The 46,373-nt window shown below is 46.7% G+C and carries 33 protein-coding genes and 1 tRNA gene; 16 read left to right on the top strand and 18 right to left on the bottom strand.

Features of this window, described 5'->3' with window-relative positions:
- The first annotated feature begins 24 nt into the window (after window positions 1–24).
- The 4 genes from CWB98_RS19925 to CWB98_RS19910 all read left to right on the top strand — a co-directional run bounded on the left by CWB98_RS19925 (window position 25) and on the right by CWB98_RS19910 (window position 4,336).
- A tRNA-Glu gene (locus tag CWB98_RS19925) sits at window positions 25–110 on the top strand.
- Window positions 111–253: 143 nt separating this feature from the next.
- The gene (locus CWB98_RS19920; RefSeq protein ID WP_138546427.1) at window positions 254–1,450 is read left to right on the top strand and encodes a sugar ABC transporter substrate-binding protein; all 1,197 of its coding nucleotides are present in this window, start codon (window positions 254–256) and stop codon (window positions 1,448–1,450) included.
- Window positions 1,422–3,638, top strand: a complete 2,217-nt coding sequence (locus CWB98_RS19915) for an ATP-binding protein (protein WP_138546426.1) — start codon at window positions 1,422–1,424, stop codon at window positions 3,636–3,638. The genes CWB98_RS19920 and CWB98_RS19915 overlap by 29 nt, the downstream gene beginning before the upstream one ends.
- 122 nt (window positions 3,639–3,760) lie before the next feature.
- Window positions 3,761–4,336, top strand: a complete 576-nt coding sequence (locus CWB98_RS19910; RefSeq protein WP_138546425.1) for a GNAT family N-acetyltransferase — start codon at window positions 3,761–3,763, stop codon at window positions 4,334–4,336.
- Here CWB98_RS19910 and CWB98_RS19905 read toward each other — a convergent pair.
- Window positions 4,299–5,045: a type 1 glutamine amidotransferase domain-containing protein gene (locus CWB98_RS19905; RefSeq protein WP_138546424.1), complete on the bottom strand. Its 747-nt coding sequence runs from the start codon at window positions 5,043–5,045 to the stop codon at window positions 4,299–4,301. The two genes, CWB98_RS19910 and CWB98_RS19905, sit on opposite strands and share 38 nt — an antisense overlap.
- A gap of 290 nt (window positions 5,046–5,335) precedes the next feature.
- On the opposite strand from CWB98_RS19905, the gene CWB98_RS19900 reads away from it, so the two are divergent.
- The 4 genes from CWB98_RS19900 (at window position 5,336) to CWB98_RS19885 (ending at window position 12,022) form a co-directional block, all read left to right on the top strand.
- Window positions 5,336–7,417: a winged helix-turn-helix domain-containing protein gene (locus CWB98_RS19900; RefSeq protein ID WP_171045706.1), complete on the top strand. Its 2,082-nt coding sequence runs from the start codon at window positions 5,336–5,338 to the stop codon at window positions 7,415–7,417.
- A gap of 197 nt (window positions 7,418–7,614) precedes the next feature.
- Window positions 7,615–8,886: an efflux RND transporter periplasmic adaptor subunit gene (locus CWB98_RS19895; RefSeq protein ID WP_138546422.1), complete on the top strand. Its 1,272-nt coding sequence runs from the start codon at window positions 7,615–7,617 to the stop codon at window positions 8,884–8,886.
- Window positions 8,887–8,898: 12 nt separating this feature from the next.
- Complete coding sequence (locus tag CWB98_RS19890; protein WP_138546421.1) at window positions 8,899–9,615, top strand: ABC transporter ATP-binding protein; 717 nt, start codon at window positions 8,899–8,901, stop codon at window positions 9,613–9,615.
- Entirely contained in the window at window positions 9,608–12,022 is a 2,415-nt protein-coding gene (locus CWB98_RS19885; RefSeq protein WP_138546420.1) for an ABC transporter permease, read from the top strand. The genes CWB98_RS19890 and CWB98_RS19885 overlap by 8 nt, the downstream gene beginning before the upstream one ends.
- A gap of 50 nt (window positions 12,023–12,072) precedes the next feature.
- On the opposite strand, the gene CWB98_RS19880 is transcribed toward CWB98_RS19885, so the two are convergent.
- The 4 genes from CWB98_RS19880 to CWB98_RS19865 form a co-directional block, all read right to left on the bottom strand.
- Complete coding sequence (locus CWB98_RS19880; RefSeq protein WP_138546419.1) at window positions 12,073–13,629, bottom strand: SulP family inorganic anion transporter; 1,557 nt, start codon at window positions 13,627–13,629, stop codon at window positions 12,073–12,075.
- A 112-nt stretch (window positions 13,630–13,741) separates the two neighbouring features.
- A complete protein-coding gene (locus CWB98_RS19875) occupies window positions 13,742–14,200 on the bottom strand; it encodes an Lrp/AsnC family transcriptional regulator (RefSeq protein WP_046004338.1) in 459 nt (152 codons plus the stop codon).
- A 54-nt stretch (window positions 14,201–14,254) separates the two neighbouring features.
- Window positions 14,255–14,896 carry an MBL fold metallo-hydrolase gene (locus CWB98_RS19870; protein ID WP_138546418.1) on the bottom strand — a complete coding sequence of 214 codons (642 nt, stop codon included), beginning with the start codon at window positions 14,894–14,896 and terminating at the stop codon, window positions 14,255–14,257.
- Window positions 14,897–16,687: a M14 family metallopeptidase gene (locus tag CWB98_RS19865; protein WP_138546417.1), complete on the bottom strand. Its 1,791-nt coding sequence runs from the start codon at window positions 16,685–16,687 to the stop codon at window positions 14,897–14,899. It abuts the gene before it with no gap.
- A gap of 141 nt (window positions 16,688–16,828) precedes the next feature.
- On the opposite strand from CWB98_RS19865, the gene CWB98_RS19860 reads away from it, so the two are divergent.
- The gene (locus CWB98_RS19860; protein WP_138546416.1) at window positions 16,829–17,659 is read left to right on the top strand and encodes an SDR family oxidoreductase; all 831 of its coding nucleotides are present in this window, start codon (window positions 16,829–16,831) and stop codon (window positions 17,657–17,659) included.
- Between the two features lie 366 nt (window positions 17,660–18,025).
- Here CWB98_RS19860 and rplT read toward each other — a convergent pair whose 3' ends face one another.
- The 4 genes from rplT to thrS form a co-directional block, all read right to left on the bottom strand.
- Complete coding sequence (gene rplT / locus CWB98_RS19855) at window positions 18,026–18,385, bottom strand: 50S ribosomal protein L20 (protein WP_010387194.1); 360 nt, start codon at window positions 18,383–18,385, stop codon at window positions 18,026–18,028.
- 15 nt (window positions 18,386–18,400) lie between these two features.
- Window positions 18,401–18,601, bottom strand: coding sequence for a 50S ribosomal protein L35 (gene rpmI, locus CWB98_RS19850; RefSeq protein ID WP_010387195.1), 201 nt, complete (start codon window positions 18,599–18,601; stop codon window positions 18,401–18,403).
- 205 nt (window positions 18,602–18,806) lie between these two features.
- Window positions 18,807–19,370, bottom strand: a complete 564-nt coding sequence (infC, locus tag CWB98_RS19845) for a translation initiation factor IF-3 (protein WP_138546415.1) — start codon at window positions 19,368–19,370, stop codon at window positions 18,807–18,809.
- A gap of 70 nt (window positions 19,371–19,440) precedes the next feature.
- Window positions 19,441–21,351, bottom strand: a complete 1,911-nt coding sequence (gene thrS, locus CWB98_RS19840) for a threonine--tRNA ligase (RefSeq protein WP_138546414.1) — start codon at window positions 21,349–21,351, stop codon at window positions 19,441–19,443.
- A gap of 235 nt (window positions 21,352–21,586) precedes the next feature.
- Between thrS and CWB98_RS19835 the strand changes: the two genes are divergently transcribed.
- The 3 genes from CWB98_RS19835 to CWB98_RS19825 all read left to right on the top strand — a co-directional run bounded on the left by CWB98_RS19835 (window position 21,587) and on the right by CWB98_RS19825 (window position 25,188).
- The gene (locus CWB98_RS19835) at window positions 21,587–22,591 is read left to right on the top strand and encodes an endonuclease/exonuclease/phosphatase family protein (protein ID WP_138546413.1); all 1,005 of its coding nucleotides are present in this window, start codon (window positions 21,587–21,589) and stop codon (window positions 22,589–22,591) included.
- Between the two features lie 75 nt (window positions 22,592–22,666).
- Window positions 22,667–23,128 carry a DUF3010 family protein gene (locus CWB98_RS19830; protein ID WP_138546412.1) on the top strand — a complete coding sequence of 154 codons (462 nt, stop codon included), beginning with the start codon at window positions 22,667–22,669 and terminating at the stop codon, window positions 23,126–23,128.
- A 215-nt stretch (window positions 23,129–23,343) separates the two neighbouring features.
- Complete coding sequence (locus tag CWB98_RS19825; protein ID WP_138546411.1) at window positions 23,344–25,188, top strand: ABC transporter ATP-binding protein; 1,845 nt, start codon at window positions 23,344–23,346, stop codon at window positions 25,186–25,188.
- A gap of 6 nt (window positions 25,189–25,194) precedes the next feature.
- Here the strand turns inward: CWB98_RS19825 and CWB98_RS19820 are convergent, their stop codons facing one another.
- Entirely contained in the window at window positions 25,195–25,809 is a 615-nt protein-coding gene (locus tag CWB98_RS19820; RefSeq protein ID WP_138546410.1) for a TetR/AcrR family transcriptional regulator, read from the bottom strand.
- 462 nt (window positions 25,810–26,271) lie between these two features.
- Between CWB98_RS19820 and CWB98_RS19815 the strand changes: the two genes are divergently transcribed.
- Window positions 26,272–27,447 carry an efflux RND transporter periplasmic adaptor subunit gene (locus CWB98_RS19815; protein WP_138546409.1) on the top strand — a complete coding sequence of 392 codons (1,176 nt, stop codon included), beginning with the start codon at window positions 26,272–26,274 and terminating at the stop codon, window positions 27,445–27,447.
- A gap of 4 nt (window positions 27,448–27,451) precedes the next feature.
- Window positions 27,452–30,625, top strand: a complete 3,174-nt coding sequence (locus tag CWB98_RS19810; RefSeq protein ID WP_138546408.1) for an efflux RND transporter permease subunit — start codon at window positions 27,452–27,454, stop codon at window positions 30,623–30,625.
- 70 nt (window positions 30,626–30,695) lie between these two features.
- Here the strand turns inward: CWB98_RS19810 and CWB98_RS19805 are convergent, their stop codons facing one another.
- Genes CWB98_RS19805 through CWB98_RS19795 form a run of 3 tightly spaced genes read right to left on the bottom strand, consistent with a single transcriptional unit; the run spans window position 30,696 to window position 35,421 of the window.
- On the bottom strand, window positions 30,696–31,610 hold the full coding sequence (locus CWB98_RS19805) for a DUF4340 domain-containing protein (protein ID WP_138546407.1): 915 nt from the start codon (window positions 31,608–31,610) through the stop codon (window positions 30,696–30,698).
- Window positions 31,611–34,490, bottom strand: coding sequence for a Gldg family protein (locus CWB98_RS19800; RefSeq protein WP_138546406.1), 2,880 nt, complete (start codon window positions 34,488–34,490; stop codon window positions 31,611–31,613). It abuts the gene before it with no gap.
- Complete coding sequence (locus CWB98_RS19795; protein WP_138546405.1) at window positions 34,480–35,421, bottom strand: ABC transporter ATP-binding protein; 942 nt, start codon at window positions 35,419–35,421, stop codon at window positions 34,480–34,482. The genes CWB98_RS19800 and CWB98_RS19795 overlap by 11 nt, the downstream gene beginning before the upstream one ends.
- Before the next feature lie 327 nt (window positions 35,422–35,748).
- Here CWB98_RS19795 and CWB98_RS19790 point away from each other — a divergent pair, with 327 nt between their 5' ends.
- Together CWB98_RS19790 and CWB98_RS19785 are read left to right on the top strand one after the other, a co-directional pair.
- A complete protein-coding gene (locus tag CWB98_RS19790) occupies window positions 35,749–37,452 on the top strand; it encodes an AMP-binding protein (protein ID WP_138546404.1) in 1,704 nt (567 codons plus the stop codon).
- A 280-nt stretch (window positions 37,453–37,732) separates the two neighbouring features.
- Window positions 37,733–41,827 carry a hybrid sensor histidine kinase/response regulator gene (locus CWB98_RS19785; protein ID WP_249364726.1) on the top strand — a complete coding sequence of 1,365 codons (4,095 nt, stop codon included), beginning with the start codon at window positions 37,733–37,735 and terminating at the stop codon, window positions 41,825–41,827.
- A gap of 161 nt (window positions 41,828–41,988) precedes the next feature.
- On the opposite strand, the gene CWB98_RS19780 is transcribed toward CWB98_RS19785, so the two are convergent.
- The 5 genes from CWB98_RS19780 to CWB98_RS19760 all read right to left on the bottom strand — a co-directional run bounded on the left by CWB98_RS19780 (window position 41,989) and on the right by CWB98_RS19760 (window position 46,080).
- Complete coding sequence (locus tag CWB98_RS19780; protein ID WP_138546402.1) at window positions 41,989–42,552, bottom strand: hypothetical protein; 564 nt, start codon at window positions 42,550–42,552, stop codon at window positions 41,989–41,991.
- A 365-nt stretch (window positions 42,553–42,917) separates the two neighbouring features.
- The gene (locus tag CWB98_RS19775; protein ID WP_138546401.1) at window positions 42,918–43,517 is read right to left on the bottom strand and encodes a hypothetical protein; all 600 of its coding nucleotides are present in this window, start codon (window positions 43,515–43,517) and stop codon (window positions 42,918–42,920) included.
- 234 nt (window positions 43,518–43,751) lie between these two features.
- On the bottom strand, window positions 43,752–44,258 hold the full coding sequence (locus tag CWB98_RS19770; protein ID WP_138546400.1) for a DUF3810 domain-containing protein: 507 nt from the start codon (window positions 44,256–44,258) through the stop codon (window positions 43,752–43,754).
- Between the two features lie 384 nt (window positions 44,259–44,642).
- Complete coding sequence (locus CWB98_RS19765) at window positions 44,643–45,509, bottom strand: hypothetical protein (RefSeq protein ID WP_138546399.1); 867 nt, start codon at window positions 45,507–45,509, stop codon at window positions 44,643–44,645.
- A gap of 247 nt (window positions 45,510–45,756) precedes the next feature.
- Window positions 45,757–46,080 (bottom strand): hypothetical protein, encoded by a 324-nt coding sequence (locus CWB98_RS19760; protein WP_138546398.1) that lies wholly within the window; start codon window positions 46,078–46,080, stop codon window positions 45,757–45,759.
- Window positions 46,081–46,373: the final 293 nt, after the last annotated feature.

The raw sequence follows: 46,373 nt of genomic DNA, 5'->3' as shown, positions 1-46,373 counted from the left end.
TATCTTCAAATCCCATTTCTAAGTACAACCATAGCTCAGTTGGTTAGAGCACCACCACTCTCTATGACCCGGTCCAACAGTCAGTGATTCGGATCCACTCGGTTGTACCAATTCATTCGAAATCAACAGCCTGCACAGTTATTCGTTTCGCCTTGCGTAAAAGTCACGCTAAAGCATGACTTTATGCCACAAGTTTGCTCTGCCCTGATATTTTGCTATACATTAGTTAGCAAATCCCATTCTAAGGAAGGTCATGCTTGGCAGGTTATCCATCACGTTCTTGTTCTTGTTGATAACAGGCCTGTGCAGCTTTATGGCACATGCCAAGAAGCCACCTCCTCAACCATTGACCATTGCCATTGGTCTGGAAAACTATGACTTCAATCCTTTGTTTACAGAGTTCACCAGAGCAACCGGTATTAAGGTAAAGGTCGTTGAATTCGAGAACAACTCGTTAAAATCTGAGCTACTGTTGAGGGCTAGCAACAACGCCCTACCCGACGGAATCATAGTCCCAGCAGACTATATGGGCCTGACAGCACTTAACTTGTCCGAAGTACCTGATGACTGGCTATCAACGTATTTAATAGACCAAGTTCGCACGAACATCAAAGCCAATGGCACTACGCTAGGCGTACCTATTGTGTTTGGCAACCATCTGATGCTGTATTATAACCGCGCACTCGTCAGTGAGCCTGCCCAAAGTTGGCAGCAACTACGCGAGCAACAACAGAAACTGGCGCTTAAAATCAATTGGAACTATTACGAAATGTACTGGTATCGTGCGTTTTTAGGCACTTTCGGAACATCACTGATTTTAAAAGGAAACGTCCATTTAGATACACCCGCTATGGTAAACGCCCTGCGCTGGTATAAGTCTCTAAAAGAAGAAGCCTGGCTGGATGTAGAGTGCGACTACGAGTGCACCGTAAATCAATTTTTAGCCGGTGAAGTTGCCTACACCATCAATGGTTCCTGGATGTTTCAACGTTTCTCTAAACATTTCAGTGATAAATTGGGTGTCGCGCAATTACCCCGTCTACGCGGAGAACCGATGCGTTCGTACTTTTCATCCCACGTTATGGCATTTCCCGACAACGCTCTATCTGGCAGCAAAAGAGCCGAACTCAAAACTCTGTCTGAATTTTTGCAATCTCTGCCTGTACAAACTAATTTATGGTCTTCCATTAATGCGCTACCTGTCGACAGGCGCGCGCTTGAAATGCTGAAAATACAAGGAATAGTACAAGTAGAAGCGCTTATATCTACCCTGGAGCATGCTCAGCCTATGCCTAACGAAGCTCAGATGGCCTTTATCTGGGAGGCGATGTTAAAGGGCCTGACACGCCATCTGGCTGGCGTACTTGACGAGCATCAGGCTGCCCATTTTATGCAACATATTGTCGAGAAGTCGATTAGCTATGAGCAAGAAAAAAAGCCTGGTCAGTGAATTACAGCTTAAAGTGGGCGCAATGGTTTTGGCCCTGCTGACCATTGCCCTTGCTCACTTTGCTTACAGCGCCTGGACCCAAGCCAATAAAATTGCCGCAGACACGGTCGTACAACGCGTGACGAGTCTGTCTTTAGATATTAAAAACAGGCTCGCCGAGTTTACTTTTCAGGTTGCTCATTACAGTGATCACCGGATCCTGGCAGAACTGCCTCTCAATCTTTTATATACGCAATATGCGCTCAAAGAAATGCGCGATCTGGTCTACACATCCCCTCTGGTAAAAAGTGTGATGATCAGTGACGGTTCGCCCTATATAGTCGAAGGTTACCCGCTTTACACCCTGCACTGGGCTACGCCCTCCGTCCTGGAGCACGCCAACTCAGTGATCAATGAAAATTCACGAGAATTGATGGTACGTAAACTACTCATCAGCAATAAAGAGCTTGGAATTACCGATACAAACGGAGGAACCTTATTCATTGCCGTGCCACTACGCCAAACCTTGCCTTCTCTCATCGACCCCTTTCGCTATACCAGCGTACTGTTTTTCGAACTTGATGTAAGCCAGCTTGCCATTGAGCTGGCAGATTATGAATCTTTGACTGTCTTTTCAGATCAACAAATGTGGTTTCGTGAAGGCCAAGAGTTTGAAGGAGGCTTTAACGCAACACATCCGATTTATGAGCGCAGTAATGACGGGTTAAGCTTATCTCTCTCACTGTCTCACCAGCACAGCGCATATACTCGTGAGATCCTCTACGCCATTATCAGAAGCGCACTACTTGCATTGGGTGTATTAATCATACTCTTTTGGTATCTGGCCTATGTGAGCCGTAAGGTAACAAGCCCGATGAAGCAGCTTGAAAAATACTGCACATCACTGACTTCAGGCAATTATCAACAAAATAATGCTAACCTGGAATACGAAGAGCTCAAAACACTACAAAAGACGCTTAACGAACTGGTGAGTACCGTCAATACTCAAGTGACACAGCTAAAACAGGAGAAGGTACGCGCCGAGCAATCAGAGCTGGCTAAAGCGCAGTTTCTGGCTACTATGAGCCATGAGATCCGCACGCCCATGAACGCGATTCTGGGGGTGTTCCAGCTACTAAGACAACACAATCATGAGCAAGAAGAACACTCGCTCGTAGAGCAAGGCTACACCTCCTCACAGACCCTGCTTGCCCTGGTTAATGACATACTCGACTTTTCAAAAATGGAGGCTGGTAAGCTTAACCTTGAAGTGCTTGCGGTGGACATAGTAAAGCTGTGTCGGGAAGTGATTCAGGAATACCAACATCTAGCACGTGATAAACAAGTCCAGCTAGAACTAACCACGGAGCTAAAACCACAACTATCAGTCAGGCTTGCAGACCCCCTGCGGCTTAAACAAATATTGCGTAATTTGTTGTCAAATGCGATTAAATTTACCGAACAAGGTCAGGTAACGTTGAACGTGCAGGGAAACAAAGAGCGGCTTATGATTGAGGTTTGTGATTCGGGCATTGGCATGACGCCAACTCAGGTCGCCAGCCTGTTTAAACACTTTCACCAGGCTGACAGCTCAACCACACGCAAATACGGGGGATCAGGGCTCGGACTGGCAATAGTCAAACAACTGGTCGAACTTATGCAGGGTGAAGTTGCTGTCAGTAGTATGGCGGGTGAAGGTAGCCAGTTTAGCGTTAATCTGCCTCTGCTAAGTGCCAAGCCGACATCACAACACTTATCCACTGAAGCTAAACCGGAAACCCCTGATTTGCGCGGCGTTAATGTTTTACTGGCAGAGGACAACCTGATTAATCAACAAATATTTGCTGCAATGATGAAAAAGACCCACGCCAACATTACCCTGGCCAACAACGGTCAGTTGGCCATGGATTGTTTCAATGAATCACAGCCCGACTTGTTTTTTGTTGATATTCAAATGCCAGTAATGGATGGTATAGAGGTTTGCCAACAAGTTAAAAATACCGAATTTAACAAACCTCTGATAGCCATCACAGCGAATGTGCTCCCTGAGGATGTCAGCCGGTATCTGTCACTCGGGTTTGACGATTTTGTCGCGAAACCGATTGATATGCAGGCGCTGTTCGATACCATTACTCGGGTTATGGATAAGCAAGCACAAACACAAACAAATTCCGATAGGTCAGATACATTAACATCAGACAACAAATGACTCTATAAAGCAATATCGCCCTTCGGAGCTGATCCTTCACCGTGTTTTCAGAGCCATCACATTATTAGTGATGCCAAAATATGTGGTATAAATTTCAAAACAGAAGCAACCTGGGGACGTATATGGATATACTATGCGCTGATGACAAACTACTACTTCGGCCTTTTGAAGAGCCAGATCTCAAAGAGTTTGTCCGATACAGAGCTGACCCAGAAGTGGCCCGATTTCAGAGCTGGGACGAGAACTATACGCTGAAAGATGCCAGTGCGCTTTTCCAGGCGATGGACTACTACCGATTCACAGAGCCCGGGCTGTGGTTTCAAATTGCAATCGTCCGGCGCATGTCACAAGAGCTACTTGGCGACCTGGCACTCCACTTCTTGCCACAACAGCAGGTTGAGATTGGTTTTACGCTGGCGCCTGAATCACAGCGTAAAGGAGTAGCCAGACATGCACTTCGGTTATTACTGCCCCATTTGTTTTCGAAATACGACATTCACCGCGTGAGCGCACTCATTGATACCCGAAACCTACCTGCTCAAAAGTTATTGGAGGCACTATATTTTCGACGTGAAGCCCATTATGTAAAAAGCCTCCATTTCAAGGGGAGCTGGGTAGATGAATACAGCTATGCGCTGTTACGCGAGGAGTTTCATCTGCTTAGTGCTGCAAGGCAAGCAATAGTGCCTCAGCCATAGGTATTGCTGACACCGGATTCTGTCCTGTGACAAACTGACCATCGACAACAACATTCACCTGACCTTTTTTAGCAGCAACAAATATAGCGCCAAGCCTTGTTGCCTCATCTTCAATCAAAAATGGATAATGTGTGCGAGCAAACCACCCTTCTTCGCTGTTCGCTTTGCCGGTAATCCGCTTGTTTAAGATCAACCGGTGACCACTTTCATCCTGTAAGTTCAATAAGGCGACAGTGCCGTGACAATCCGCAGCAATTATACCACCCGCTTTATATATGGCTTCTGTAAGCTTCTTTGCTGAGGGATGTGCCGTCAGATCAAACATTGGTCCAGCCCCGCCTGCGTAGTAAACAGCAAGATAGTCACGACTATCGCGTGTTTCGATGTCATTTGGTTCACTAAGCTGTTGCTTAAGAGGCGAATTATCCAGCCAACGTCTTTGTGCCTCTGCCAGTCGCCCTCTGGGGTATCCTGGCTTACCGGTACTGCTGACAAGGTCGACCTCGAACCCTGCGTCGTACAACACCCGGTATGGACCCACAACTTCAGGTAGCCAAAAGCCATGCTTATCCCCGGAGATAACAAAAAGAATTTTACCTTTGCGCGCGTCAGCAGATAAAGCGGGCATAGAAGAAGTCATAATCAAGGCAAACAAAACAAGCATTTTAACTAATACCTGAAAATGAGCACGATGGAATCTATACATCATAAAAGTCCTTATTTGGGTTTAGTGTCTGCTGACCTTATCGGCTCGTACTCAATGACACATGAATTAACGCTGATTTATTCAGGAATTCTCAGGACGAGTCTGTGACTCCACTGTGACCAGGATTTTATTTCTTTATATTTTAAAGGGTTAAAACTACACAATTGAGGAGAATGAAAGTACCCGGATTTACGTCAGCCTATAAACTAGCGTACTATCTAAATATTCCAACTCATAGGTTGGCGTGTACAAAGATAACAATAATACCATTGTGTGCCAGGCAGGAGCCTATTTTGAGATACCTGAGATTTGAAAACCTAATCATAGATACCCATAACCAGATACTGATCCGTGATGGTGTCTCAGTGACGCTGGCACCAAAGGTATTCGATTTGCTCTGCTACCTGGCGTGCAATCAACAGCGCGTGATCAGCAAAGATGAACTAATGGATTCAGTGTGGCAAGGCACACTAGTAACAGACAATGCCATTAGCCGAACCCTGGTCAAGGTGCGCAAAGCACTGGGCGACGATCCCAAATCCCCCAATTTTATTTTGACCGTGCCGCGCAAGGGATATCGCATGATCACCGCATTTCACGAAACAGATCAGGTGCCCATACAAACACAAAGTTACCACAGTGCAAATGCAATTAAACGCCAATCTCCTTTGAGCGAAGTCCGAATTCGGCGGCCCATTTTATCTGTTGTTGCCTTGTCTGCTGCAGCCTCTTTAACGGCAGGGGTGTATTTGTACAATCCTTATCCTTCGCCAGAACTGAGTATAAACAAGCAAGTCAAACCCTATACGCGCGCACAGGGTGAAGAGCTATACCCCAGCATGTCGCCGGATCTCAAATCTCTTGCTTATGTCAAAAAAACGAAGCAATTGAATGCGCTCATCGTCGAAAATGTCAGTACACATTCCCGGCAGCAGCTATCAATCCCGCTTGCGCGGTTTAGCCGACCAAGTTGGTCACCTGATAGTGAGCAACTTGCATTTGTTATGCATACCCCGCAAACATGTGCCATTTATCTGGCTCGTGTGGAGACTTTGCTCACGCAGTCACAGTGGCAGAAACTCAGCAATTGTGGACGCGAAAGCAGGCCCGCTCTGGCTTTTTCAAAAGACGGGAAAAATCTCTATTTCAATGACCGCACATCTGAAGAATTCGGCTATCAAATATTCCAGATTGATTTGGCACAAAAACAAAAGTCGATAGTGAACCAACCTATAACAAATGGCCGTGGCAATTATGCCTTTGACCTGTCACCGGACGGTCGTTCGTTGGTAATGTTAAACAGTGAGTTTGGCCCAAAGACACGTATTTACACGCTCGAGCTATCCTCGTCAAAGCTCATCCAAACCGCACAACTTGACTATCAGATGCGCTCAGCCATCTGGCATCATGACAGCCAAAGTTTGATCCACCCTGCCCCACACCCGGCTTATGAGTTGTGGCAAAGTACTGTGCAAGGTGATAAATTGGCAACCGTTGTTAGCAATACAGCGCGCGTAAAACATCCCGCCAGAATAAACAATGGCACAGACTTTACCTTTGTGTCTTACCTCCTGGACCGAGATATCTATTTGCAACGCAGTACAGACAATCAAACACTCCCCCTGGCAAACTCGTCGGTCATGGACTACCTGCCGACAATAGCAAATACGTCATCACATTATGCCTTTGTCTCAAAGCGCTCAACACACGCACAGGTGTATCTGGGTGATACCACGCAGCCGCTGGCGGAGCCTGTCCCATTGACCTCAGGCAAAACTTCTTATCGATTTTACCAGCTCGCATTTTCTCCCGATGGAAGTCAGTTGCTCAGTCTGGCTGACAATCAGCTTCTCCTCACAAATATCACAACACAGGAAACGACCGCTCTGTTAGTCACCGATATGGCGGTCAGAGGCGTCAGCTGGCATTCTGACAATCAATTGCTATTTTCCACCACCAGAAACAATCGCTGGCAGCTAATACGTTTCGATCTGACAACGCATGAATCCGAGCTTATTTTCCCCGAGTTTATGGGTGGGATCTACAGCAAACACGATGACGCTTTTTACCTGATACACCGTCAAACAGGTCAGGTATTCAAGCACGTAGTATCAAGTGAAGAGACCTCTGCGTTACCACTGTATTGTACAACTCACCTGCCTGACCGGCGGCTTACTCTGCAACGTGGAATAAATGGCTTACATTGTCTGAAGGACGACCAAAGTCATGCACACCTCTCAATAACACCCACGGATAAAATCACCTGGCCAAAACAGATTGATAATGCAGATTATCAACTCTCAGTACACGGAATAATCTATACACGCCTGCAACGCACTACCGCAGATGTCATGAGAACACTCGATATACAGTAAAGCATTTTCTCAAGCTGATACAGTCTCTGTATCTCACCTCAATCTAAGTTGTTAATTTTACTGCTTTTAGTCGTGACCACTTGTTGTGGTCATCACTTTTCCGTCTGCCGTCACACCTTTTCCTGGTTTGTTCCTGACTCCCTTTTGCAGTTTAACAATACTGGTCTGCGTTTTCATTCACAGGATCAGGAGCCAGTATGGATAAACCCATCCAACCCAAATTGTTAAGCAGACGACGCGCCGTGATTACGTCGCTTGTCATTGCATTCATCGGGGCCTTAGCCACAAGCATTCAGGTGTTCAGTAGCCACTTTCAGACGTCGGGGAAGACCTATGACATCAGTCAGAACACACTTGAATTCAGTACCGCACATCGCGCCAGCTTTACCCACTACCTGCCGTTACGCGGTGTTGTTGAGCCACAAGATACCATCTTTATAGATGCAATTGATGGCGGACGCGTAGAGGCCTTGTACGTCCGGGAGGGTGAGCAGGTTCGTAAGGGTCAGGCACTGCTCAAGCTCAGCAACACAGATCTGCAGCTCAGGGTGTTGGCTCGCGAAGCAGAAGTATCAGAGCAGATTAACGACATGCGCAACACGCGTCTGGCCGTTGAGCAAAACCAGCTCGCGTTAGCACGTGACATCATCGAGCTCGATTTTGCCATTCTCAAACTGGAAAAAGAGTTAGCACGTCAACAACAGCTATATGAACAAGCCTTAGTGCCACAACGAACAGTCGAGATACTCAGAGATGAGCTTAACTTTCAAATGACATACCGTGAAACGGTAAAACAAAGCCAGCAAAAAGAAGCATTATTACAGCAACAACAGCTCACCCAGCTTTCTCAAAGTATTGCTACCTTGCAATCTAACCTCAAGATATCGCAATCCAGTCTGGACATGCTTACTATCCGTGCCCCTCTCAATGGGCAACTGACATTTATGAACGCCCGGATTGGTGAATCTAAAGCGCCTGGTGAGCGACTTGGTCAAGTCGATTTGATAGACAAATTCAAAATCAGTGCCCACATTGATGAATTCTATATAGACCAGATCTCAATGGCGCACACCGCCGCGATGAAGCTCGGACAAACAACGATTACGCTCACCATGGCCAGAATTTACCCGGGTATAGAAAATGGCCGATTTAGAGTCGACTTTCATGTCCAAAGCCCCAATGAACTGCCCACATTGAGGCTAGGACAGAGTTTACCACTGGAGTTAAACCTGAGTTCCGAGACGACTCAGCTGGTCGTTGATAGTGGCGCATTTATACAGTCCACAGCTGGCGCCTGGGCGTTTGTAGTAAGTGAAGATGGGCGTAGTGCACACAAGCGCAAAATCACCCTGGGACGCCGGAACCCCACTCAAGTGGAGGTCGTATCAGGCATCAGCGTCAATGAGCGACTGATCACGTCTTCATACAACCGCTTTGCCGACGCAGAGCACCTTTCTCTTATCCCGTAAGGTAGAACAAACATGATCAAACTAAATAATGTCAGCCGCTCGTTTATTGCGGAACATATTGAAACCGTCGCCCTGGACAAGCTCTCGCTGTCGGTCAGCCATGGCGAATTTATCTCAATTTTGGGGCCGTCAGGCTGTGGTAAGTCATCTTTGCTCAATATTCTGGGCATGCTGGATGACATCGATGAAGGCAGCTTTGTGTTTAATGGCACTGAGCTTGCCACCGCATCTTCATCAATAAAGGCACAATTGAGGAAAAAACACATTGGGTTTATTTTTCAGAATTTCAACCTAATAGACGAGCTTACTGTAGAGCAGAATATTGCACTGCCATTACATTATCAGCAGTTCAACAAAGCACAACGAACCGCTCGTGTCGAAGAGGTCCTTCACCGCCTGGACATCGCCCACCGTCGCACTCACTTGCCGGCAAAGCTCTCAGGAGGGCAGCAACAACGGGTTGCGATAGCACGTGCGATAGTCACTCAACCTGATTTGATCCTGGCCGATGAACCGACAGGTAACCTGGATTCCCAAAACTCAACACAAGTGATGGAAATACTTCGCCAGCTCAACATGATGGGCACAACCATCGTTATGGTGACGCACGCTCAGGAGCAAGTTCAATATGGCACTCGGGTTATTCGACTTATGGACGGCAAAATACAGCAAGACAGCCCGGTTTCTGCTCAGCGTACAGTGAACAAGCTGGAGGTATTAAGTGATTAGCCTTTTGTTCACCATGACATGGCGCAATATGTTGCGCAGCAAACGCACCACGGTCATTCAGTTACTCAGTTTAATCATCGGCCTGACCTGTTTTATGTTGATCCAACTGTACGTCTCCCATCAACACAACTTTAATGCGCACTTCAAAAATGCAGAGAATATCTACCGAATTAACCTGATTAGAGATGACAATCGTCCCCAAACGCTCACTCCTCTTCGGCTCGCCGAAGAGCTTACCAGTAACTTCCCGGAAGTCACTGAGGCAACTCGCATTTCAGTCAGTACCATATCTATCAGGAATGGGTCTGGTGTATTTGCTGAGCGTGCGCTATTCGTTGACGAGAACTTTTTCTCATTCTTTGACTACACCCTGATTGAAGGAGATGTTCACACGGCACTGCTGGCTCCTGATAAAGTGGTCATACACGAAGCACAAGCGCTGAAGTACTTTTCGCGCAGCACTCAGGTGATTGGTGAACAGCTCAACATTAACGGTAAACCCTATCAGGTATCCGCAGTAATAAAATACTCAGCGGCCCCATCCACCATCCCGAATGAGGTAGTTCTGCCGATCCAGAACTATTTTCAGCAGTTGCCAAATGAACGCTGGCAAACATTGTGGAATTTCAACGCGACCATCACATTTGCAAAAATCACGCAAGCAACTGTAATACCGTCACTGACTGCAAATGTCAGTGACTATTATCAGCAACGCGTTGAAGGGTTATCGTCTTATAAGCGCTACCGAATCATGTTCGAACCCCTACTGGATGTCTATCTAAACGCTACAGCGACTCGCAGCCTTATCCCACCGGGCAGTCGTGAAATGGTCGACACCTTTGTGCTGATATCTTTTATGTTGTTAGTTCTGGCCTGTATAAACTTCACCAATTTGGCCACCGCTGCTTCGTTGCGACGTGCCAGAGAAGTAGGAGTAAAAAAAGCACTAGGCGCAAGCCCAAATCAGTTAGCTTTGCACTATCTGATTGAATCTTTATTTATCACGCTATTTGCCCTTGGCGCGGCACTCGCTTTGACCGCGATGCTGTTAGACGCTTTTAATCAATTGATGGGGTCACAAATCTCGCTTTCCCTTACCTTCGAATTGGTTCTTACACTGATTCTTACCTTGCTTTGCGTTACACTTCTTGCGGGAGGCTATCCAGCTCTATTCCTTAGCCGCATGAACGCAGCTTTGGTACTTAAGGGAGTGATAGATGCAGGTAAAGGAGGGATACTCTTTCGGCGTATACTCATGATCATACAATTTACCATAGCCACGCTGCTGCTGATCGCCAGCATAGTGGTCAGTCTTCAGATGCATCACCTTAGTACAATGACGCAAGGCTATGACAGAGAAAATGTCCTCATCATCAACCGTGGTTCGGCGGTTTATCCGGATTTCAAGCGCCAGGTATCAAGGTTTGGCGATGTTGTCTCCCTGAGCATGTCACACACGATCCCAACGAAAGCAACGCGTACATCAGCAATTGTGCGAACTCATGAAGCACCAGATAATGAGATATGGGTCGGTAATAATCCGGTTAGTTATGACTACTTCAGGACAATGGGTATTAAGCTTCTGAGTGGCAGAGTTTTTCAACGCCAGTCTCCAGGGGATCCTTACTTTGAAAATGAACAGAATACAGCGAATACTCGCGGGAATCTGATAATCAATGCAACATTGGCGGCCAGATTGAATGCTGACCCCAATGACGTCATAGGTCGCTATTTGACACTTGGCAGTGTTAACGAAGGGTTGCATCGTCATCAGGTTATCGGTGTAGTGGAAGATACACATCACGTTGATGCGAGTCAGCATGTTCCGCCTATGGTTTATGTTTTGTCTGAGAAACCCGAAGATCTGGCACTTAGATGGATCGCAATCAGATTGAAAGCAGGGTTTAATCCAGATGTGCTGCAACAGCTGGAGCAGACCTGGCTTGCATTAGACAGCAGCAAAGCATTTAAGTATGAGTGGCTGGCAAGTTTATTCGACGCACAATATCACAATCAGGCACAGCACCTGCAATTACTGGGGCTATTTACACTCATCGCAATGGTTATGTCAGTTACTGGCTTGTACGCGGTGGCTTCGTTTACCTTGTTACAAAGCTTGAAAGAAATAGCAATACGCCAGATTATGGGCGCGCAAAACTGGCAAATTTATGGGTTATTCCAATTGCGCTTTTGCGTGCTGGTACTATTTGCAATCCTGCTCGCGTTACCTATAGCGTTTATCCTGCTCATCGACTGGCTCAATCAATATGTCTACCGAATTGTATTACCTGTTGATGTATTTGCCATTTGCTCGTTTGTCTGCTTGGCACTGGCGGGAATCACAGTCCAGATGGTGGCCTTTAATGCTGTGCGAAGTCGCCCCGTCGAGACACTGAAGCGTGATTAGGCCGACCAAAGAAATGAGAAGCCCCTCGTGAGGGGCTTCTTTAAATCGGGTTACGCTAATTTGTCTGACGCAACTTTATATTTTGGATCTTCAATCACATTCACTTCCACCAGATCTGCCGCTTTTGCCAGCAACTGCTGACAATCCTGGCTTAAGTGACGTAAGTGTAACTTTTTACCTGCCTTAGTATATTTCTCTGCAAGTGCATCTATCGCTTCAATTGCACTGTGGTCAGCAACGCGGCTGTGCTTGAACTCGATGATCACATCCACTGGGTCGTTCGCGACATCAAACAATTCAGCAAAGTTTTTAACGGAGCCAAAGAACAGTGGACCATGCAGCTCGTAGACTTTTGAGCCCTGCTCATCAATGTAGTTGCTGGTGTAAATATGCTTTGCATGCTCCCAGGCGAACACGAGTGCCGAAACAATCACACCAACGCATACTGCAATAGCAAGGTCAGTCACCACGGTGACACCGGAAACAAGGACAATTACAAACGCATCACTTTTCGGGATGCGCTTCATCAGGCGGAAGCTTGACCATTCAAACGTGCCCAGTACAACCATAAACATTACACCGACCAATGCCGCCAGTGGGATCATTTCAATTAAACTTGCCGCAAACAGAATAAAGGCAAGTAACAAGACAGCAGCAGTAATACCAGAAAGGCGGCTTCGACCACCTGAATTAATGTTGATCATAGACTGACCAATCATCGCACATCCGCCCATAGCACCAAATACACCGCAGGTCATATTTGCTGCGCCCTGACCTATACACTCCTTATTTGAGTGGCCACGCGTTTCCGTGATTTCATCAATCAGGGTCAGTGTTAACAATGACTCAATCAGGCCAATTGCCGCAAGGATAAGCGCATAAGGGAAAATAATCGTAAAGGTTTCCCAGGTCCAGGGAACCTGAGGAATATGAAACTCAGGGAAGCCACCGGCAATCGTTGCATTCACATTACCACTCATATCTTTGAGATAATCCAGTACGTTACGTGTATCCAGATCAAGCCCAATCACCAAGCCTGTAACCACTAAAATAGCGGCGAGACTTGAAGGCACTGCGGTTGTTAGTTTTGGCAGAAAATGGATGATAGCCATCGTCAGCGCAACCAGACCTGCCATGATGTAAAGTTGCTGCCCTTGCATCCATTGTAATGTGCCAGACTCATCCATAATCTTAAATTGGCCGAGTTGAGCCAAGAAGATCACTATGGCCAGGCCATTTACGAAACCCAGCATCACAGGGTGCGGTACCATGCGAATAAATTTACCAAGCTTAAACACACCAGCAAGTATCTGTAAAACCCCCATAAGCAGTACGGTTGCAAACAGGTATTCGACACCATGCTCAATCACCAGGCTGACCATGACCACAGCAAGCGCACCGGTTGCACCAGAAATCATGCCCGGACGACCACCAAAAATAGAGGTGATTAAACCCACGATAAATGCAGCGTATAAGCCAACTAATGGGTCGACATGTGCGACAAACGCAAATGCGACAGCTTCAGGTACCAACGCCAGAGCGACGGTCAATCCTGACAGTATGTCGTTCTTAGCAGAGCTGGGCGCTTTGCCTATTAGATTAAACATTTAAATCCCCAAGATTATTACTACGACAGAAAAGCGCTGGATCCTAGCAAAATCCAGCGCTTTTAACAAATGAGATACATTATAGTTGAGTTTCAGGTCTGATGTATGACAATCAGATTGGCAGGGCTGTGGTCCGCTTAACACACGTCATGGTGACGTTTGAGTGTACTTCCTGAACGTACTCCAGGTTCAGCAAATTATCTCTGACAAATTGCTCATATCCTTCTATGCCACGAGAAATAATGCGTAGCATAAAATCCATAGTACCAGCCATGGTATAGCATTCTGTTACTTCATCGTAACTCATGATCAGCTTTTCAAACTCAGAAAGGTTATTGCGGCCATGATTAGACAACTTTACATGAGCATAAACGAGCATATCAAAACCAAGCTGTTTCTCATCGAGTAAAGCAACTTTACCTTTGATGTATCCATCCTGCTCCAGTTTGGCGATTCGGCGCCAGCAAGGTGACTGCGACAATCCGACCTTGTCGGCAATCTCTGCCGTAGATAAACTTGCATCTTGCTGTAGCAGCGCTAATATTTGACGATCAACCTGATTTAATGACATATTTTTCTTAATTTTTAATTAGTTAAATGAATACAGTGCTGATAGATTCAATTATCAGCCAAACCGTCCGCTCATAAAAGGATTATGGCGCTGTTCATGACCAATCGAAGTGTCTTCCCCGTGGCCACTCATTACCCGCGTCGCCTCTGGCAATGTGAATAACTGAGTTTCTATTGACTGCTTTAATATCGCGGCATCCCCTTTCGGGAAGTCCGTTCTACCTACAGAGCCTTTAAATAAAACATCTCCGACCAGCACAGATGCACTTTGCGGCTCATAAAACACGACATGTCCCGGTGTGTGTCCGGGACAATGGCGAACTTCTAGTTTTAGCTGGCCAAGTTCAACGCATTCACCATGCTCAAGCCAACGTACTGGAAAAAACGCCGCTTGTGGTGCAAAACCAAACATCTGCGCCTGCATAGGTAGTGCGTCAAACCAAAACTTATCATCGCGCTGTGGTCCGACAATTTCAACCCCCAATACGTTTGAGAGCGTTTCGCTGGCACCAACATGATCTAAATGTCCATGGGTAAGCAAAATCATTTCAACATTGAGAGTACGTTCCTCTATAACAGACAATATTTTATCAACATCGCCTCCCGGGTCAACCACTGCACACTTACCTGTGGTTGGACAACATATGATACGGCAATTTTGCATAAATGGTGTTACGGGTATAGTCATTACCTGCATCTACTTTTCCTTAAAGGACATGAGGATCGGATACTTGAGGTAGGCTTGGTCATAATAAGGCGTACGCTTGTAGAGCCACTCCATTCTCGCTTTGGGATCGCTCGCAAAGGACTTATCCTCACTGATTTTTTTATCAAACGCCAGTGCCATAGCAGGGTTGTCTTTTAACATTTTCCGAGCAAAAGGTTCAAGTGCATAATTTTCAACGTACTCAGTACGCTGGAATAAACCAGGGAAGTCGCCCCAGGCAAACAATGAATCTGGCGCATCAGGGTGCAATAAATGCGTTGCAAGTTCCCCACCCGCCTGCTGTGTAGACACTTTATACCACCCAGAAAGGTTCAAAGTGGACGATACGGCCTGTTGTTCGAACTGGGCGCTAACACGAAAGCGACCTTCAAATGGCAATTTAGCAAATTCGTATGACTTTATAGAAAGTTGCACCAACTCGTCTGCCAGAACATCTGTAGTCAACTGCTCTACAGCAATACCATGCAATTTGAGTTTTTCGACCGTGCCTGCATAAGCTGGTGGGATATAAAATGCACTCGGCACTTTGACCTTACGTTTCTCTACTTTCTGCCAGTATACAGGTAGTTGCTCATAAAGCTTAGGCTCCCCAAGATACTTTGCCTCCATTTGACCGGACAAGGCACTTTCAAAACGTTTGTAAGTGACCCCCTTAAAAGAGATTAAGTCTGGCTTTTCACTGTAACCACGCTCTACTACCAGTTCATCAGGGACAAAGTGTTTCTCGGTCTCGACAGCCTTAGCAAGTGCCTGTTGATGCTCTGTCAACGCATCTATCACACCGTCGATAAATACGTAAGTCCCCAGTACACGCTGTTTGTAGGGTTTCAGAGAGTGATTTTCCAACAAAATACTCGGTAAAGCCTTGATGTCTGCCCAGCCATTAGAAAAACGCGGACTGGCAACCCAACCAGCAAGACCTTTTTTGAAGTCCCGCTTATCCATCACAAACACCAGAGGCCCTGGCTCATGACCTTGCTGACGCAACTTTTCGTCAATCATTGGCGTAAAGTGCTGCTCCAACACTTTTGCAACTGCAGGAGATTCACTGGCAAAGCTCGGATTAAACCCATAGGTAATATCATACTGATAATCAGCGCCATCCGTTACATGCAAATCTAAATACATCGCGGGTTGATACTGATTAATGACATTCATCACAGCACGAACGCCTGGCGTGTCTAGCTTGGTATAGTCGCGATTTAAGTTTAAGTTCAGCCCGTTAGTACGGTAACCCATTTCCTTCGGCCCGCGCTGATTAATACGGTTGTAGACACTGCGCCTTTCATGCCCATCTACGTTAAGGATGGGAATAAACAGAATATTGACCTTGTTCAAAATATCACGACGTTTACCTGTAGCAATATCTCTCAACAACATAAACATGGCATCTTTGCCATCTATTTCGCCGGCATGGATCCCCGCCTGAATAAGTAAAGTCGGCTTGTTATTATTTTTTAACATCGCAGGACTGAACTGATTAACTTGCGAGGCGACCAGCATTTTTATATCTCGGCCGGCATCACTCTGGCCTATCTTTACCGCTTTAAACTGGGTTGGATTGGCGGCAACCAAACGGTCTACAAATGCCATCGTTTTTGCATAATCAGGGCTTTCTAAGCCCTTGCTCAGTTCAAAATCTGTGGTAAGCGGTCCTTGCTCTTGCATAAGACTAACACTTTTACCTTGCCAGTCTTGAAGCGGTGGTAAATGACTATTCAGATTTACTGTTGCACTTAGCAAAACAATGCCTAAATTCATAAACAATCTTTATTTCTATCTATCGATATGATGATTATATCAATATTTAAATTAACAACTTACAATGTGCGGTGATTCTACAAAAATTCACAGTTAATCGCGAGCTGGCTTTTGGCTAAGCGAAAAAACATGGATAAACACATGACAAAATCGATTTTAATAACCGGATGCTCCACTGGGATCGGCTTTTACTGCGCCCAAACACTTCATAGTGCAGGGTTTCGTGTCGTCGCATCGGTGCGCAATCCTCAACACTTAGCGCGCTTTGAAGCCAGCGGGATCCCTTGCATCATTTTAGATCTGGCTGATGAATCTTCTATCAAAAAGGGGTTTGATGAAGCCGTCGCATTATGTGATGGTCAGTTAGACGCGCTATTCAACAATGGTGCCTATGGTCAGCCAGGCGCAGTCGAGGATCTTCCTACTGACGTGCTGCGTACTCAGTTTGAAACAAATTTATTTGGCTGGCATACACTAACATGCCTGGCGGTTGCACATATGAGAAAGCACGGCGGTGACAGCCGAGTAATCCAAAACTCTTCGGTTCTGGGGTTGGTAGCTTTGCCCTATCGAGGCGCTTACAACGCCAGTAAATTCGCTCTGGAAGGCTTAACTGACACACTCAGAATGGAGTTATGTGGGTCAAATATCCAGGTGAGTCTGATAGAACCTGGCCCTATCCTATCTGAGTTTCGTCGCAACGCGCGCAGTGCATTTGAGCAACATATTGAAATAGGTGGCAGCGCACACAAAGCCGAATATGAGGCTCAGTTAGCGCGTTTGAACGCACAATCTGCACCACAAAAATTCACGCTGGGGCCTGAAGCCGTTTATGAAAAACTCTTACATGCTCTCACCGCGAAACGCGCAAAGCCCAGATATTATGTGACCTTCCCGACGTACCTGATGGGATACCTAAAACGCCTGCTCAGCTCGGCCTGGCTGGACAAGGTGTTACTAAAAAATAGGTGATTGTTTATACCAATTTTACTTAGTCAATTTGAAGGAGCAAATATGACACTATCGGTGTTAAAAATCCCTCATTTAGAACCTTTGTCCAAGGCATTAGTTCGCCAATTTTTGCCTCGCCTGCATGGATATAGGTGTCTCAGCGATAGCAGGACGCGAGAGCAGTTTAATCGACCCTATTTTCTCGCCTCAAAATAAACAACTTAATTAAGCAAATTGGTATTACCAAGTTCACTTAATGTGTTTTCAATTTTAAGGAGTAAACAGAACTCTTAATTGAACAAATTTACATCACTCTGTTTATGGCTAGCAGGATCAAAAAAAGGAGCCAATGGCTCCTTTTCTTTTCAATCGCTTAGCTTAAGAGAATTAAGCTGCAAGACCTTCTTTTGCTTTAGCAACTAGTGCTGCGAAAGCTACTTGGTCGTATACTGCGATATCAGCTAGGATCTTACGATCGATTTCAACAGATGACTTTTTAAGGCCATTGATGAAACGGCTGTAAGAAAGGCCGTTTTGACGTGCTGCAGCGTTGATACGTGCGATCCATAGTTGACGGAAAGTACGTTTCTTAGCGCGACGGTCACGGTAAGCGTATTGACCTGCTTTAGTTACTGCCTGGAAAGCTACGCGATAAACACGTGAACGTGCTCCATAGTAACCTTTAGCCTGCTTTAATACTTTTTTGTGACGTGCACGTGCGATAACACCGCGTTTAACTCTTGCCATTTCTGATATCCTCTATTAAGCGAATGGTAACATACGATTGATAAGACCCAGGTCATTCTTATGAACCATAGTCTTATTACGTAGGTGAAGCTTACGCTTAGAAGATTTCTTAGTCAGAATGTGACGAAGATGCGACTGTTTACGCTTGAAACCGCCAGAAGCAGTCTTTTTGAAGCGCTTAGCAGCACCTCTGTGTGTCTTTAGTTTATAAGACATTGCAATAACTCCAAATGATATTGCGTTAACATTATGCAAGCAGGCGGATGATAAACATCACTTTATTGGCCTGGTATGCACCCTAATTCCGGTGAAAAGCCACTAAATGACCTTTACTTAGGTACCGGTTAACTCAGGTGGCGTACGCACTTGAAACCTGAGTTAAATTCTGTCGATCGTTAAATCGGCGCGTATTATGCCTTGATTAAGACTTTTTCGCAACAGGCGCCATCATCATAATCATTTGACGGCCTTCAACCCGGTTCGGGAATGACTCAACCTGAGCTACCTCTTCCAAGTCGGCTTTCAAACGATTAAGCATTTCAATGGCAATTTCCTGGTGGGCCATTTCACGGCCGCGGAAACGAATGGTGATTTTCGCTTTGTCGCCCGCTTCAAGGAATTTGCGAAGGTTACGCAGTTTGACCTGATAATCGCCTTCGTCCGTGCCAGGACGGAATTTGATTTCTTTAACCTGAATCTGTTTTTGCTTTTTCTTTTGTTCTTTTTGTAGTTTTGCTTTTTCAAAAAGGAACTTACCGTAGTCCATTACTTTACAGACTGGTGGCTCTGCATTCGGACTGATCTCAACCAGGTCCAGGCCGGCTTCTTCCGCAAGCGCTCGTGCTTCTCTAATTGAAACTACGCCTGCCTGTTCGCCTTCAGCGTCAATTAAGCGAACTTCTTTCGCTGTGATTTCTTCATTGATACGATTTTTCTGAGCAGTAGTTTGCCCTTTTTTGCCGCCTCTAATGGTACGTTCCTCCAAAAAGTCAAAAATATATTGTGCGAAAAGCGTTTTATGTTAGTTGATAAGCTTTTCGCACAGGTTTGTTAATTTAACGTCTGTCTTTGATTTCTTCGCTGATCTTAGCAATAAAGTCATCAACAGAGAACTTGCCCAGGTCTTCACCTTTGCGTGTTCTTACCGCAACTTCTTGTTGTTCAACTTCTTTGTCTCCAACAACAAGGAGATACGGGATACGTTTTAAAGTATGCTCGCGGATTTTAAAGCCAATCTTTTCATTTCTCAAGTCAGCACCGGCTCTTATTCCAAGTTTATTCAGTTTTTGTACAACTTCTTGCACATAGTCCGCCTGTTTATCGGTGATATTCATGATCACTACTTGCTTAGGCGCAAGCCAGGTTGGGAATAAACCCGCATACTCTTCAGTCAGAATACCAATGAAACGCTCCAGTGAACCCAACACAGCACGGTGGATCATCACTGGTGTTTTACGTTCATTGTTTTCTGCTACATATGTCGCGCCTAAGCGGCCCGGCAAAGCAAAGTCTAGCTGTACTGTGCCACATTGCCAAGCACGCTCAAGACAGTCGTACAAAGTAAACTCGATCTTAGGACCATAAAACGCGCCCTCGCCTGGCAGATAATCGAACTCGATGTTGTTCGCTTTAAGTGCATCCGCCAGCGCTTCTTCTGCTTTGTCCCACATTTCGTCGTCGCCGATACGCTTTTCAGGGCGTGTAGACAGTTTTACGACAATCTTTTCAAAGCCGAATGTTGAATATGTATCATAGATCATATTAATACAAGCGGATACTTCATCCATGATCTGCTCTTCTGTACAGAAAATATGGGCGTCATCCTGAGTAAAGCCACGCACACGCATCAGACCGTGCAGTGCTCCCGAAGGCTCGTTACGGTGACAACAACCAAATTCAGCCATACGCAGAGGCAAGTCGCGGTACGACTTCAAGCCCTGATTGAAAATTTGCACATGTCCCGGACAGTTCATCGGCTTAATCGCATATTCACGCTTCTCAGACTCTGTGGTGAACATCGCATCAGCGTACTTGTCCCAGTGGCCTGATTTTTCCCACAGACCACGGTCCATCATCAGCGGGCCTTTAACTTCTTCGTAAGCATATTCACGTAGCTTCTCGCGCACGAAGTCTTCAAGCTCACGGTAGATGCTCCAGCCGTCGTTATGCCAGAAAACCATGCCCGGCGCTTCTTCCTGCCAGTGCCAAAGATCAAGCGCTTTACCTATTTTACGGTGATCGCGTTTCTCTGCTTCTTCCAGACGCTTCAGGTAAGCCTTAAGTTGCTTCTTATCTGCCCACGCAGTACCATAGATACGCTGCAGCATTTTATTTTCTGCATTACCACGCCAGTATGCGCCAGCCACTTTCATAATTTTGAAGTGTTGGCAGAATTTCATGTTTGGCACGTGCGGACCACGACACATGTCCACATATTCTTCGTGGTGGTAAAGGCCTGGACGGTCATCTTTGTCGATGTTTTCATCCAGGATCTCCATCTTGTAGGTTTCGCCACGCGCTTCGAACGCATCGCGTGCCTCTTGCCAGCTTACTTTCTTTTTAACAACGTCATAGTTAGTTTTAGCAAGTTCAAGCATGCGCTTTTCGATGGCATCGAGGTCTTCCTGAGTCAGCGAGTGCTCCATGTCGATGTCATAGTAGAAACCATTGTCAATGGTCGGACCGATCGCCATTTTGGCTTCAGGGAAAAGCTGCTTAACGGCGTGGCCAATCAAGTGCGCACACGAGTGACGAATGATCTCTAAGCCATCTTCATCTTTTGCGGTGATGATCTCAAGCTGCGCGTCCTGTTCAATCAGGTCGCATGCATCCACTCGCACGCCGTTTACACGACCGGCAATAGTCGCCTTCGCAAGGCCTGGGCCGATGTCCTGAGCAACTTCTAAAGTGGTAACCGGGTTTTCAAAAATACGCTGACTGCCGTCAGGGAGAGTAATTACTGGCATGATAATTCCTATTTACAGTGGTGACACCTACAACGCATCACATGTATTAGTTAAGTTAATTCTTTTAAATTTGACGCCCATCAACGCTTTTACGAATAAGCATTGATTGAACAGTGATATACTGACAGAGTCTGGGGACTTTCAAACGCAGCGCCCATTGTGAACGCTCACGTGGCGAGTTGCAAGGAAAAGACTAAGATTAAGCAGGGATTTGGGTAAAATGACGAGGAAAACCATGGCACAGAAACACACATACAAGTTTGCATCCTTCAATTTGCTGAACTTTGCTGCGCCCCCCTATTCTTTTTATCAGCTCGATGAATCCTACAATGACACCCAATGGCTGACCAAAACTCAGTTTATCACAGGTTTAATCCAGCATATGGACCCCAGTGTGATTGTGTTTCAGGAAGTATTTAGCCCAGAAACACTGGCAACCTTGTGCGAAGATTTAGGGCTGCCCTATTTTGCCACCGTCGATACGCCCAAACCCGATCTGGTTTATCCCAACGTGCTGTTTAACCCCATTGTCGCCATTGCCAGCAAATTTCCATTTAAAAGCTTCACCCCGCTTGAGCCCTGCCCCGAGTTACTGGAATACCTTAATAACCAACACCAGTTTAAGTTCAACCGGACTCCGATCAAATGCAGCTTTGAGCTACCTGGCTTTGGCCTGACAACCGTCTATGCGGTTCATTTTAAATCCCAACGCGTCCATTCGATGGCCCATATGCTGGGCAATGCCTCAGTAGAAGACCCGCTGCTCACTTTGCTGCATCAGACCGTTGGCACTATGCAGTCCCAGATATCCCGCTCGCTGGAGGCCTCTATCGTTTATTATGATGCACTTAAAACTCAAAGGGAAAAAGGCGCTGCCACCTTAGTGATGGGCGATTTTAACGACCATATTGCCAGCCCGGCACTGTCTTTTATGACTCAGCAGTTTCCGACCAGTGCAATCCATCAGGACTTTAACAGCGTCGGACTATTCGATAGTTTTTGCCTGGCGGACAATCAACTTAGCTTTGGCCAGAAACCACCTACTCACTATTATCAGGGTACGGGCAACACGCTCGACTATATTTTAGCTTCCAAAGAATTCAACCCAAACCATGAAACCAGCAAAGTCAGGCGCCTCACTTATCACAATTACGCGTCGCACTTAGACCCCAAACGGGATGAAGAAGACATCCGCTATTCCGATCATGCCGCCATTGCCATAGAAATGATGCTGCAATAAGTTCTCGGCTTTCGCGAGCTGTGGTATGATCTTTACCTGTAACGATTTATTTGACCAGTTAATGGGAAACCAACAATGAGAACACTCGGTGTAGAGATTACCGGCAGCGAGGCCCTGCTGTGCCTGTTGAGCAAAGAAGAAGACGTTTTTGATATCCGCGATATTCGCCAAACGCGCTTTACGCTTGGCAATATTGGCCAGGACACAGAAGCTATGCGCAAATTCCACTTCGATTTTGCTAAGCTGGTAGAGGATTACAAGATTGACTCTATTGCCATTCGCCAACGTGCTCACAAAGGCAAGTTCGCGGGCAGCGCGGCCGGCTTTAAAATGGAAACTGCGATGCAGCTTATCGAAGGCGCAGACGTCAAGTTACTGTCCTCTACTGAAGTTAAAGAGCAACTTAAGCGTAATCCGGTGCCTGTCGATTTCGCCGATACGGGCCTAAAAAAATATCAGGAACAAGCGTTTCATAACGCCTACGTCTACATCATGCGTAAAACCTATGGTCATGAAGAAGCCGAACAGGCAGAATAACCCTCCCGCCCGGCACATAGGCCGGGCTTTTTGATCCCACTACACACAGCTAACACTTTCTCTTATTTCACTTTTTCCAACTTGCCACTTGGTTTTCAGTCGTATTCTGCGTTATAAGTACGCTAAGCGTGTGCGCTTTTTCTGAGCAAACTGACGAACACACCCCACATCAACGCGCAGGGTCGATTCGGCACTGATATCATGCAGGAGGCAATATGCTCAAGTTTTTCGAACGATTCACCGACCCATTCCCAGCGCGACCAGCGACACAACCCCCACAAGGCTTACTGGCGTTTTGCCGGTTTTATACCAAAGGCATGGAGTGGCCACTGCTACTCATGTCGCTGACAGCTGCGATCCTTGCCACGCTCGAAGTGATGTTGTTTGGTTTTATGGGTACACTCGTTGACTGGATGCAGGCTTACACACCCGCTGAGCTGTTTGAAATCAAACGCCAGGAGCTCACGGTTATGGCTTTGATCACCTTGGTTGGCCTGCCCTGCCTGGTATTTTTCCACAGTGCGATGCTCCACCAAAGCCTGCTGGGTAACTACCCTATGGCCATACGCTGGCTGGCCCACCGCTATTTGCTAAAGCAAAGTATCTCTTTCTATCAGGATGAATTTGCCGGACGCATTGCAACCAAAGTCATGCAAACGGCCCTGGCTATCCGAGAAGCGGTGATGAAGCTGCTGGATGTGCTGGTTTACGTCATTGTGTACTTTGGCGCTATGCTTGCGCTGGTGAGTGACAATGACATAAGACTCATGATCCCACTGCTGATTTGGCTGGCCTTGTACGTAGGCATGCAGTTTTATTTTGTCCCCCGCCTAAAACAGGTTGCCAGTAAACAAGCCGATGCCCGCTCGCAGATGACAGGCCGTGTGGTTGACAGCTACACGAATATCACCACCGTGAAGCTGTTCTCATATAATAAACGTGAAGAAGTCTACGCCCGAGAAAGCATGGACCTGTTCATTCAACCTGTCTATGCCCAGATGCGACTGGCAACCCAGTTAAACGTCAGTATCCAAACGCTTAACTTTTTTCTGGTGTTCAGTGTCGCCGCCGGCTCACTTTATCTCTGGTCACTCAGCGCCATTACCAGCGGTGCGATTGCAATCACAATAGCACTGGCTTTGCGCCTTAACGGTATGTCGCAGTGGATCATGTGGGAAGTTTCTAGCTTGTTTGAAAATATCGGCACCGCCATTGACGGTAAAAACACCTTAGCCAGACCATTAGACGTGCAGGATATGCCCAATGCGCCAGCATTAAAAGTCACTCAGGGTGAAATAAAATTTACCGATCTGCATTTTGCCTACAAACGGCAAAAACACGCTGATCAGCATGCTGTTATTCAGGGGCTCAACCTGACCATCTCGCCTGGCGAAAAAATCGGCATTGTTGGCCGCTCTGGCGCTGGTAAATCGACCCTGGTTAATCTACTGTTGCGCTTTTACGATGTTCAGCAAGGTAGCATTGAAATTGACGGGCAAAATATTGCAAAGGTGAACCAGGAAAGCTTACGTGCTCACATTGCGATGGTCACACAAGATACTGCGCTGCTTCACCGTAGTGTCCGTGATAATGTGCTTTACGGCAGGCCCGACGCAAGTGAAGCCGAGCTGCTGGATGCCATTAGTAAGGCCGAAGCGAGTCAGTTTATCGAAGAACTTGAAGACAGTCTGGGTAATACCGGACTGGATGCCCAGGTGGGTGAGCGCGGTGTCAAGCTTTCAGGCGGACAACGCCAGCGTATTGCCATAGCACGGGTACTGCTAAAAAATGCCCCTATTCTGATTTTGGATGAGGCAACCGCGGCTCTTGACTCTGAAGTAGAAGCTGCGATTCAGGATAGTTTAGACAGTCTGATGACGGGTAAAACCGTGATTGCGATCGCACACCGCTTATCGACCATTGCACAAATGGACCGGCTAATAGTGATGGATCAGGGCCAGATTGTTGAACAAGGCACACACGATGCCCTGCTAGAACAAAATGGTATCTATGCGAAATTATGGACACATCAAACCGGTGGATTTATTGGTGTTGAATAGTGACGCTCAGGTCGGTTGTTGCGTAGCGTACTTTATGCCCCCACAAAATAACTGACAGGCCTGATCCACAAAAGCATCCAGGTCCGCTTCAGCAAGGGGGGCCTGCCAGCGGATAGCCTGATCCCAAAACGTCAGCCGTTTCAACGCCCCCCAAAAAAAAGCAGCAGCAAATGGTGCTGAGAAAGTGCCAAGGCATCCTGCCTTGTAAGCCTCTTCAAACCACAGGCTCATTGCAGCTTCGCACTGACTGAACTTACGATTAAGCCTGTCAGCCTGAGCCTGGCAGCGCATAGATTCAATCATCACAATGCGCGACAGCTTGATGTAGTCTTCATCCGCCAGCAGAGAAACAGCGCTGTCGGCAAGGTGACGCAGCTGAATTTCAAAATCGTAGTTTGGGATAAACTGTATAGTCGTAATCGGTTGTATTCTTTCAATTAACGAAACAACTACTGCATCAAACAAAGCTTCTTTTGTTGCGTAATGCTTGTACAATGTACGTTTGGATACCCCTGCTGCACTACAAATTGCTTCCATAGTAGTGGCCTGCAGCCCCCGCTGAGCAAACTCTTCTACCGCCGCACTTAATATTGCTTGTTGTTTTTCAGTAAGCTGGATCATCGACTCGAACATCTGTGTGAAGTTAACAGTAGTTTAACTTAAAAAGCCTCAATGTGAAAGTAAACACTTTCGTATACCAACTTATCAAAAAAGTATACTACATCGTTTACCCGATAAGGAATTAGGTATACACTTGCGTATACTTGCAATATTGTCGACTCATCCCAGCACAGTACAACTGACTGAAAAGCCCTTTTGGGTAAGCAGCAGTCGGTGTTTTAATGCTGACGCGGTTTGCTCTGTTTTGGTGTAGACAGCGCGCCGCAAGACAACCTGTTCACTGGTTTCAGGACCAGATCTACAGTAACTAAATGGGCACACGCAATTACAAAAGCAGTGCTACACTTACTTGACTGGTTTGTGAACACGTCAGCGAATAAATGCAAAAGTAAACCCAATAATTGAGAGCCCATTTCGTCTCTTATCAGGAATAAAAAATTTTAATCAGGATTTGGAGTATACATGTATCCAGCCAACAAAAGCAGTCGTGTAGTACACCTGGCAACAGCGGTATTGTCTGCACTCGTAATTTCCGCCTGCTCCGAGGCGCCACAAGGCCAGGGTGGTCCGTCTATGCCACCCGCACAGGTCAGTATCAATAAAGTCACGACCCAAAGTGTACCATTCAATATCGAACTGCCAGCAACATTGGCTGGCGATAAAGAAGTGGAGATCCGAGCCCGTGTGTCGGGGCTTATTGAGTCCAGAAACTTTGAAGAAGGTCAATATGTTAAAGCCGGACGCTCTTTGTTTACCATTGAGCTTCGTCCATTGCAGCTGGAGCTTGAGAAAGCTGAAGCGGAACTCAACGCAGCCAAAGCCAATGTGGCGCAGGCAAAGCGCGAAAGAGACCGGCTTGAGCGCCTGAAAGACGAACGTTCAGTGTCGAAGCGGGATTTCGATAATGCCGTATCAGCCTACGAAGTGGCCATTGCAAATCTGGACTCAGCCAAAGTAGCGCTCAGTGAAGCACAGCTTGATCTGGAATATGCCCAGGTAAAAGCCCCCGTCTCAGGTATCATGGGCCGGGAATTTGTCTCCCAAGGTAGCTATGTCTCCGGCCCGACTGTACTCCTGAGTGAACTGACCGACACCGGCATGATGCGCGCCCGCTTCGGCTTTTCTGAGCGAGAGCAATTGGCAATGCGCCAGGACGTCGAAAATGGCACGCTGAGCCTGCCCAAAAACAACAAGTTCAATGCCACCCTGGTACTGCAGGACGGCTCTGTCTATGCGCACTCCGGAAAAGTTGACTTCTCGGATGTGCGTGTCAACCGTTTTACGGGGACCAGTGAGCTCCAAGCCCGCATCAATAACCCCGACGGCGAGCTGCGCCCGGGTCAGTTTGTCCGCGTTCGCCTGTCGGGCGCGGTACGCAACAATGCTATTGTGTTGCCACAGCGAGCTGTGTTGGATAACGGCACAGGTAAGTTTGTCTATATTGCAACCGAGAACGAACAAGGTATGACGGTTGCTTTACCCGCTCCTGTTGAAGTGGGTGAGTGGGTGAATTTAGATGGTAAAAATATGTGGGTGATACGACAAGGCCTGACACCCGGCCAACCCGTGATCGTTGAAGGCATGGCGCGGATCTTCTTCCCGGGAATGCCAGTCTCAGTGAGCGGTGAAGGAGAATAATTGTATGTTCTCTAAGTATTTTATCGATCGCCCGATATTTGCATTTGTGATCTCCATTGTCATTGTACTGGCAGGTCTGGCAGCAATGCGCACCCTGCCTATTGCACAGTACCCAGAGATTGCCCCTCCTCAGGTTCAGGTAACCGCCTTTTACCCGGGCGCGTCTGCCGATGTCTTGGAACAAACGGTTGCAGCACCGATAGAAAATGCCATCACCGGGGTTGAAGGCATGATGTATATGGAGTCAACCAGTACCAGCTCCGGCACAACCACTATCACTGTCACCTTCGAAATTGGCACCGATATTGATCAGGCCGCGGTCGACGTCAACAATCGCGTCAAACAGGTTGAAGCGCGTTTGCCGGAAGAAACTCGTCGCCAGGGCGTCGTGGTGGCGAAAGGCTCATCCAGTTTCTTACAGGTTCATGCGTTTTATTCGCCTGACGGTACGCGCTCCAGTCTGTGGACGTCGAACTATGTGACTATGAATATTCTTGACCGCATTAAGCGTATTCCCGGTACTACCAGTGTACAAATTTTTGGTGCCAAAGATTACGCTATGCGTGTGTGGATCCGCCCTGATTTAATGAGTCAGCTGGGTGTAACCGTCGAGGAGATCACCGCAGCTATCCGTGAGCAAAACTCACAGTATGCAGCGGGAACCATTGGTGCCACGCCAACCAGCAGCCAGCCACAGGAGCTAGTTTACAGTGTGACAGCCAAGGGCCGTTTGTCGACGCCTGAAGAATTTGAGGCGATTATCATCCGCGCCAACCCGGATGGATCAACCCTGCGCCTTAAAGATGTTGCGCGTGTCGAGCTGGGCTCAAAAGATTACAACTTTGCCGGTACTTTTAACGGTAAGGAAGCGGTACTACTGGGTGTTTTTCTGCAGCCAGGTGCCAATGCACTGGATGTAGCGAACGAGGTTGAATCGGTGATTGCTGAGCTACGTCAGCAGTTTCCGGTCGGGCTTGACCACGGTATTCCATACGATACAACCCGCTTTGTTGAGGTTTCTATTCGTGAAGTACTGATCACCCTTGTTGAAGCCATGGTACTGGTATTTTTAGTGGTATACCTGTTCTTGCAAAACTGGCGTGCGACTTTAATCCCGACTCTGGCCGTCCCCGTTTCTTTACTGGGTACTTTTGCCGGCCTGTATATGTTGGGTTACTCCATTAATACCCTGACACTCTTTGGTATGGTGCTTTCTATTGGTATCGTGGTCGATGATGCCATCGTTGTTTTAGAGAACGTTGAACGGATCATGCACGAGCAACACCTGAATGCCCGTGAAGCAGCTATTAAAGCAATGCAGGAAGTAAGCGGTCCGGTGGTCGCAATTGTATTGGTATTGTGCTCGGTGTTCGTCCCCATCGCATTCCTGGGTGGATTAACCGGTGAGTTATTCCGACAATTCGCCATCACCATCTCGATTTCGGTGAGCCTGTCGGGTGTGGTTGCACTGACCATGACACCGGCGCTTTGCGTGATGATCCTCAAACATGAGCACAAGCAGACTGCGGGATTCTTCTTGTGGTTCAATAACTGGTTCCAGCGCGTCACCGGCCGTTATGTCGGCTCCGTCAGCTTTATGATCCGCCGCGGCCTGCTTGGCCTAGTACTCATGGCCTCCATGGTTGGCGCAACCGTGTTTATCTGGCAAAAAACCCCGGGATCTTTGGTTCCGGATGAAGATCAGGGCTTTTACATCGCCGCGGTATTCCTGCCTGATGGCTCTTCACTGGAGCGCACTGCTGCAGTCGTGGAAGAAGTGGTTGCAGCTGCACAGTCTAACCCTGCCAATGAAAACGTGGTGGCCTTTACCGGCTTTGACTTTATCGGTGGCGGTTACAAAAACAGTGCTGCGACCCTGTTCATCACTCAGAAACACTGGGATGAGCGCGAAATTGATACCAAATCTCTGGTTGGTGAGTTGTTTATGAAGACCGCCGGGATCAACGAAGCGCTGGTACTGGCCTTCAACCCTCCAGCGATTTTTGGCCTGGGTACCACCGGCGGCTTTGAGGTATACCTGCAAAACAAAGCTGGTACTGATCCTGAGCGCCTCAAACAAGGCATGCAGATGCTGATGGGCGAAGCGCAAAAGAGCCCAGTTCTGGCTGGTATTCAGACGCTTTGGCGACCAGATGCGCCGCAGCTGAAAGTCCATATGGACAGAGAGCAGGCGCGTGCCATGGGCGTGAACATCAACTCGGCGTTCAACGCACTTGCCGCCAACCTGGGTAATTACTACGTCAATGACTTCAATAAGTTTGGTCGTGCCTGGCAGGTGCTGTTGTCAGCCGAAGCTGAGTTCCGTATGTCACCTGAAGACGTTGGCCGCATTTATGTGAAAAACAACCGGGGTGAGATGGTCCCTATTTCGGCGTTCACTGACATTGAGTACAGCCGGGGTCCGGAAACTCTGCAAAGGTACAATAACTTGTCGGCCGTTAAGCTGATGGGTAATGCCGCGCCCGGTTACAGCTCCGGCCAGGCCATTGCTGAGTTCGAGCGTATCGCTAAGCAGGTTCTGCCACCGGACATGACCTTTGAGTGGACGGCATCCGCCTACCAGGAAAAGCGTAGCTCAGGCACAACCGGTCTGGCACTGGGGCTGGCCGTTGTCATGGTATTTTTGATCCTGGCGGCGCTGTATGAACGCTGGTCACTGCCTATTTCTGTGTTGCTGGCACTGCCCTTTGGTACTTTTGGTGCGCTTATCTCAATCTGGGTTGCGGGTCTGACCAACGACGTTTACTTCCAGATTGGTTTGGTTACTTTGCTTGGCCTGGCCAGTAAAAATGCCATTCTGATCGTTGAGTATGCACTGATGAAGACACAGCAAGGCTGGAGTCCGGCAGCAGCTGCACTGGAGGCAGCACGACTGAGATTCCGCCCTATCATTATGACTTCGCTGGCCTTCATTCTGGGCGTAGTACCGCTGGTATTGAGCTCAGGTGCAGGTGCGGGTGCGCGTCATAGTGTAGGCACCGGGGTCATGGGGGGGATGCTTGCCGCAACCTTCCTGGCCGTGTTCTTCCTGCCCCTATTCTTCTACTGGTTAACCGCAAGACGTGTGGCTGAGAAACGCTCCAAACACGAGCTGTGCGAAGAAATTGCGCAGCAACATAAAGCTGAGCACGTAGATACTAAAGAAGATTTGGCATAAGCTGCCTGAACGTATAAAAGCGCCGGTGACTCAAAGAGCACCGGCGCTTTTGCTTATGCAGACAAAAAGGTTAGTCTGACGTTTGCTCTGAAGCGTTTTGTTGAGGATTATCAGAAACCAACAGTTGCTCAGGATCGCTTAAAGGTTGCAGCGCCGTAAAGTCGCTTTGAGGTAATTTGAACCAGTAGCCCTCAATGCCCGCTTTGCGAACCCAATACTGGTCATTCTTCCGGGCCAGCTCATAACGAGACAACATGTCGTCATCACCGGCTTCAAAGCTGGCCACAACCTCCAAACTTGCCTGACTCACAGCACCAACACGCAAAGTCTCGAGCGTCCTTAATGCCGCCTTCAGGCTGTCGGTATCCAGTGAGTCGCTCAGCTCTTCACCCGCTTTGCGCAGCGCCCAGCGTTCCTCTTGTTTAATGAGCTGCGAATCGCCAACACGGATCCGACTAACCTCGTCCAGAGACAGTAAGTCAGCTTCCAGCCAGCTTTCAAGCTCAGTGCTCAGGTCATAGCGGTTTAACTCAACCCGGTAGACCTCATTTCCCTCTCCCGGGCGAACATATACTTGCTTAAATGCTGGAGTATTACCAACATAGAGCTGCCCTGCGTCACCCAGGTCCAGCCTGAGTGCATAGTCGTCCTGCGCTACTTTGAAGCGCGTATGGCTTGCCTGGCTGGTAGTCTCAGGAAAACGCATCGACAAACGACTAAGCTGAGTTAGCACACGCTGGACTTTACTCTGATCAACCGCTAACCCCGGATGCGACTCCAGCGTCCAGTTATCGCCTGACTTGATCAGGGCAACACTTTGCTCAGCCTCCTCAGATTGAGTGCTGAGCGCCAACCGGGTAATATCATTTTGTTGAACCTGCCAGGCGCTGGTAACGACGCTATCACCGCCATCATTCATCCATAGCAACGCTGCCACACCACACTGCAACAACAGGCCAATGCCTAACCACGTTATCACTTTCATTTAATGTGTCTCCTCTGGCGTAAAAGCAGACTGGTGACGTGCCAGGCGTCTGGTACGACGCACTTTAGCCACCAATGCAATGATCAGGATAAGACTTGCAACCACACCATAGTTAAACAATTCGATGTGCATTGCGGTTTTCTCAGTGAGCGGAGGTAAGGTCCGGTTAAAATGACCCCGAGCCCGGATCCCTAGTAAGCCATCGTCTTCCAGCGCCCAGTCGAGGGTATTTTGTAACAGCGCCAGGTTATTGAGCGAGGCCGACTGATTGGTGCTGCCAATCAAGCCGAGTACCTGATCGCTAAACATCGCATTACTACTGAACACGATTAATCGGGTTTTTTCTGGCGAATGCCGGAGCATTTGCTTACTCTGCAACTCAGTTTGTTCTGCTTCACTGCTTTGGGTTTGCTCTTCGCCCTCATCAGCACGTTTTGTGAAGGGTTTATCGGCAAAATAGGAAGTAAAACGCCCCTCTATGACGGCAGCTATATCGAATTGTGTGCGCTGAGAGCCTTGCGGATAACTCGCCTCTCCCTGTGTATTGATACTCGGCATCACATCCAGTTGTGTTGTCTGCCAGGCCTGTTCAGAACTACGTAACAGAGGTTCAAAGTTGTTTTCGCCCTGATAGTCAATACCCGAAGACCAGGGCACTGTAACCTGGGAAAGCCCACGGGTGATCAGGCTTTGTTTGTTCAGCCCCGCTGCGCGGACATCCACAAAGTAAGGATATTCCAGCATCTGGATTTCCTGAAACTGCAAGCCACCAACGCTGCGCGTCACAGGCACCGGGAATGCGCCATGTTGCTCATCCAGGATCACCTGCTTTGGTATACTCACACCATGATGTGCCAGCCACGCTTGCAGGCCGCTGTTGTGCTCAATAAGGTTCAGGCTGCGGCCACTAAGATTAATCTGATAAGGTGAGGTTGCAGCTACAACCGTCCCGCCACGCATCATAAACTGGTCCACTGCAAACAGAGCTTGCTCATCCAGAGACTCAGGCGCCAGCAACAACAGCAGATCGGTACTGTCATCAACATGGCCATCCGACAAATCTTCTCGTTTCACATTGGCCTGTTGGGCCAGCAAACGCTCAACCTGACTAAAGGCACTTTGCCCGTATCGACCGGATGATGACATGGCATCCGGCATCACCAGCGCAATGTGTTTATTAAGACCCTGTGCAAACTTTTCCACCGCAGCGTCAAAGCTACGCTCAAAGGCCTCAATACTGAAGTTTTCCAACGCCAGTTGTACTACCTGCTCGTCATTTTCGAGTGTCAGATAAAAGTAAAATTCATCGCTGGATAACAAACCCGCTCGCATTGGCATCATCCCCAGCTCTTCAGCCAGACGCTGTGTAAGCGCGCTGTCTTCAGCCGGATCCAGATAGTTCACACTGAGCTTGCCATTCGCGTCAGCCTCATACCTCGTCATCATCTGCCTGATATCCTCAAGCAAAGTATTAAGCTGCTCGGGTAGCGCTTGTGGCGCAGATACGTAGGCATTAAATGTTAATGGTTTATCCACCATGTCGAATATCTGGCCTTCAGCCCGGTAATCTTCAAGCACGGATTTAATGGTGCGGGTCAGATCATACTCCGGGTTTCTCAGTACCACATCCAGATCACTCTCACCACGGGCATTAACTTCAATTAAGTCTCTAAAACCAAGTACCTGGTACTGATCCCCATATTTGACCAGAATATCAAAATAGGAACTCACGATTGCAGACTGATAACGGTCTTCAACCTGGAATGGCATTGCCCGGATCCCGTATTCACGATTGGCCTGCTCTTCCAGCTGCGGATTTTGCTGAGGGTCAATAAACTCTACCCGCACTTTGCCTGCACCTGCCACCTCGTACTCAGCGACCAGATCTCGCATCTGTGGTACCAGCGGCGCCAGCAAAGGATGGGTTTTAGCTGAGAAATAACCGCGGATCAGCAAAGGCTCCTGTAGCTGCTTTAAATAGCGTTTCGTCTGAGTTGAAATGGAATATTGCTGGCCCTGGGTGGTATCAACGCGCAAATAAGGCAACTTGTACAACCAGAGGTTTGCAAAGAGCAAATTGGCGATGGCAAAGGTAACCCCCAGATGCCAGTGTTTGTGATGTGCCTTGACGGGTTTATCTACCCAGCGGGCGCGCTCTAGAGCAAACACATTGAGCAATAAAAAGACTAAAATCAGCGACAAGTAATAATACAGATCTCTTAAATCCAGAACGCCCCGAGCGATGGATTCAAAGCGACTCCCCGTTCCCACTAAGCGCATAATTTCTGCAGTCTGGTGACCAAAAAAACCGGTCAGCCCCTTACTACCCACTAGATATAGAAGTACACAGATACACGTGGCGAGCATAAAACTGATGATCGGGTTATCCGTTCTGGCGGAGATAAACAAGCCAATACTGAGATACACACTGCCCAGCAATAAGGTTGCCAGATAGCCGGACCAGACCGGACCCCAGTCCAGTTCAGCCAAAAAAGAGACACTCAATGGCACGACCAAAGTGATGGCCAAAGCCAGTAGCAGCAACAGCACACAGGCAATAAATTTGCCCAATACGAATTGCCACAACCCAAGAGGCTGGGTGTACACAAATTCCAGCGTACCGGTGCGACGCTCATCACTCCAAAGGCGCATGGTAAAGGCTGATGACAAAAAGATCATCAGTATCGGTAACCACTCAAACAATGGTCGAATATCCGCAATATTGCGGGCAAAAAAAGCCTCAGCCCAGAAGAAAGTAAACAGGGCCACACCACCAAAAATCAGTAAGAACAGATATGCCAGTGGTGACGAAAATACCAGCCCCAATTCTTTAGCGGCAATTGTCCAGCACAGCCTCAAAGGCGTTGTATTATGCTGCATGGCTTGCCTCCTTCTGACCATATTCGCTAAATAGGGTTTCCAGGTCTCGATTTACCTGCCCGACTTCGAAAACTCGGAGTCCACAATGTACCAACTTTTGAACCAGTTCAGCACACACGTTTGAGTGCTCCGCCTCAGGCATAAGATCGAGATGATACGTATGATAATCGCCAGTGTGTGAGACCAGATTGAAACGCTGCACGCCACTTAGACGGGAAATAAACCCAAGCTGTGCTGGAGCTGCATCGCAACACAACGCCACCTGAGCACAATTTTTTATCTCGCTCAGTGGTTTATCGAGCTGAATTTCTCCTTTGCTCAGCAATATCACACGGTCACACAAGGCCTCGACTTCCTGCATGATATGGGTCGACAATATAACCGTTGCCCGTTTAGCTACTTCCTTAATCAGGTGCCTCATCTGCTGTGTTTGTTGCGGATCCAGACCATTGGTTGGTTCGTCCAGGATCAGCAGGCGTGGCTCACCAAGCAGGGCCTGCGCCACCCCGACCCTTTGTTTGTAACCACGTGACAAAGATGAGATAGAGGAAAATAAACGGGTTTCAAGCGCGGTTGCGCCGACGGCTTGTTTTACCTGTTGGTTCTTGTGCCTGCCCTGTAACCCTTTTAGACTGGCTGCAAAATCCAGATAATCAGCCACTAGCATATCCGGATAGACTGGCAAGCTTTCGGGCAGGTAACCCAGTTTTGCCTGAAACGCCTTAGAGTTTTTGGCCAGGTTGATGCCATCTAACACCACCTCCCCGTCATTCGGCTCCAGATAACCTGAGAGCATTTTCATAATGGTGGTTTTACCTGCGCCATTGTGGCCAAGCAAGCCCACTATCTGACCAGGTTCAATGTCAAAGCTGACATTGTTAACAGCAATAAAATCCCCGTAACGACGGGATAAATCACGCACCGTAAGCATTTGGCCTCCTAATACAAAGCTATTGAGATGAAAGTGATTTGTTGTATTTGTTGGCGCATCTGAGCACAGTCTGAAGAGGCTGGCTCGTCAAGACGCCAAATTTGCATATAGGGTCATTGAAGCAGCAATTCAAGTTGTAGTTGCCCCTTTTTCGGTGACGTATAATGTTCTGTTAGCCTTTAGTCTAATTTCATGTCATTTCGTCGGCTCTGGCTTGCAATGGGGTAAACTTTACTATTTCTTTGGGTTATAGCTTATTACGGTTTAAGCACCTTTAGTGATTTCATGGGTGTGCCCGCAGGTAATGACAACAACAAGGAAAAGATCATGACAACATCAGCAATCAAGCCAACCCTCAGCTATCATCGTGGCGCCTCTGACACACCTTTACTTGAGCAAACCATTGGCGGCTATCTTGAGCATATTGTCGAGCAGTTTGGGGACCGTGAAGCGATTGTTGTGTGCCACCAGCAACAGCGTCTTAACTATCGTGAGTATCTGGCTCGTATTGACGAGCTGGCTGCTGCGCTATTGCACTGTGGGATCCAGCCTGGCGACAGAGTTGGACTCTGGTCACCCAATAATCTTGAATGGTCGCTGGTGCAATTTGCCACCGCGCGGATTGGCGCCATTATGGTGTGCCTAAACCCCGCATACCGCCCTGCCGAGCTGGAGTTTGCGCTCAATAATGTCGGCTGCAAAATGCTCATCATGGCCTCTCAATTCAAACATAGTAACTATGTCGATATGCTTAATGAGCTTGCCCCGGGCCTGGAAGACTGCACTTTTGGTGATCTGTACGCACCCAGACTACCAGAGCTGACCCATGTTGTGGTTATTCCACAACATGGAGAATCGACCCCGGCAGGACTGTTTGATTTCAAGCGGTTGCTTGCACTCGCCTCAGAACAAGATTATGACACCCTGCGCACTATCGGGCCCAGACTAAACCCCAACGACGCTATCAATATCCAGTTTACCTCGGGGACAACCGGCAATCCCAAAGGCGCAACATTAACCCACCGAAATATTCTCAATAATGCCAACCTGGTCGCGCAGACTATGCAGCTGACAGAGCATGATAAACTCTGTATCCCGGTGCCGCTATATAACTGCTTTGGCATGGTGCTGGGCAATTTGGTGTGTCTTAGTCAGGGGGCCTGTGCAGTGTTCCCCAATGACGCTTTTGATCCGCTTTTGACACTACAAACTGTCGAGGCTGAGCAATGTACTGCATTACATGGCGTACCCACCATGTTTATCGCGCAACTGGAGCACGAGCAATTCAATCATTTCGACCTGAGTTCTCTCAGAACCGGGGTTATGGCCGGTGCCACCTGTCCGGAAAAGGTCATGCGAGATGTTCAGACCAAAATGCACATGACCGACATCTTAATTGGCTATGGCCAGACTGAATGCAGCCCTATTAACCATATTACTGACGTGTCGGCCCCTTTGATAAAACGGGTCACAACAGTCGGTCGGGCCATTGCCCATACAGAGGTGAAAATCGTCGATGAAAGTGGCGAACTTACCCCCAAAGGAATACCAGGCGAGGTCTGTGCTCGCGGATACAGTGTCATGCTGGGCTATTGGCAGGATGACGCAAAAACTCAGGCAACCATAGATGCTGACGGCTGGCTGCACTCGGGCGATTTGGGTGTGATGGATGACGAGGGTTATGTTGCCATCGTCGGACGCATCAAAGACATGATCATCCGTGGCGGCGAAAACATCTACCCAAGAGAGATAGAAGAAGTGCTGTATCATCATCCCGACATTCAGGATGCCGCAGTATTTGGGATCCACGATGAAAAGTACGGTGAGGAAGTGTGTGCCTGGCTGCAGCTCAAGCCGGAACATTATGCCGATGAAGAAGCTGTGCGGGAATACCTAAAAGACAAACTCTCCTATTTTAAAATCCCTAAACACATACGTATTGTCGACACTTATCCTATGACAGTCACCGGAAAGCTGCAAAAATTTAAAATGCGCGAAGCGATGGAACAATTTCTCAGCGAGCTGACCTAAGCAAGGGCGACTCGTCGCCCTTTACCTACGAGTAATACACGCCTGAGAACTGCAGCTCAGCCATTTGCATTCGCCTCATTGGTTAAAGCAAAATGCTTTTTGAATAAAAAGACTTGCTTACGCAATAAAATTTTAACTGCATAAACAGCTAAATACGTAGAAATCGCTCACAAATTCAACTAGCCTATTAACACGAGCTCTATTTTTAAAGTCTTTTTCATGGTTGCCAATCATGCATTTGGGTAGACAGTCAATTGTAATACATACGCTCCTGGTCTTGATGGCTGTCATACCTGTGCTTTGCTTTGGCAATATTCCCTTACTCGCCAATCAATACTCACTGAAAAAACTGACAGCTGAAGACGGGTTTGTCTCGTCAGAAATTTATTCCATTATTCAAGACCAACAAGGGCTACTCTGGTTTGGTACGGCCGAAAACGGGGTGATGCGCTACGATGGTCGCAAAGTCACCCTGTTTGAGTTTGATGGCAAGAATGCAGGGGGCCTGTCTCATAATGACGCCGGAAACCTGATGCTGGATAGAAATGGAAACATTTGGATCGGGACCTGGGGTGGCGGCGCGAATCGATATGATCCAAAAACAGGAAAGTTTGAAAATTTCCTTCACGACCCCAAGCAAGCCGATTCAATTTCCGCCAACAGGATCCAGTCTTTATATCACGATCTGGACGGTACTATCTGGCTGGGCTCTTATGATAGTGGTCTCAACCGATACTTAGGGCAAGGTAAGTTTGAACACATCAGGAAAACTTCTGAGTCGGCCACTGGCCTTTCTCATAACCGGATCTGGGATATTGAAAACGACGGCAAGGACCGTATCTGGATTGCAACCAGTTACGGACTAAATTTGTATGACAAAGCGACCCAAAGCTTCCATTACTTTTTTCCCGACTCTGCCAATATCACCCCAACCGGCACAAATGAAATACGCCACATCTTAAAGGCGTCTGACAATCAGCTTTATGTGGGCACGCAACAAGGACCATTCAAATTTGACCCAGAAAGTGCCGACTTTACCGAAATCGGACCGCCAGATGGTAGCCACCTTGGCCAGGTAAACTCCATGATTGAAGATCAGGAAGGCTATATCTGGTTTGTTACCAGTAAAGGCGTATTCAGAAAAAACCCTTCAAGTAATGAGTTAGTACAGCTAGACCTTGAACATAGTCATGGCATGAGAATTATTTTTGAAGACAGTGCAAGAACGCTCTGGATAACCAATGAAGTGCATGGCATTTTCAAACTGGTGCCTCATCGCAAATTTAAGTCAATTAACAGCTCAAAACTGCAGGCCCCCAATGGTATTACTGCCGACAACAACGGGGATTTACTCGTGGTTAACTCCGAATCACACCTGCTTAAATGGGACGTGTCCTCACAAACTCTGCGCACTCTGTCTGGGCCAATTTTTAACGAATCTAATGGGTTTGATGAAAACAGGCTGTTAGAGCGTCCGGTTTTGCATCTCGACACACAGGGTAATTTATGGATTGCACAAGACGAAGGGTTAGCGAAATTTAATTTAGACTCGCTAGAAGCAGAGCTGATTCGTTACCCCAAAGATGACCTTAACTACCGAGAATTTAGAGAAATCAGAGCACTCGCTGTCGATAAGCAAGGCGATCTGTGGATAGGCACATACAAAAATGGGGTCTATATTTACAGCCCCGATACAGGCACCTTCAGACATCTTGATCCCTCCTATGGCTTATCTCACCCAGAAGTACTGACAATATATAAAGATAACTCGCAGAATATGTGGGTCGGCACTGGCAATGGCGTTAATCTGTGGCTTGAAAAAGAGCAAATATTTCAGCCCTTTACAAACAATATTTACCGGGAAGACAGCCTGCTTGGGAGTATCGTTCAGGATATTCATCAAACTCAGGACGGGCAAATCTGGATTGCCACTCAGCAGGGTCTTAACCTCTATCAGGCTCAGACCAATAACTTTGCGCATTTTAGTATGCAAAATGGCCTGCCCAGCAACCTGATCCGTGCGATTTCGGATGACATGCGGGGGAATTTATGGCTAACCACCAATAGAGGCATCACCAAGTTTTCTCCAGCAGATGGTAAAGTCACTAATTTTGACAGCCACAATGGGCTGCTCGGACTAAATTATTATCCGGATAGCCTGGTTAAAGGTAAGCACGATCTCTTATTTACCAGCAGTCAGCGTGGCATTGAATACTTTAGTACAAGCCCTTTGCAGGCTAACCAAAAAGATCCTGCGCTGATCCTGACGGGCTTTAACAAAATGGGGCAGCCCGTTAAGCTGGATAAACCCTATTCCTATGTGACTGATATTTATCTTACATACCTTGATTACATTTTTTCTCTGGAGTTTTCAGTTCTGGACTTTATCTCTCCCAATAAGAACCTGTATGCCTATAAGCTTGAAGGTTACGATGACAACTGGATAGAAATAGGCAACCGTAATAGTGCTACTTTCACTAACTTAGATGGCGGGCATTATACCTTTCAGGTAAAAGCAACCAACAGCCGTGGTGAATGGGGCTCAAGCATTCTGTCTGTTAACCTGCACGTGTCTCCGCCTCCGTGGAAAACTTGGTGGGCCTACACTTTGTATGCATTAGCGTGTGCTCTGGTTATCTTTAGCGTGATCTACTTACGTACCAGATTTCAAAAAGCAGAGATAGACCGCCAGAAGCAGTTTGTGATCCAACTTGAGGAGCAGGTCTCTGAGAAAACCGCCTCATTAAAGTCGCAAGCCACGGAGCTTGAGGCTGCATTGAAAAAAGCGGAAGAAGCCACCCGGCTTAAATCTGAGTTTTTGGCCAATATGAGTCACGAGATCAGAACGCCCATGAATGGCGTACTGGGTATGTTAGAGCTACTTAAACACAGCGAGTTAACACCCGAACAAGAACACTCGGTAGGCATTGCCAGCAACAGTGCACACTCCTTACTCAGCCTCATTAACGACATTCTTGATTTTTCAAAAATTGAGGCCGATAAACTGGAGCTGGAATTCATTGACTTTGATGTCAGGCAGCTGTTTGAACAGCTTGCAGAATCCATGGCGCTTGCAGCACAAACAAAGGGGATCGGCCTTGTTTTGGATCTGACGGGCATTGACGCAAACATTATTAATTCCGACCCTGGCAGGATCAGGCAAATTGCAGCTAACATCCTCAGTAACGCCATTAAATTTACAGAGGAAGGCGAAATTATCATTTCTGCCTCGTTAAACCCGTCAGCCAGTGATGGCCAGTACACTCTCAGTTGTCAGATCCAGGACACCGGGATAGGCATTCCAGAAGCCATGCTCTCGAGTCTGTTTGATTCCTTCACCCAGGTTGATGCATCAACCACCAGAAAATATGGCGGTACCGGACTTGGGCTGAGCATAACGAGAAGGCTTTGCCAGCTGTTAGGGGGAGATGTTTACGTTTCTAGTAAAGTGGGTATTGGAAGCAGCTTTGAATTTACTTGTCTGGTATCCAAAAGCGACCAGGCTCAGCAGAATTTACCGACATTTGATTCTATGAATATTCGTGCGCTGTTGGTCGACCCGGACACATCCAGTAATCGAGCCATCACAAAGCAACTTGAACTTTGGCAGGTTAAGGTGAGTGTGGCAAAGAACGCAGAAATTGCACTGCAAGTACTCGCTGACAACACCATAGATATTGTCTTTTTTAACCGCTCACTTCCAACCATGAGTAGCGAGTTGATGGCCTGTGAGATACGGAGAAACGCTGAACATAGCCGTCTAAAACTGATCATGATGACACTGCTGGATGAACAGTTCGAAGCCATTGAATCCAGCTCAGAACAGCTGGACGGATACTTCACCAAACCAGCAACACAAAGCGACCTCATCAAGGCGTTGTCTACCGTAAAGGCCAATACTGAGGCTGTTCCTGACAGTGCAGCCATTCAAAATCCCCATACTGATAGCGATATTTCAGCCCCTTGCTGGACAAAACACACCCGCGTTTTACTCGTTGAAGATAACAAAGTGAATCAAATTGTAGCTGTACGTATCTTAGAGCATTTAGGGGTATCAACTGACATTGCCGAAAACGGGTATGAAGCATTAGATAAATTGCGCGATGCTGATGACTCAACTCCATACACTATTGTACTGATGGATTGCCAGATGCCGAAAATGGATGGCTATGAGGCAACCCGCTGTATTCGTTCGGCACAGGCTGGAAGTCTTCAGGCAGATATTCCTATCATCGCCATGACCGCCAATGCCATGCAAGGCGACAAACAAAAATGCCTGGATGCAGGTATGGATGATTACATAACCAAGCCCATAGAATCTGCCAAAGTTGCCGAAAAGCTTGAATACTGGATCACTAAAACAACGATAACCTGACTCAAACGCTGGCTTTGCTAATCTACGAATGAGTAGTATTGGGTTGAGTGGAGTTGCAAGGCTCCCCCAGTGCCCGGTAAGAGGCATTAAATCAATTGGTTATACTCTGGCACTATGCCGCCCTAAACCAATTGATTATTTGTTCATTTTTAATCGGCTTGTTATAAGCCTTCTGGCACCGGCGTGCTTTGAAAGTCAAATACAGTAGGCACGACTACCTCAAACTCTCTATTAATATAACCACAATTTCCACCAGTGAGTGAATAGTGCTCCCCTGATGCGTCGTATTCTCTTATTAGAGTTCCTTTGCAAACTTTGGCGTGCTTTTTATGGAAGCTGCCGGACCATGTGTAATCTGTCTTTTTTATGATTGATAATACTTGATCGTAATAGACAATTTTTCCGTTAGATATACCCACAGCAAGTCCCTCTGAGAACGGATTACAATCGTTATCCTGTAAGAATGGCGCACCGCGCGCTAGTCCGTTTTGATTGAGAAAAAACCACCCTTCACCACGTACGTTTATGCAACTCATGCCAAATTTATGCCAACGAACTTTGGGCAGTAAATCTGGATTTACCTTTAGTAAGCCGTCGGAGCCCAAGCTACCGCAATTTTTAAACACTTCTAGTTCATATGTAGAACTATCATTGTAAGCGCAGATGACCTCTTCAGCATTAACTGAAAAAGCGAACATCAAAAGCATTACTAACCATATACGCATAGATTCTCCTAAGCTTATAAGAGCGAAAACAAACGGCGTAAAATAGCAGACTAAACTAAGCTAAGAATGAGCACAAGCCGGCTTTTTTGCGTCCATTGATTAATTAATTTCTTATATAACACGTTAAAAACCAATTACACTTTTAATTTACAAGCGAACAAACAGACAATACCTGCACCCAAAAAGTGTAACCTGTAACTTATTAGAGAAAATGAATGACTACCTTCAATTTTTAGATAGCTTTGTTCCGAGCTCTGTTTTAGAAAAGCAACTGACATGAAATCAGCAATGACGCCGCCAGCAAGGGGCGAAAAACCAGAGAGAAGCGGTGGCTTTTTGGTCCCTCTGGCTGGCTTAGTTAACACTCATACTCGGTAGTTTGGAGCTAACCCTGTTTGTGTAGGCTCTAGACTAGCCATTAGACCCTCAGCCACTAAAAGCTGAGATGTTGGCTGTATTTCATTCAGCTGCTCTTCATTGTGATAGAAATATATGTTGCACAGAAGGAGTGCAGAAATAGCATTTAGGGCGTTTTTTAAGGATGCCTGCTCAAACAGTTCATGCCTTTGATGCTTGAATTTATTATTTGCCGTCCACCAATCCGGTGTTTGAGGTGAGGGGCCATCCCAGCTTTGAAAAGGTTGAAACTTTAAGTTAAACCGTGGGATTGCTACTCGATGTGAAGTGAAACCCGAGAATAATGATGGAATCTCATTTCTGTACCCGCCTTCATTTGAAGAACCACTAGAGCTTAACTGCTTGAGCAAAACGTCACATTCCTGCGTGGCAGCCATTAGCAGGCGTCCAGCTTCGATAGAATACGCACCATAATTATTAGTGCAAAACTCTAAGTATCTGCTGAAATTCACATAATCATTTTCAAGTGACAAGAAGTAATTCCAATGCACTAAAGGTCTAGTTACTGTTCTTGTCTTAAGAAGAAATTCTGATCCGTCTATTTTCACTATTTTTCGTCCTGGGTTCTATCGACTTTAAGTGCTAATGTTTTGCTAAGGGGTAATTGGCAGTTCACTAAGCTTGCGCGAAATGCCACTCTTCGATTATGTCGCTATCAATCGAATGCCAAATTAGCAGACATCCATTCTTCAATTCACAAATTCACCTTCTCACATAGCTCTTTGATAAAAAAGAGTATTTAGTAATAGGTGTCTCTACAAAAAAACTCTTGCCTGCTTGTCTTAACCGCTGTTGCTTTCTTTGCCAAAATGTATGGCACCGATCGGTCCACACCCATTAATGATAGTACAACCTGTACCACAATAACCAAGCGCATGGGTCAGTCCGGTCTCTCTTTCCACAAGCTCAATTACATCTTTTAATTGCATGACTTGATGTGGAAATGTGATTTCTTTGCTCGCTAACTCTTCTGGAAACCGAAAATAGGTTAACTCTCGGTTTTCCAATTTATAGAATTCACCAAGTTTTACCTTACCAATGCCCTTTAGATCAATTTCAGTGTTCATATATTTAGTTGGGGCATAGATACAAATCAGGACAAAGCTGGTTGCTAAAGCTGTGCGTTGCAAAAGAGGTTTTACAGAATTTCGTTTTCGATACCCTCTCCATTCAAGGAATATATATATTGGGAGCCAAACAACACCCGTGATAAACACCAGCTCCAACGGTACAAAGCTGAAGAGCATTCCTAAAAAAAGACCACCCATAATTATGTAAATGTACTTCAACGCACTAATAACTCCATCTTGTTAACGCTTTAGTATTCATACGTGCGTATAATCGCTTGTTGAACTGGGACGATAACTGCAAACCTTATCCGGCTCATGTTGTTTATACTGTGGGAATTTGCTTTTAATGAGCATGTTATTTCCGGACACCTGTTTCCAAGTTGAACAAGCTCGCCTGCTCATAATTATTCAGCATAAACCTATAGCAGGAAAATATAACGCTGGCTGTCCATGTTCTTCCTCAAGAAGGACTAGCAAACACACATTCTAAAGCTGGTAGGCCATACTTCGGCAGGTTCAACTTGGAGCTGCATCGGATTGGAGTGGTTGTCTCCACAAAACAATAGGATATAAACGGTTTTCTCAATACAGCTAACGCAGAATTCACTGACCAGTCCGGTGGAATTCCTTGTTAGTACTTTGACTCTTTGATTCAAGGCTCTTAAGTGTATTTGGAACCAAGGTTTCACTAAAACCTGCAAGAAAGCAAAAAACCATAACTCCCCACACTCCCCCGTCATCAGAGTTTAAAAACCCGAATGCGAGATTTGACTTAACAACAAAGAATATCAAAACACCACCCACGACAGATATGATAGCCCGTAAAGACCCCATTAGCAGATATGTGAAACGATTTAACCCTCTATCGATTGTTATATCCTTTAAGCGCAGTGATATCGACAAAAAGCCACCGAAAGAGGAGAAGATTGCAGCCAAAGAAACATCCCAAACTATTTTAGCATCGGATTGGCTGAACCCATTGAGATGACTTAACCCTAGGACTAGTATAAGGATTATAGATAATAGTAACGCTCCACTTTGATACGAGAATCGCCCTAGTATCTTTTCAGTGTACTCCTGTGTTGCATCAGACTTTATCTTTTCGAATAGTGCTTTAGCTTCTTCGAGCTTGCCGTTAATTGCCATAGCAACAGCATTCGACGCTCTCTTTTTATACGATGAATCACAGTCGTATTTAAATAATACAGATAAGAACTCATCGAAATGAGGCTTTATCTCGTTTACTCTTTCGACTGGCTCTTCATCAACTTCCTTTAAAGTATCTATATATATTCGGATCGATTCTTGTATAGGAAGCCCTGCCACCTCGTAGATAACATACTCATCACCTTTTGCAAGAACCTTTTCTATTTTATAACCTAAAGAGTCAGTTCCATTGACAACAAACTTATTCATTCTCTCAATTTGTTTGTCTTTATAGTTACTAGCTTGATCTGAATTATTTTCCATTCTCAGTTCCTAAACTGACCAAATACTGTTCTTATGAGGCAGCACTAACGCTTCAGTATTCATGCGTACGTATAATCACTTGTTGAACTGGGCCGCTATCTGCACGCCGTATCCAGCTGGTATGGTTTACGTGTTATTTGCGGACATCCATTCCTAAATTGAACAAAACCTCTTGATCATACTTATCCAGTATAAGCCAATAAAAGGAACGGGCAATATTGAGTGTCGGTATATTTGTATTTTATATTTACTCCAGAACAACGCTCGTTATTTTAGGATAGCCAGAGCTACATTCGGTATCATGCACATTAATCGTGACCGGTTTTGAGGTCGCCTTCGCAGTTAACAAAACGCTTAAAACATTACTGGTACCATGCTCTTTTTCTGGAACGATATATTTTGCTTTGCTTCTGCAGGAGCTTGGGCCAACATCTTGATTGTTGGTGATTACTCCAACAGTGCCATTTGTGTATGATTGAATTGAAATCACCGTAGCGCTTTTCACTTCAAGGGCATTAACATTAGAAATAACACCCAAACATAAAATGGCCAAAATCAAGTCTTTTCTCATTTTAACACCTATGTCTCCATAAAATATAACGCTTGAGTATTTATACGTACGCAGTACGCATAATCGCTTATTGAACTGGGCCACTCCCTACACGGCGCATCCGGCTGGTGTAGTTATGCTATGGGGATTTGATATTGATGAGTAACTTTTACTTTCAACCGTTTGTGACCTAAACCGTTACAACGTGACTCATTCCCTGCCCGAAAAACGTTCTTTATACGTATCATTAGACTCATTTTTTTCCTGTTTGGCAAGGTGTCCAATGAGTGCGTTCGAGAGACACCCATTCCTAA

It is taken from the genome of Pseudoalteromonas rubra, assembly GCF_005887115.1.
Lineage (GTDB): Bacteria > Pseudomonadota > Gammaproteobacteria > Enterobacterales > Alteromonadaceae > Pseudoalteromonas > Pseudoalteromonas rubra_F.
The sequence above is the reverse complement of the archived record's forward strand: the minus strand, read 5'-3'. Positions and strand labels throughout refer to the sequence as shown.

Excerpts from the sequence above, each read along its gene's own strand:
- CWB98_RS19920 (WP_138546427.1), top strand. The coding sequence starts at position 254 with ATGCTTGGCAGGTTATCCATCACGTTCTTGTTCTTGTTGATAACAGGC.
- CWB98_RS19915 (WP_138546426.1), top strand. The coding sequence starts at position 1,422 with ATGAGCAAGAAAAAAAGCCTGGTCAGTGAATTACAGCTTAAAGTGGGC.
- CWB98_RS19910 (WP_138546425.1), top strand. The coding sequence starts at position 3,761 with ATGGATATACTATGCGCTGATGACAAACTACTACTTCGGCCTTTTGAA.
- CWB98_RS19905 (WP_138546424.1), bottom strand. The coding sequence starts at position 5,045 with ATGATGTATAGATTCCATCGTGCTCATTTTCAGGTATTAGTTAAAATG.
- CWB98_RS19895 (WP_138546422.1), top strand. The coding sequence starts at position 7,615 with ATGGATAAACCCATCCAACCCAAATTGTTAAGCAGACGACGCGCCGTG.
- CWB98_RS19890 (WP_138546421.1), top strand. The coding sequence starts at position 8,899 with ATGATCAAACTAAATAATGTCAGCCGCTCGTTTATTGCGGAACATATT.
- CWB98_RS19880 (WP_138546419.1), bottom strand. The coding sequence starts at position 13,629 with ATGTTTAATCTAATAGGCAAAGCGCCCAGCTCTGCTAAGAACGACATA.
- CWB98_RS19875 (WP_046004338.1), bottom strand. The coding sequence starts at position 14,200 with ATGTCATTAAATCAGGTTGATCGTCAAATATTAGCGCTGCTACAGCAA.
- CWB98_RS19870 (WP_138546418.1), bottom strand. The coding sequence starts at position 14,896 with ATGCAGGTAATGACTATACCCGTAACACCATTTATGCAAAATTGCCGT.
- CWB98_RS19865 (WP_138546417.1), bottom strand. The coding sequence starts at position 16,687 with ATGAATTTAGGCATTGTTTTGCTAAGTGCAACAGTAAATCTGAATAGT.
- CWB98_RS19860 (WP_138546416.1), top strand. The coding sequence starts at position 16,829 with ATGACAAAATCGATTTTAATAACCGGATGCTCCACTGGGATCGGCTTT.
- rplT (WP_010387194.1), bottom strand. The coding sequence starts at position 18,385 with ATGGCAAGAGTTAAACGCGGTGTTATCGCACGTGCACGTCACAAAAAA.
- rpmI (WP_010387195.1), bottom strand. The coding sequence starts at position 18,601 with ATGTCTTATAAACTAAAGACACACAGAGGTGCTGCTAAGCGCTTCAAA.
- thrS (WP_138546414.1), bottom strand. The coding sequence starts at position 21,351 with ATGCCAGTAATTACTCTCCCTGACGGCAGTCAGCGTATTTTTGAAAAC.
- CWB98_RS19835 (WP_138546413.1), top strand. The coding sequence starts at position 21,587 with ATGGCACAGAAACACACATACAAGTTTGCATCCTTCAATTTGCTGAAC.
- CWB98_RS19830 (WP_138546412.1), top strand. The coding sequence starts at position 22,667 with ATGAGAACACTCGGTGTAGAGATTACCGGCAGCGAGGCCCTGCTGTGC.
- CWB98_RS19825 (WP_138546411.1), top strand. The coding sequence starts at position 23,344 with ATGCTCAAGTTTTTCGAACGATTCACCGACCCATTCCCAGCGCGACCA.
- CWB98_RS19820 (WP_138546410.1), bottom strand. The coding sequence starts at position 25,809 with ATGATCCAGCTTACTGAAAAACAACAAGCAATATTAAGTGCGGCGGTA.
- CWB98_RS19815 (WP_138546409.1), top strand. The coding sequence starts at position 26,272 with ATGTATCCAGCCAACAAAAGCAGTCGTGTAGTACACCTGGCAACAGCG.
- CWB98_RS19810 (WP_138546408.1), top strand. The coding sequence starts at position 27,452 with ATGTTCTCTAAGTATTTTATCGATCGCCCGATATTTGCATTTGTGATC.
- CWB98_RS19805 (WP_138546407.1), bottom strand. The coding sequence starts at position 31,610 with ATGAAAGTGATAACGTGGTTAGGCATTGGCCTGTTGTTGCAGTGTGGT.
- CWB98_RS19800 (WP_138546406.1), bottom strand. The coding sequence starts at position 34,490 with ATGCAGCATAATACAACGCCTTTGAGGCTGTGCTGGACAATTGCCGCT.
- CWB98_RS19795 (WP_138546405.1), bottom strand. The coding sequence starts at position 35,421 with ATGCTTACGGTGCGTGATTTATCCCGTCGTTACGGGGATTTTATTGCT.
- CWB98_RS19790 (WP_138546404.1), top strand. The coding sequence starts at position 35,749 with ATGACAACATCAGCAATCAAGCCAACCCTCAGCTATCATCGTGGCGCC.
- CWB98_RS19785 (WP_249364726.1), top strand. The coding sequence starts at position 37,733 with ATGGCTGTCATACCTGTGCTTTGCTTTGGCAATATTCCCTTACTCGCC.
- CWB98_RS19780 (WP_138546402.1), bottom strand. The coding sequence starts at position 42,552 with ATGCGTATATGGTTAGTAATGCTTTTGATGTTCGCTTTTTCAGTTAAT.
- CWB98_RS19765 (WP_138546399.1), bottom strand. The coding sequence starts at position 45,509 with ATGGAAAATAATTCAGATCAAGCTAGTAACTATAAAGACAAACAAATT.
- CWB98_RS19760 (WP_138546398.1), bottom strand. The coding sequence starts at position 46,080 with ATGAGAAAAGACTTGATTTTGGCCATTTTATGTTTGGGTGTTATTTCT.